44 protein-coding genes (2 of these 44 running past the window's edge) are annotated in these 57671 nt (G+C 44.3%); 7 read left to right on the plus strand and 37 right to left on the minus strand.

The window, feature by feature from the left end; translation table 11 throughout:
- The 5 genes from M1L62_RS18310 to M1L62_RS18330 all read right to left on the minus strand — a co-directional run.
- On the minus strand, positions 1 to 1040 hold the 5' portion of the coding sequence (locus M1L62_RS18310) for a glycoside hydrolase family 26 protein (protein WP_254561066.1). 649 nt of this gene lie to the left of the window's left edge; the window shows 1040 of its 1689 coding nt (coding positions 1-1040); its start codon is at positions 1038 to 1040; its stop codon lies beyond the left edge, outside the window.
- 239 nt (positions 1041 to 1279) lie between these two features.
- The gene (locus tag M1L62_RS18315; RefSeq protein ID WP_254561067.1) at positions 1280 to 2950 is read right to left on the minus strand and encodes a sodium/sugar symporter; all 1671 of its coding nucleotides are present in this window, start codon (positions 2948 to 2950) and stop codon (positions 1280 to 1282) included.
- Positions 2951 to 3032: 82 nt separating this feature from the next.
- Positions 3033 to 3689 carry a fructose-6-phosphate aldolase gene (fsa, locus tag M1L62_RS18320; protein ID WP_254561068.1) on the minus strand — a complete coding sequence of 219 codons (657 nt, stop codon included), beginning with the start codon at positions 3687 to 3689 and terminating at the stop codon, positions 3033 to 3035.
- Between the two features lie 178 nt (positions 3690 to 3867).
- Positions 3868 to 7104: an error-prone DNA polymerase gene (locus M1L62_RS18325; RefSeq protein ID WP_254561069.1), complete on the minus strand. Its 3237-nt coding sequence runs from the start codon at positions 7102 to 7104 to the stop codon at positions 3868 to 3870.
- Between the two features lie 15 nt (positions 7105 to 7119).
- Positions 7120 to 8619, minus strand: a complete 1500-nt coding sequence (locus tag M1L62_RS18330) for a Y-family DNA polymerase (RefSeq protein ID WP_254561070.1) — start codon at positions 8617 to 8619, stop codon at positions 7120 to 7122.
- Between the two features lie 560 nt (positions 8620 to 9179).
- Here M1L62_RS18330 and M1L62_RS18335 point away from each other — a divergent pair.
- Together M1L62_RS18335 and M1L62_RS18340 are read left to right on the plus strand one after the other, a co-directional pair.
- The gene (locus tag M1L62_RS18335) at positions 9180 to 10004 is read left to right on the plus strand and encodes a helix-turn-helix domain-containing protein (protein WP_254561071.1); all 825 of its coding nucleotides are present in this window, start codon (positions 9180 to 9182) and stop codon (positions 10002 to 10004) included.
- Between the two features lie 77 nt (positions 10005 to 10081).
- Positions 10082 to 10753: a DUF4386 domain-containing protein gene (locus M1L62_RS18340; protein WP_254561072.1), complete on the plus strand. Its 672-nt coding sequence runs from the start codon at positions 10082 to 10084 to the stop codon at positions 10751 to 10753.
- 638 nt (positions 10754 to 11391) lie between these two features.
- Here the strand turns inward: M1L62_RS18340 and M1L62_RS18345 are convergent.
- The gene (locus tag M1L62_RS18345) at positions 11392 to 12156 is read right to left on the minus strand and encodes a hypothetical protein (RefSeq protein ID WP_254561073.1); all 765 of its coding nucleotides are present in this window, start codon (positions 12154 to 12156) and stop codon (positions 11392 to 11394) included.
- 774 nt (positions 12157 to 12930) lie between these two features.
- Positions 12931 to 13671: an ImuA family protein gene (locus M1L62_RS18350; RefSeq protein ID WP_254561074.1), complete on the minus strand. Its 741-nt coding sequence runs from the start codon at positions 13669 to 13671 to the stop codon at positions 12931 to 12933.
- Positions 13672 to 13741: 70 nt separating this feature from the next.
- Here M1L62_RS18350 and M1L62_RS18355 point away from each other — a divergent pair, with 70 nt between their 5' ends.
- The gene (locus tag M1L62_RS18355; protein WP_254561075.1) at positions 13742 to 14542 is read left to right on the plus strand and encodes an XRE family transcriptional regulator; all 801 of its coding nucleotides are present in this window, start codon (positions 13742 to 13744) and stop codon (positions 14540 to 14542) included.
- A gap of 395 nt (positions 14543 to 14937) precedes the next feature.
- Here M1L62_RS18355 and M1L62_RS18360 read toward each other — a convergent pair whose 3' ends face one another.
- From M1L62_RS18360 to M1L62_RS18370, 3 genes are all read right to left on the minus strand, one after another.
- Positions 14938 to 17415: a hypothetical protein gene (locus M1L62_RS18360; protein ID WP_254561076.1), complete on the minus strand. Its 2478-nt coding sequence runs from the start codon at positions 17413 to 17415 to the stop codon at positions 14938 to 14940.
- An 87-nt stretch (positions 17416 to 17502) separates the two neighbouring features.
- A complete protein-coding gene (locus M1L62_RS18365) occupies positions 17503 to 19179 on the minus strand; it encodes a RagB/SusD family nutrient uptake outer membrane protein (RefSeq protein ID WP_254561077.1) in 1677 nt (558 codons plus the stop codon).
- Between the two features lie 33 nt (positions 19180 to 19212).
- Positions 19213 to 22215 carry a SusC/RagA family TonB-linked outer membrane protein gene (locus M1L62_RS18370; RefSeq protein WP_254561078.1) on the minus strand — a complete coding sequence of 1001 codons (3003 nt, stop codon included), beginning with the start codon at positions 22213 to 22215 and terminating at the stop codon, positions 19213 to 19215.
- Between the two features lie 237 nt (positions 22216 to 22452).
- Here M1L62_RS18370 and M1L62_RS18375 point away from each other — a divergent pair, with 237 nt between their 5' ends.
- Positions 22453 to 23787, plus strand: coding sequence for a hypothetical protein (locus M1L62_RS18375; protein ID WP_254561079.1), 1335 nt, complete (start codon positions 22453 to 22455; stop codon positions 23785 to 23787).
- Between the two features lie 103 nt (positions 23788 to 23890).
- Here the strand turns inward: M1L62_RS18375 and M1L62_RS18380 are convergent, their stop codons facing one another.
- The 8 genes from M1L62_RS18380 to M1L62_RS18415 form a co-directional block, all read right to left on the minus strand.
- Complete coding sequence (locus M1L62_RS18380) at positions 23891 to 24886, minus strand: pectinesterase family protein (protein WP_254561080.1); 996 nt, start codon at positions 24884 to 24886, stop codon at positions 23891 to 23893.
- Positions 24887 to 24892: 6 nt separating this feature from the next.
- On the minus strand, positions 24893 to 25870 hold the full coding sequence (locus M1L62_RS18385) for an alpha/beta hydrolase (RefSeq protein ID WP_254561081.1): 978 nt from the start codon (positions 25868 to 25870) through the stop codon (positions 24893 to 24895).
- A gap of 26 nt (positions 25871 to 25896) precedes the next feature.
- On the minus strand, positions 25897 to 27510 hold the full coding sequence (locus M1L62_RS18390) for a glycoside hydrolase family 43 protein (RefSeq protein WP_254561126.1): 1614 nt from the start codon (positions 27508 to 27510) through the stop codon (positions 25897 to 25899).
- A 116-nt stretch (positions 27511 to 27626) separates the two neighbouring features.
- Positions 27627 to 29246, minus strand: a complete 1620-nt coding sequence (locus M1L62_RS18395; RefSeq protein ID WP_254561082.1) for a glycoside hydrolase family 28 protein — start codon at positions 29244 to 29246, stop codon at positions 27627 to 27629.
- Between the two features lie 120 nt (positions 29247 to 29366).
- Entirely contained in the window at positions 29367 to 31013 is a 1647-nt protein-coding gene (locus M1L62_RS18400; RefSeq protein WP_254561083.1) for a RagB/SusD family nutrient uptake outer membrane protein, read from the minus strand.
- A gap of 19 nt (positions 31014 to 31032) precedes the next feature.
- On the minus strand, positions 31033 to 34341 hold the full coding sequence (locus M1L62_RS18405) for a TonB-dependent receptor (RefSeq protein WP_254561084.1): 3309 nt from the start codon (positions 34339 to 34341) through the stop codon (positions 31033 to 31035).
- A 175-nt stretch (positions 34342 to 34516) separates the two neighbouring features.
- Positions 34517 to 35554 carry a FecR family protein gene (locus M1L62_RS18410; RefSeq protein WP_254561085.1) on the minus strand — a complete coding sequence of 346 codons (1038 nt, stop codon included), beginning with the start codon at positions 35552 to 35554 and terminating at the stop codon, positions 34517 to 34519.
- A 188-nt stretch (positions 35555 to 35742) separates the two neighbouring features.
- Positions 35743 to 36291, minus strand: coding sequence for a sigma-70 family RNA polymerase sigma factor (locus tag M1L62_RS18415; RefSeq protein ID WP_254561086.1), 549 nt, complete (start codon positions 36289 to 36291; stop codon positions 35743 to 35745).
- A gap of 426 nt (positions 36292 to 36717) precedes the next feature.
- Between M1L62_RS18415 and M1L62_RS18420 the strand changes: the two genes are divergently transcribed.
- A complete protein-coding gene (locus M1L62_RS18420) occupies positions 36718 to 38313 on the plus strand; it encodes a sulfatase (RefSeq protein ID WP_310589981.1) in 1596 nt (531 codons plus the stop codon).
- Between the two features lie 12 nt (positions 38314 to 38325).
- Here the strand turns inward: M1L62_RS18420 and M1L62_RS18425 are convergent, their stop codons facing one another.
- The 7 genes from M1L62_RS18425 to M1L62_RS18455 form a co-directional block, all read right to left on the minus strand.
- A complete protein-coding gene (locus tag M1L62_RS18425) occupies positions 38326 to 39060 on the minus strand; it encodes a DUF2490 domain-containing protein (RefSeq protein ID WP_254561087.1) in 735 nt (244 codons plus the stop codon).
- Positions 39061 to 39083: 23 nt separating this feature from the next.
- Positions 39084 to 40259, minus strand: coding sequence for a chromate transporter (locus M1L62_RS18430; RefSeq protein WP_254561088.1), 1176 nt, complete (start codon positions 40257 to 40259; stop codon positions 39084 to 39086).
- A gap of 80 nt (positions 40260 to 40339) precedes the next feature.
- Positions 40340 to 41185 carry a chromate resistance protein ChrB domain-containing protein gene (locus M1L62_RS18435; RefSeq protein WP_254561089.1) on the minus strand — a complete coding sequence of 282 codons (846 nt, stop codon included), beginning with the start codon at positions 41183 to 41185 and terminating at the stop codon, positions 40340 to 40342.
- A gap of 153 nt (positions 41186 to 41338) precedes the next feature.
- Positions 41339 to 42475 carry a S41 family peptidase gene (locus tag M1L62_RS18440; protein ID WP_254561090.1) on the minus strand — a complete coding sequence of 379 codons (1137 nt, stop codon included), beginning with the start codon at positions 42473 to 42475 and terminating at the stop codon, positions 41339 to 41341.
- A gap of 378 nt (positions 42476 to 42853) precedes the next feature.
- Positions 42854 to 43294, minus strand: coding sequence for a hypothetical protein (locus M1L62_RS18445; RefSeq protein ID WP_254561091.1), 441 nt, complete (start codon positions 43292 to 43294; stop codon positions 42854 to 42856).
- A gap of 28 nt (positions 43295 to 43322) precedes the next feature.
- Positions 43323 to 43772 carry a hypothetical protein gene (locus M1L62_RS18450; RefSeq protein ID WP_254561092.1) on the minus strand — a complete coding sequence of 150 codons (450 nt, stop codon included), beginning with the start codon at positions 43770 to 43772 and terminating at the stop codon, positions 43323 to 43325.
- 190 nt (positions 43773 to 43962) lie between these two features.
- Positions 43963 to 44301: a winged helix-turn-helix transcriptional regulator gene (locus tag M1L62_RS18455; protein ID WP_254561093.1), complete on the minus strand. Its 339-nt coding sequence runs from the start codon at positions 44299 to 44301 to the stop codon at positions 43963 to 43965.
- A 123-nt stretch (positions 44302 to 44424) separates the two neighbouring features.
- On the opposite strand from M1L62_RS18455, the gene M1L62_RS18460 reads away from it, so the two are divergent.
- Positions 44425 to 44832 (plus strand): DoxX family protein, encoded by a 408-nt coding sequence (locus tag M1L62_RS18460; RefSeq protein WP_254561094.1) that lies wholly within the window; start codon positions 44425 to 44427, stop codon positions 44830 to 44832.
- Between the two features lie 74 nt (positions 44833 to 44906).
- Here the strand turns inward: M1L62_RS18460 and M1L62_RS18465 are convergent, their stop codons facing one another.
- The 9 genes from M1L62_RS18465 to M1L62_RS18505 all read right to left on the minus strand — a co-directional run bounded on the left by M1L62_RS18465 (position 44907) and on the right by M1L62_RS18505 (position 55007).
- On the minus strand, positions 44907 to 46058 hold the full coding sequence (locus M1L62_RS18465) for an MFS transporter (RefSeq protein ID WP_254561095.1): 1152 nt from the start codon (positions 46056 to 46058) through the stop codon (positions 44907 to 44909).
- Between the two features lie 111 nt (positions 46059 to 46169).
- Positions 46170 to 47258, minus strand: coding sequence for an ACR3 family arsenite efflux transporter (gene arsB / locus M1L62_RS18470; RefSeq protein ID WP_254561096.1), 1089 nt, complete (start codon positions 47256 to 47258; stop codon positions 46170 to 46172).
- An 8-nt stretch (positions 47259 to 47266) separates the two neighbouring features.
- Positions 47267 to 47680 (minus strand): arsenate reductase ArsC, encoded by a 414-nt coding sequence (locus M1L62_RS18475; RefSeq protein ID WP_254561097.1) that lies wholly within the window; start codon positions 47678 to 47680, stop codon positions 47267 to 47269.
- A gap of 24 nt (positions 47681 to 47704) precedes the next feature.
- Positions 47705 to 48283 carry a DUF6428 family protein gene (locus M1L62_RS18480; RefSeq protein WP_254561098.1) on the minus strand — a complete coding sequence of 193 codons (579 nt, stop codon included), beginning with the start codon at positions 48281 to 48283 and terminating at the stop codon, positions 47705 to 47707.
- Between the two features lie 46 nt (positions 48284 to 48329).
- Positions 48330 to 48656, minus strand: a complete 327-nt coding sequence (locus M1L62_RS18485) for an ArsR/SmtB family transcription factor (protein ID WP_254561099.1) — start codon at positions 48654 to 48656, stop codon at positions 48330 to 48332.
- Positions 48657 to 48975: 319 nt separating this feature from the next.
- On the minus strand, positions 48976 to 50013 hold the full coding sequence (locus M1L62_RS18490) for an alpha/beta hydrolase family protein (protein ID WP_254561100.1): 1038 nt from the start codon (positions 50011 to 50013) through the stop codon (positions 48976 to 48978).
- A gap of 455 nt (positions 50014 to 50468) precedes the next feature.
- Positions 50469 to 53189, minus strand: a complete 2721-nt coding sequence (locus M1L62_RS18495; RefSeq protein WP_254561101.1) for a TonB-dependent receptor domain-containing protein — start codon at positions 53187 to 53189, stop codon at positions 50469 to 50471.
- A 144-nt stretch (positions 53190 to 53333) separates the two neighbouring features.
- Positions 53334 to 54359 carry a FecR family protein gene (locus tag M1L62_RS18500; RefSeq protein WP_254561102.1) on the minus strand — a complete coding sequence of 342 codons (1026 nt, stop codon included), beginning with the start codon at positions 54357 to 54359 and terminating at the stop codon, positions 53334 to 53336.
- A 108-nt stretch (positions 54360 to 54467) separates the two neighbouring features.
- A complete protein-coding gene (locus M1L62_RS18505; protein WP_254561103.1) occupies positions 54468 to 55007 on the minus strand; it encodes an RNA polymerase sigma-70 factor in 540 nt (179 codons plus the stop codon).
- 336 nt (positions 55008 to 55343) lie between these two features.
- Between M1L62_RS18505 and M1L62_RS18510 the strand changes: the two genes are divergently transcribed.
- Positions 55344 to 55745 (plus strand): ester cyclase, encoded by a 402-nt coding sequence (locus M1L62_RS18510; protein ID WP_254561104.1) that lies wholly within the window; start codon positions 55344 to 55346, stop codon positions 55743 to 55745.
- Between the two features lie 138 nt (positions 55746 to 55883).
- Here the strand turns inward: M1L62_RS18510 and M1L62_RS18515 are convergent, their stop codons facing one another.
- From M1L62_RS18515 to M1L62_RS18525, 3 genes are all read right to left on the minus strand, one after another.
- Entirely contained in the window at positions 55884 to 56504 is a 621-nt protein-coding gene (locus tag M1L62_RS18515; RefSeq protein ID WP_254561105.1) for a response regulator, read from the minus strand.
- 174 nt (positions 56505 to 56678) lie between these two features.
- Complete coding sequence (locus M1L62_RS18520) at positions 56679 to 57314, minus strand: response regulator transcription factor (RefSeq protein ID WP_254561106.1); 636 nt, start codon at positions 57312 to 57314, stop codon at positions 56679 to 56681.
- A 101-nt stretch (positions 57315 to 57415) separates the two neighbouring features.
- Positions 57416 to 57671, minus strand: the 3' end of a protein-coding gene (locus tag M1L62_RS18525; protein WP_254561107.1) for a T9SS type A sorting domain-containing protein. Its footprint extends 2573 nt past the window's final position; the window shows 256 of its 2829 coding nt (coding positions 2574-2829); its start codon lies off the right edge, out of view; it ends in the stop codon at positions 57416 to 57418.

The raw sequence follows: 57671 nt of genomic DNA on the forward strand, positions 1-57671 counted from the left end.
TGGTCACGCCATGGTTCAAAAGTCACGATAATATCGTGGTCACGTTTCATGATTGCCTCGAAATCCTTTTCAAATGTCCCCTCCTGTATATGTTGCAGATCAATAAAAACATGCTCCGTTCGTACAGACGGCGAGGAAACCAATAACATTTTAGGATCATAAGCGCCAATAACGGGTTTCGATAGCGACACAGGGAGCTTTCCTGACTCATCAATTTCCGCCGTTCCATATATGGTTGACGCTTCATTTTTTACTTCCTTTAAAGCGTTTGTTATGGCATCTTTCGTTAAAGAATCCTGTTTTTCAACGCCCAGAATCAAAAGCGGTTTGTCCATAAAACGGACCCGGTGTATTTTCCTTTTTATCGCAGTTTTCAAATTCTGTTCGATCGGATAAGCGGTTGCCAAACTTTCTGATTTGCTGTGCAATGAAACACTCACGAGATCGACGGTCTCCTTGCCAGGCCAGTATTCCTCCGTACCCGGATATCCCGCAGGTCCCCAAACAATGCTTACGTTTTGCGATCCCATCTTACAAATGCGGGAAAAATGTTTAAATGCTTCAATATAATCATCCGGAGACTGATATTGCCACGCATAAAGCTGTACCGGCACTTCCATTTCAGGATTCCATCTTACCAAAACATTGTTCGGATGACGGGCCGTTACTTCACAAAACAATTTCAAAATTTCGTCAAATTCGCCATTTGCAACCTCTTTCAGTACAAGCTCGTTCGATCCCGACTGCATTTTAACAGTAATCATCACATCGTGCAGGCGATTCAACTCTGCTTCCAGTTTTTGCAGCGTGTCGCTATTGGCTGATTTGTCAAGTGTAATGCAAATATGCTGTAATGAATCTGCCGGATAATTCAAAAATTTACCCGAACGATCATAAATTTCCAGAACAGGCTCCTTAAAATCATGATTTATAGCGCTCTGTCCTGTCTTATCTGTCAAAACAAAATCTCTAACCTTAAAAATGATCACACCAAGCACGATCAGTCCTACAATGAAAAATATGAGTTTTTTGTAATTCATTTAATATACGGGGAAAGTTTGGCGGCCTAAAAAATGCCATCGTGCCACATTTTAAGGCTTTTTCGATAAATATCATAAATCTGAGGCGTTTAATAAACCCCATGCGATACTTTCAGCTGCAATATTATTCTAAAAGCGTTTTGTTTTGTCAGCTTGATAACAAAAAACGATGGTTTAGATTTGCGACATTGCAAACCCAAACCATCGTTGTAATATACAAAACCAGGTTATATCTCTGTTTACCAGAAAAATACATAAACCAGTGTCAGCAGCGCGCAAACGCCAACCGCTCCGACCCGGAAACTATTGGAGGTGGCAAACCAGTGTTTATCCACTTCAAAAGCCTTTTGACTGTCTTTTCCTTTTGATTCAAACAAACTTATTGCTACCTGAACAACTACGCAAATCCAGAAAACAGTGCCCATACGGTTCAAAAAAGGCATATCCGGAATCTGATATTTGAACAAGGCCGAAAGCGGAATACTTAGCAAGGCGGCGGCGAGCGCTCCGTTGGCCGTAGCTCTTTTCCAGAACATACCCAGCAAGAATATACAGAGAATCCCCGGCGAGATGAACCCGGTGTATTCCTGAATGTATTCAAATCCCTGCCCAAAATTCTTCAAAAATGGACTGATCATCAGCGCAATGGCAAACGAAACCAAAATAGCCACACGTCCCAGCCAAACCGTTTGCTTGTCGGTCATGTTTGGGTTGAAAAACTTCTTATGGATATCCAGCATGTAAATCGTAGAGATACTGTTGGCTTTTCCTGCCAGCGAGGCCACAATCGCCGCTGTAAGTGCTGCAAAAGAAAGTCCTTTTAGCCCCGTCGGCAGAATGTTCAGTAAAACCGGATAAGCGTTATCAGGTTTTACGATCGAATGATCGGTAATTCCTCTGACGATAGCCGCATCTGCATTTTCCTGAAACAGTACATAAGCGGCCAATCCCGGCAGAACCACGATAAATGGCATCATCAACTTTAAAAATGCAGCAAACAAAACACCGTTTCTTGCCGTGCCCAGATCGGCTCCGAGCGCACGCTGAATCATATATTGATTACAGCCAAAGTAGTTGAAATTAACAATCCACTGCCCACCGATAATAAACATCATCAGGCCTGGCAATTGACTGTACGCGTCAACCTGGCCGCCTCGCCCGTCGTGCACAAAAAATTTACCCGGCTCAAACACCATATGCAGGTGATGATCCGCCTTTTCTTTGATCAGGCTCAATCCCTCAAAAATACCCGCTCCGGTACCGACTTTATCCGATAATAAATTAAGAGCGAGATAAGTAGTTGCTAAACCTCCGGCCACCAGACAAACAACCTGTATTACGTCCGTATAACCAATTACCTTCATTCCGCCAAGCGTGATAAAAACGGCGAAAACAGTCAGAAACAAGGCACAGGCCATAAAATTAAAGCCCGTCATTGTTTCCAGGCTTAACGCGCCAAGATAAATGATGGAGGTAAGATTTACCAGAATGTACAAAAACAGCCAGAATACCGCCATGATCGTGGCAAGCCTTTTGTCATAACGCAGCTGCAAAAACTGGGGCATGGTGTAAATATTATTCCGGATATACATCGGCAGGAAATAAATGGCAATGATCACCAGTGAAAGCCCTCCTACCAGCTCATAAACCGAAATAGCAAGACCCAACTGAAAAGCCTGCCCCGACATTCCGATAAACTGCTCCGCGGAAATATTGGACGCGATAATGGACGAACCTATAGCCCACCAGGTAAGCGAACCTTCCGCGAGAAAGAAATCCTTCACCTCGTTTCCTTTTACATCGGTCGTCTTTTTGCCCTTGTAACGGTAAACCCAGTAACCATAACCGGCCACAATAATAAAATAGACCAGAAATATGATGTAATCTATTGTTTCAAGACCTAGTTTCATGGATTTATTTTGACAGATGGAATGGAAAGCAAAACTGTGTTTTCGCGGTGTACCGCAGCGGAATTTTTAGGATTGATCAATTTCATCCGTTCCCCTTTTTATAATCGCTGAGGAATTTGGCCAGTCCGCTGTCTGTCAGAGGATGGTTCAATAAGGCCAGCATCGCGCTCAACGGTCCGGTGATTACATCTGAGCCAATTTCGGCACACTGAATAATGTGCATCGGGTGACGGACAGACGCAGCCAAAATCTGAGTTTTATAGCCATAGTTGTCATAAATCTTGCGAATTTGGGCGATCAGACCGATACCGTCTGTGGAGATATCGTCAAGTCGGCCTACAAACGGAGACACATACGTGGCACCGGCTTTGGCAGCCATCAATGCCTGACCTGCTGAGAAAACCAGTGTGCAATTCGTCTTAATCCCTTTTTCAGTAAAGTATTTTATAGCCCGGACACCATCTTTGATCATCGGAACTTTCACAATAATATTCGGGTGCAATTGTGCCAGGGCCTCTCCTTCCAGAATAATATTTTCAAAATCGGTTGATATTACCTCTGCTGAAATCGGTCCGTCCACAATATTACAGATGTCAACATAATGTTGAAGTATCCGGTCTTTGCCCGTAATGCCCTCTTTGGCCATCAGTGACGGATTTGTCGTTACACCATCCAATACGCCCAGGTTAGCAGCTTCGGTAATTTCAGCCAGATTGGCCGTGTCAATAAAGAATTTCATACAATGGATAAAGTTAATTTTGAATTCAAATAGCAATAAAAGTGTATTAATGACACAATTTTAAGCAAACAAATGGTTTATACAAATACTTTTATAAAATTTATGATAATTTTTATAAAAGTAACTGATGGTTATATTTAAAATACTATGATTGAAAGCCATGAAATAACAACATAAATCACCTGAAATTTCTGCCGGAAGGAAATATTTCCACCTGCACATCTTTTTTCGTCTGTGTTCTTTTATTGATCATCTGCGAAACATATTCATCTTTTTCATCTGCCCGCGAAAGGGTGAGTAAAGCCGGGTTATCCTGTTCGTTTGCTGTGAGCTTACGCAGTAATCCGGACAGATCAAAACAGCGTCGGACGATCACGTGAATTACTTCTCCTTCAATTTGCAGCTTACCTTCCACCATCAACAGCCGGGATTTCAGCACTTCCTTCCGGTATTTCTCAAAAAGATTTTGAAAAACGACCAGATTCGCGACACCCGTTTCATCTTCAATGGTAATAAAACAAACCCCTTTGGCAGTTCCGGGCCTTTGCCGAACCAGTACCAGACCCGCCACTTTCACGACCATACCGTCCTTCATTTTAGGCAGTGCATGGGTCGGTGTTACACCAAGTAAGGCTAGTTTTTCCCGGACAAAACCAACCGGATGCGCTTTTAAAGACAAAGCGGTTGAAGTATAATCCTGCACGACATGCTCGGGGGCCGTCATTTCCGGCAAGAATACCTGCTGCTCAAAAGTACTCTCCGAAGCATGGCCGTTGAACAAACCCACGGGTCGGTCATTAAGGGCCGAAACTTCCCATAAAGCCTGCCGGCGGTCCAGGCCAATGGATCTGAATGCGTCGGCATCGGCCAGTTTTTCCAATGCAATTTGCGAAACACCCGCATCACGCAGGGCATGAATGGTGCTGTAAGGTTTTTCCCTTCCCGCCAGCAGCATCTGTATATCTTCTTCCCGCAAACCCTTGATCTGCCGGAAACCCAGCCGCATCGGCAGGTATTCCCTTTCCATGCCAAGGGCTTCCAGCAAATTGTCCCAGTCGGAGTAATTGATATCCACCGGCCTCACCTCAACATAATTCTTTTTTGCATCAATAATAATCTGGGCTGGCTGGTAAAAACCCATCGGCATACTGTTTAGCAAAGCCGTCGCGAAAACATCCGGGTAATAACACTTGATCCAGGACGATACGTAAACCAGCAGTGCAAAACTTGCGGCATGACTTTCAGGAAAGCCGTAACTCCCAAAACCTTCAAGCTGCTTAAATACACGCTGTGCAAATTCCCTGGTATAACCCCGTTGCATCATCCCATCAGTCAGTTTTTTTTCAAACTTGGTAACCATTCCCTTTGCTTTAAAAGTAGCCATACTTCGCCGGAGCTCGTCCGCTTCCGCAGGTGAAAAACCTCCGGCAACGATCGCAATTTTCATCGCCTGCTCCTGAAACAGAGGCACTCCCAAAGTCCTTCCAAGAATCTCTTCCAGTTCTTTTGAGGGGAATTCAACGGTCTCTTCTCCATTGCGTCTCCGCAGATAAGGATGTACCATATCGCCCTGAATCGGCCCCGGACGCACAATGGCGACTTCGATAACCAGATCATAAAAATTTTGGGGCCTCAACCTGGGCAACATGGATTGCTGTGCACGGCTTTCGATCTGAAACACCCCAATTGTTTCCGCATGACTAATCATGTCATATACCGCCGGATCATCTTGTTCAATATTGGCCAGGGTCAAATCCAGATCATAGTGTTTTTTGGCAAGATCAAATGCTTTTCTGATGCAGGTCAGCATACCCAAAGCTAGTATATCAATCTTTAAGAAACCCAGCGTGTCAATGTCATCTTTATTCCATTCTATGCAGGTTCTGTTTTCCATGCGTGCATTCAGGATCGGGCACAGATCAGACAACTTCCCGCGCGTGATCACAAAACCGCCGGTATGCTGTCCCAACTGACGCGGAAAGCCCATAAACTGTTTGGTCAGATCCAGTATCTTCAAAAGATGAGGATCTTCCGGATTAAATCCATGTTCTGCAATCCGCTTTCCTTCAAACCATTCTTCTGTAAACTCCCAGATAGAACCCGAAAGCCGATTGATGGCGTCTACCGATAAGCCCATTGCTTTTCCAACATCACGAATAGCGCCCCGCTGGTGCTGCTGTGTTACGGTCGCAACGATGGCCGCCCGGTCTCTGCCATATTTATTGTAGATATACTGGATAACTTCCTCCCGTCGCTCGTGCTCAAAATCGACATCAATATCCGGCGGTTCATTACGGGCCGAAGAGATAAACCGCTCAAACAACAGCTCAAATTTCATGGGATCTACGGACGTGATTCCCAGACAATAACAAACCGTGGAATTAGCCGCCGAGCCCCTGCCCTGGCATAAAATATTCTGTTCTCTTGCAAAACGGACGATATCATAAACGGTTAGAAAATAAGGCGCGTAATCCATTTCCTCAATAAAGGTCATCTCGTGTGCTATCGCAGACGTAATCTTCTCCGGCACATTTCCCGCAAAACGTTCCTCCGCCCCCCTCCATGTCAGGAATTTAAGTTCCTCCAAAGGCGTACGACCGTCATTTGTGATCTCTTCGGGATATACATATTTCAGTGAGTCCAGCGAAAACTGACAAGCTTCGGCAATTTCCTGCGTGCGACGGATCGCATCCGGATAATGCCGGAAAAGCCGGATCATTTCATCGAACGGTTTCAGATATCTTTCTCCGTTCTGATTCAGACGAAAACCGGCGTTATATATCGTACATTTTTCACGGATACAGGTAAGAATATCCTGTAATTCCCGTCGCTGCGCATTGTGATAGTAGACATTATTGGTGGCCACCATCGGGATATCCAACCGTGTTGCAAGCTGCGAAATGCGGTACAGCTTTTTCATATCATCCGATTGATAAGAACGGGACGCGCCGATGTACAGGTCATTTCCCAAAGCCTGCCGGTATTCCTCAGCCGCTTTTTTAAAAGCAGGATCAAAATCAAAGAATTCGTTTAACGAAACCGGAGGCAGAACAATGAATTTCATTCCTTTGGCATACGTGTATACATCGGCTTTATACAAATGGCACTGCCCCTTTTCCGCCCGCATGTTCCCCTCCGTCAGCAAAGCCGAAAGCTGAGAATATGCCTTTTGACAGGTCGGATAAGCGAGCAAACTGGGGCCATCCAGCAAATCGAGCCGACATGCCGGAATGATAGAAATATCTTTCCCCTTCGCCGCAGCATGCCCGCGAACAATACCTGCCAGACTATTGCGATCCGTAATGGCAATTTTTTTATAACTCATTTCAGCGGCCTGCAACACCAGCTCTTCCGGATGCGACCCGCCCCGTAGAAAGCTGAAATTCGTTGTTACCTGTAATTCCGTGTAGCTCATATTTTCTTCCTTCAATCAGGCAAAAAAGCCGTGAATAAACCATTCCGGTTTCTTTTCCCCGTAATGTCCCAGCCTGAAAACCCAGTACCGCGCACCGCTTTCATCTTCCAGACAATAATAATCCCGATGCAAACCACCTTCCAGCCACCACTCACGCTCAATCCTTTCGGGGCCGTCAGATCTGCGGATCTTATGTACTTTTCCTTTGTAGCGAAACAGTATGGGTGGGTAGTCGGGCAGCACCTCACTTGTCTCAATCCGTTCCGGTTGTGGCAACAGATGTACGGGTCGAAGCCGGTCAGTGCGCCAGGTCGTCTGTGGTTTTTCTAAAAGGGATGCCGCAATTTTGACAGACCGTTCGGGCCAATAATGCTCGTCGGGCAAATACCGGCGGATCGCCTGCATTCCGGCCCTTCCCGCCAGCCTGTCTAGCAGTTCCAGTAAGCCCGTATCCTCATTTCCCCTTCCGGTTTTCCAAAGGGTTTCCTGCACAGGATCAATATCTTCCACTACGGGAGCTTCAAGCATGAATAACTCGATTCCCAAAGCTGGTTCTATCGTTGGTATTTTAAGCTCGAAAAGCTTGAACAGATGGCTCACGTGGCACGAAGGGCCATTCGTAACGATATCAATCTGCTCGATTTCACCGTCCATCCGATATCCCCGAAAAATCGCAGTTCTCAGCCCCTTGCCCTCACTTGCCAACCGCTGACAAAGTGTTTCCAGCAGTTTTTGCAGTGCAATTTTTATTCCCGTAGCAGTCACAATTGGCTCCAGACAAGGCAGCCGTTCCTGATAAGGCTCCGCAGGTTGAACCGGGTCGATGATTTCATTCATAGGACCTAGTGCCTGATCAAGCCGATCCAATAAAAGTTGCCCAAAACGTCTGCGAAGAACAGAACGGGGCATGCCGATAAAACTCCGGATCTGGTATAACCCAAGTTTCTGCATACGCTGTATTGTATCCGGCTCCAGACGTAAAGCCGCAGGAGACAAAGATAGCAAAGCATCCGCCTGTCTTCCGGTTTCAACAATTGGCGAACCTTGCCCGTAACGACAAACAGCCCACGCAGCTCCGACCGTGTCGGCCATGGCTATACGCACATCATAACCTGCACTTTGGAGTTTAAGTACAATATCTTTCAGATAATCATGCTCTCCACCCCACAAATGAGCACAACCTGTCACATCCAGTATTAACCCGTTTGGCGGATCCACTGCTGCGATGGGTGTGTAGCGTATACACCACACCGCCAGTGCATGTAAAAGTTTCCCACCCAGCTCCGGCTTATTCTCAATCACCTGCAAAGAAGGAAAAACAGCCCTTGCATCCGCCACTACCATGCCCGTTTCAATGCCATTAGCCTCAGCCAGTGCATTGGCAGCCGTCACCACCATCCTACCGCGCTCGGGAGCCGCCAGCACAAATGGCATGTCTTTTAGCGCAGGCTGGCGTATTACAAACCAGTCTGTTGTTAAATGACGAAACCATATGACTACAATGCGTTTGGGCATGTTTTCAAGTATTTAATCTTTCGTATTGTTATTATTAGCAACAATAATTAGTTTCTAATAATAACAATATTTTAGAGCAGTGCCAAATTTTTAATGGGATTTAGTAACGTTTATTTGATGGCAAACAGTGAAAGCTTATTTCCGGCGGTTATAGGTTACACAGAGTAACACTGAGAATAAAGGAGAAATACGGAGATTGATTATTTTAGATCGTTACTAGCGGTTTACAGATGGCCGTGAGGATAAGGGAATCACGTGCAGATTTGCTATTTATGCCGTTACAAACGGCTATTTATTTTCTATGCGTAGTTAAAAACTACACATAACAGAGTAGTTAAAAACTACAATGTTGTGCGGAGTGTTCAGCCGAACACTTCGTACTCAAAATAATAGTCAGTCTGTGACTGACGAGATTAGATTAATCCTAACCAATAAAAATTTGTGCAGTCGGATAAAAATGTAAACCTGATTAAAATAAGTTTAAAATGAACTTTATCTAAACTAAAAAATGAGTTACATTCAGTAGTTAATATTTAAATATCCTGATTGAGATAACCGATATGAATATCAAAGCTTTTCTTCCTGAAAATGAAAAAATTCAGGAACATGTGGCGTATTATTTTATTTTTAATTTTGAAGAGCAACATATTAGTAAGACATATTTCAATTACCCTGGAACCCACAATCTGGTTACGATTTGCAACAACTTTTCTACCGAGTTGATTGAAGGCAATCTTATGATCAATGAAATCGAAGAGAAAAAGTTCAGGATAGATATTACCGGTCGGTTTACAAAGGCAATTCCCTGCAAGATCAATGGCAAAATAAAAGGTATAACCATCGTCTTTAAACCACTAGGAATAAACCAATTTTGCGAAAAATCTTTTAGTCAGATACTTCCCGAAGCTCACAATGATTTCCCCTATTGGAAGAATGAGGCCACGGCATTGGAAGCCCTTCTGAATAGTAGCGATATTAAAGAAATCGCAAAGAAATTAGACGCCATTTTACTCTCATTTTACAGACCTTTTGAAAACAAGATTGTGTCAGATACGCTCCGTCTTTTACATGAAGATTTTACCAATAACAATGTGACGAAAATAGAACAAACACTTCATGTAAATCGTAAAATGCTGCTCCGACAGTTTAAAAAGCATTTGGGTGTTAGTATTACAGATTATCGTAGAATTTTGAGATTTAGAGAAGCGATCCTGTTACTGCCGGCTAACAACGAAAACCTAACGCAACTGGCCTATGAATCACATTTTAGCGATCAATCGCATTTCATAAAAGACATTCAGAAATTGGCCGGTGAAAGTCCGGGAAACTTATTTAAACAAAGTGAACTGGTAAAAGGAACACCCTTTTTTATCAAAGCGAAATAAAAGAGATTGTCCCGAAAATACAATTTCCGTGATTTTGATTTCCATTTCTTTGTACAAAATTGTAAAAGACAGAACTTATGGAAACAAAAGCAATTGTAATAAAACGAAACGTACAAATTGTTGGAATGCTAATCCTTTTTCGCTTCGCTGTTGGTGTTTCTGGTATATTTTTACAAGAAATATCTGATGACTTGCAAGCCGTATCAAACCATGTATTTAAAAACAACATTGCAATTACATTCGATTTTCTGACGGGTATGGCTTCGGTAGCAATTGCGATTTTGCTATTCCCTATCATGAAAAAATACAGTAATGGACTGGCGATTTGGCTATTAGCATTCAGTGGCATTGGTTTTGCAAATATGATTGGCGAGAACATAAGTGTTTATACACTGGGAAAATTAAGTCAGGAGTTCACAGCAAAAGGTTCTGCCGAAACCGCTCTTTACCAAACGCTGGCCAGGAGTAAAGTAAACGGTTATATGATTTCTCACTTCTTCGGGCTTATCATACATTGTATTGGTTTTGTAGCATTTTATGTCCTGTTGTTTCAAAAACAACTAGTACCCCGGCTCATTTCCATTTTCGCTTTAATAGCGCTCTTACTGGTTGTTACCAATACATTCCTGCAAATATTCGATTTAAAATCAAGTATGCTCATGTACCTGCCTAATAGTATTTTACAAATTCTATTAGGTACCTGGCTGATTGTAAAGGGATTAAATTTCAAGACAGTCCCATCTGTGTAATCTGTTATGTTTGTTGTATCTGTTGTTCGGAGTGTTCAACAGAACACTTTGTACTGAAAAATGATAGTCAGTCTGTGACTGACCAGCGTAGAGATTTACCTATGCAGGCCGTTACAAACGGCCATTTATTTGAAATACGTAGTTTAAAAAACTACGCATAACAGAATCTGTTGTACGGAGTGTTCAACAGAACACTTTGTACTGAAAAATAATTGTCAGTCTGTGACTGACCAGCGCAGAGATTTACCTATGCAGGTCGTTACAAACGGCAATTTATTTGAAATACGTAGTTGAAAAAACTACGCATAACAGAGGAGTTGTTCGAAGTGTTCAACCGAACACTTCGAACTGAAAATAATAGTCAGTCTGTGACTGACCAGCGCAGAGATTTACTTATGCAGGCCGTTACAAACGGCCATTTATTTGAAATGCGCAGTTATAAAAACTACGCATAACAGAGGAGAGCTCAACCGAACACCTCGTACTGAAAATGATAGTCAGTCTGTGACTGACCAGCGCAGAGATTACTTATGCAGGTCGTTACAAACGGCCATTTATTTGAAATACTTAGTTGAAAAAACTACGTATAACTGAGCCGTTATAAACAGCCATTTATTTGAAATATGCAGTTGAAAGAACTACGTATAACTGACAGTTGTAATTACCGAACTCTTTTCCAAATGCGATACCTGCCGCAAAATCTCCTTTTTTTCGTGGTTCATTTTAAATCCAAGCATCACCGCGGCGATTATTGCGATGGTTCCAACAAGTCCCATCATAGTGGCATAAAATGCCTCTTGTTCGCTTGTCTCTTTGCCTGCTTCCTTTATTGCTTTGAGCTCGTCTACAAAATTCATGATGATCAAAACAGGGATCAGACTAAATCCAGGGCTTATCCAGCTCGCTACATTATCCAGCGTTTGGCGTAAATGCACATCCGATATACTTACAAACCAGGTTAACAAAACCGTAAGAAATATGCCAGCAATAAGCGAAACAATACCAGTCGCTTTCAGCCAGAAACGCTTTCCAGCATTCGAAAAAATGAGAGTAAGGGAATTTAAAATAGCAAAACCGAGAAAGACAAAATAAGCAGGAAAGTAATAATCATTGGACTGCTTCTTTGTGACCATGTTGTAAAAGATAAAAATTAGTACTATCGCGGTGGCAGCAGATATAGTTGTCGTCCAAAAAGTATTCTCATATTTTCTGTACCGATAGTATTTCAATAAGACTAGCGTTCCAAGAATGTTGATGCTATTCATCAGGAAAAACATGGGTAAAAATGCTCCGAGAAAAAACGATGTAGGCCCGATCTGTATATAAATCACATTCTGAAACAGTGACATAAGTACATATAGGCCGAAAATGAAGATGCCGAAATAATAATAGCTTTTATTCATAACATGTTTCACGTTTGGTGCAAACTATAATCTTATAATCAGTCATTTATGATTCAATCAACCTAACTCAGGCGACGGTATATCCAAACTTATAGAAAAATAGTTACACTCAACAGAGTAAACGGGATGAACGGTAATTTCCTCATTATGTTTGGTAGTGAACAGGTTACACGGAGAGCCGCAGAGGATAAAAGAGTTGCACGGAGATTTACTATTAAAGCCGTTACAAACGGCTATTTATTTTTAATACTTAGTTAAAAACTACGCATAACGGAGTTGTAAGGGAATGTTGTGCGGAGTGTTCAACCAAGCACTTCGTACTGAAAATAATAGTCAGTCTGTGACTGACTAGCGCAGAGATTTACTTATGCAGGCCGTTACAAACAGCCATCTATTTGAAATACGTAGTTGAAAAAACTACGCATAACGGAGTTGTAAGGAAATGTTGTGCGGAGTGTTCAACCAAGCACTTCGTACTGAAAATAATAGTCAGTCTGTGACTGACCAGCACAGAGATTTACCTATGCAGGCCGTGACAAACGGCTATTTATTTGAAATACGTAGTTGAAAAAACTACGCATAACGGAGTTGTAAGGAAATGTTGTGCGGAGTGTTCAACCGAACACTCCGTACTGAAAATAATAGTCAGTCTGTGACTGACTAGCGCAGAGATTTACTTATGCAGGCCGTTATAAACGGCCATTTATTTGAAATACGTAGTTGAAAAAACTACGCATAACGAGAAATACTCTGTGGCTTTCTATGACATCACCTCTATCCCGTTTGCTGTAAATGCGTTTTAAGCTCTGATAGTTTTTGCACAACAAGGTGCTGAAACCGCCCTGCGGACCATTCGAATTCCCAGGTTCCGGGCTCTCCGTTTCTGACTTTTTGCAAAGTTACCTGCCAACGGGGAAATCCGACACCAGGCATGTCCTCATCCAGCTCACTACCAATTTGTGTTATTTTCCACCGGGAAACACAGGCCAGTGTATTTACTATTCGTAGGTTATTGCGATGCAGAAATCCGGTTACCCGGCTTCTTTCGACAGCCAATTGAAGACGTCTGGATTCCGTGAAACTGATTTCATTTAACTCACCTACAACAGCAGACAATACCTCACATTTCAAAGCCTCCTCAATTGCCCACAAAACTTCATTTTTATTCACAAGATCTATAAAAATAACCCTGTCAGGCTCAATGCCAAAAATTTTCAGGGCGGGTGGAAAGATCGTTCGTTTGCAACTGATCCAGAGGCATGCACCTGCTTGTCCCATTAGTTTCCCCAGCAAACCGGCCATAAAACCGCTGGTTGCCGCAGCGTCCTCCGCTGTATCACTTAAAAATTCATGTACGGCTCCGGTTGGAAAAATATGGTTAGGAAACGCAGACTCCACCGGACCCAGGCCAAAATCGACACGCTGACTGCCTGACGGAGTCCTGAAACCTTGTAAAGAAAGTATATCTCCTTTCAGTTTCTCGAATACGTCAATTTTTCCCGCCGATTGTGTCATAAATGAAAATAAAAAATTATATTTGTTACTTACAGCAACAAATTAATGTTTCCAATAATAACATATTTCCATGACAAGTCCAATACTTTTTTTCCATAGCAACATCCGGTTTTTGCGGGAAAGACGGAGATTCAGCCAGGAAGATATCTCCGAACTGCTTGATCTGTCACGGAATAAACTTCAGGCGCTAGAATCGGGAAAAACCAGAAATCCTTCCGCTCTTGACCTGATAAAATTTTCGGAGTATTTTAAGGTCAGTATGGACAGTCTCTTTAAAGTGGATTTGACGAAGCTATCAGAACTCAAACTCCGGGAATTGGAAGCCGGCAATGATGTGTATATGACCGGAAGTAAGATCCGTGTGCTGGCCATTACGGTCAATCCGGATAATAAAGAAAATGTAGAGTATGTCCCCGTGAAGGCAAAAGCGGGTTATCGCAGCGGATATGCGGATCCTGAATTTCTGGCCGGGTTGCCTAAATTTTCTATGCCCAATCTTCCGTCGGGAACACACCGGATGTTTCCGATCACGGGTGATTCGATGCTGCCCATACCGGACGGAAGCGATGTGATTGCGGGTTATGTAGATGACTGGAAGCTAATCAAACCCGACACGCCCTGCATTGTCATTTTAAAAGGAGAGCAGGATTTTGTGTTCAAACTCGTGCATATGGCTGGCCATGAAATTTTACTAAAATCATTGAATCCTGCTTATGATCCCTACACTGTTCCTGTTTCCGAAGTACTGGAAATCTGGCAGTTTTATTGCTATCAGACCCGGGAATTTCCCGAGCCATTCCCCGATCTGAAAGCACTGGCCAAAGCAGTCCGGGATTTGCAGGAAGATTTTAAGGAGATAAAAAGAAGGTGACTTCGGCTGTCGGCGATCGGCTATCAGACTGTGGAGTCGGAAATTAGTTGATACTGACATTATGGTAACTTCGGCTGTCCGTCGTCGGCCGTCAGATCGTTAAGTCGAAAAATTGATCGATAGTAGCACCTTATGTCATTTACTTCGACAGTCAGTTGTCAGACTGGAAAAACAATCAATGCGACAGCCTGACTTCCCATTCCGAGTCCACTTAATCAGTCCATGGCAAGTCGTCAGGCTTAGGATAAAGAAAACAATCAAGGCTCAACCTGACTTCTAATTGCTAACTACTTCAACGGTCAATGGTCAGCCGTCAAACTGTCGAGCTGAAAACTAATCTACATCCGCAGCCTGAAAGCCGACAGCCGGTCACCGACTGCCGACTGCCGCCCACCCTAGTTATATTCCAGCAGTGTCGTGATCTTACACGGTTTATCTGTTTTAAACCTGATCCAGCGGGAGGAGAATTCCTTAGGGAAATTATAATCCAGCTTTTGCCCCGGCTTGACGGTAAATGTCTTGTATACCAACCACGGTCCGTTTCCAACCGGATCGGCCTCGATGGTCACTGTCACTGGGGAAATTGCCTGATGTGACAGTTGTAAACTGCGTTTATCATAAAAACCAATCAGATAAGGATCTGAAACCTCGCCCGCTTTAACGCTTGCATTTTTCCACGGACCTCCATGCCCGGTCGGTTTACCCAATTTCCAAAGATCATCAATAACCCCAGCCCAGACAGCCGCTTTTTTATCTTCTGAAACGATAATATGATCGTTTTTGCCCAGCTTTTCAGCATCCACCCCTGTCATCACCAGCAATCCGCGGTACGAAGCATAGTCGTTGATACGAAGGTTATGAGAAGATACCGGTCTGATCTTGGCGTAACCGTCGGCATTTTCGGCAGGGAGTTCATAAAAAGTACCGTGGCAATTGAACAGGTCGCGCTCGGTAGCCACTTCCCGGCAAATCCGCAGCACATGCTGATCTGTAAGATTGGTAAAGGCCTCGTTGCCAAGGGGCAGCCTCCAGCGTCGTCCCAGATCATCCACGATCAACACCGACGATTCGTCAACGGTTACTGCCTTTTGGGGAATCGCAAATTTGTTTTTGATAAACGACAATGTTTTAGGATCGTCTTTACGAACAAGCCTCATATCTCCGCCCAGTTCGTAATAACCGGTTTCTTTAGGTATTACACCTGAATAATCCATAGCAGCTATGCCTAAAACGCGGCGGTTTTCTCCTAAACCATATAACAAACCTCCTGATGTTCTGGAAGCAGTCACCCGGCTCAACCCATCAAAAATCGGACTGGCTACCGTTGTTCTGTTATCATTAGCCGAATAGAAAAAATGAGCTGACACGTTGGTTGTTCCCTTTGCTTTCAGTCTTATCCACTCACCTGTATCGCCGACAGCAAACACAATTCTCTCCGCACTTTTCGCACCAACTTTTACTGATTTCAGCGGAGTCCAGATTCCTTTTCCAGCCTTATCCACTTCCAGCGTAAAATCCACTTCCTGATCCCCATTGTTTTGAATCCAGGCTGCACGGTTAGGCCAGCCGGCAAACAGGAAGGGTTCCGAAGCCTGATCCGGTTTTACCGTTTCATTCAGCCAGACGGCACCTTCGGCGGTGTTGGGGCCGAGCTCATCCGGTTTTTTCAGCGACGTAAACCAAAGGTTTGAATTCGATTGCCCCGGCCCTTCGATATTACCTTTTGCTTTTCGTTTGTTCAGAAATTCCTTTTGCGCCGAATCGTCACACCCAAAAACCAGCTGATCATTCCATCGCGTGTAATCGCCGATCACTTTCAGATAAGAAGTTTTCGGACGGATGCCCGCTGCATTTTTTGAAGAAAACTGGCCAGGAAATTGCCAGAACATTCCGTGCATGGTCATCAGATAATCCGGTTTTCCGGTTGTACCGACATCGCGTATCCTTGGCCATTCTGTATTCCAGCCATGGGCTCCGTCATAACTGTGGCTCGCTTTGGGCAACCGGTAAAAAGTCCACTTACCGCTGTCACGCACACCCAACAAAACTGATTTGTGGTCCCAGCCCGTAGCCCATATCGGATCGGTTCCAGGATTTTTATTACCATAAATACCACCCGGCCCGGTTACTTCCACAAACTGGTTTCTGCGGATAACCTTCCAATTTTTCCCGTCCCATTCCGACAAAGAACCCGACTCGATATCAAACTGCTTTTCAGCCTTTGCGCCCGGTTCGCCATTATTGGAGTAAACCATGACGCCCTGCCCCGAATAAAAACCTTTGCCGTGTGTTCCCGGAAGCAGCCCCTTTGACTGATAGGTCGATTTTTCCGTTTTCTTCCCCGCGCTGATATTTCCGTCTTCAAATAACATTACAGGTTTTAAAGTCTTCACATCCACCTCGTAAAAACCCTCCTCCATAGTTCCATAATATATTTTATGGGCAGGATCGGTAAGGTGGCGGGCATTACCGGTGTGCCGGCCAGGCATTGTTTTATAAGGGATCGTCCTGACACTGCCTTTTGCATCAATTGCATAAGGACCGATAAAAAGTTGCTTGCTTTCCTGATGAACCATCCGGTTCGCGGGCGTGCCACCGATACTTTCCGGGCGTACAATCTGCGAGAGATCCGCCGTGACTTCGTACAATTTATCCGATGAACCAAACGGCAAATGAGGACCATAGGTGATCACCCAGAGTTTTCCCGCCCAGGGAACCACGGCACCGGTGCCACATTCACCTTCATTGTTATACATGGCCAGATGCGGGTAAACTCCACTGTACGAAGGTTTCTTTTTGGATTGCGCCATGATCGTGTGACCAAGCGTCAAAAACGACAACACCAGGCAGGCTGACAAACTATTTTTTTTCATTAAAATAATTATTAATCTGTAATATAAACTGTTGCAAAATCTGATCAAACCCGGCAGGACAGAATATCGCTGCCGGGGCATTAAAAATTAGTAACCTGCGTTTTGGGTAATGTTTGTATTCACCCTTCTTTCCACGGCGGGTATCGGCCATAGATATTGTCGGGTTTTATCAAATGATCTTTGCGACAATATCTTTACATCCGTACCAAATCCCGAATAATCTGCAATGCCGTCTTCGCCCATTGGTGTGATCCCCGGAAAAGGCCATTTTGCCCGATTTTGTGCAGCCGGATCCGGCAATCCGATTACTGGTCTGGAAAGGGCTTTTTCTGCCAGCTTCCAGCGAATCAGATCCATGTACCGCAAGCCTTCCCGTGGAAATTCAACCCTGCGCTCACGTCGCAATATCTTTTTAAGTGAAGCGGCATCCATCGTGCCAACCGCAGGATACGAGGTTGTCTGCTCTACGGAGACGCCATAAGCACGTGCACGAATCTGATTGATCGCATTCAAAACACTTTCGTCTATTTGCCCCAATTCTATTTTTGCCTCCGCATAGGTCAGCAGAATTTCTGCATACCGGATAATGATTGCGTCGTTATCCTCCACGAGGCGGTCCGGCCAGGTTTGGTCAATTCCTTTTTTCCATAAAAACCCGGTAAAACTTGCAAAAGCGGCCACGGCACGACTATCCTTATTAGGTACCTTCTTATTTTCCTTGGCACTGAATATGGTGAGTGAGTCGGGGTGCGGCGAATAATTGTAACCAAGCCAGTGCGTGTTAAATTCGACAATGCTGGCGGTCAGCCGTGGGTCGCGGTTTTTGAACGGTGTTTTAGGATCATACAAAGGCGACTCGTTAATCGGTTTTCCATCCGTACATTCGTAAGCATCCAGGATATCCCGGGTCGGGAGCTGCGCGCCAAAACCACCCGCATTTCTGGAAATATTGTCCTGCACATAACCTGCTCCGTTAAAAACCTGCTGTTTTTCATCCCGCGGAACGCTGATAATCAGTTCGCGGCTCGTTTCACCGGCTTTGGTAAATAACTGTTGATAACTGCTGTGAAGCGCATATCCTGCCCCCAGTTTCATAACATTCTCGGCAGCCTGCCTGGCAATTTCCCATTTACCCAAATACAAAGCCGTCCTCGCTTTGACAGCCAGCGCCGCACCGCGGGTAAACCTTTTCGTCTCGGCGGCACCATACGTTACAGGGAGATTGGCAGCAGCGAAATCCAGCTCTGTGAAAATGAAGGTAAGAATTTCGTCTTTCCCTGCTCGCTGCACATCATAGGATTCTTCAAGCGCGACTGGCGAAGTCAGAAAAGGTACGTCGCCAAAATGGGTGATCAACCTGGAATACTGGTAAGCGCGGATCAACCGCATTTCCGCTTCCAGACGCAGCATAACTGACTGCGGCGTATTGGCGACAGCACGATCCTTATTGGCCAGAAAGGAGTTAGCCCGTGCAATGGCTTTGTAACAATTCAGCCAGTAGGTCTGCACGGTGGCATCATCAGCGTTCATCGTGCCACCGATCACAGCATTGGTCAGCTGGCCGCGGTGCCATTCATTGTCGCTGAAAAGTTCGTTATCATTATTCCAGAATGCAATCCGGTACAAATCGTTCACCGCCAGTTCCAGTTCGGTCTGGTTGGAATAAAACGTTCCGGTAGAGGCCTCCGAAAGCGGGTTTAAATCGAGGGTGTGGCAGCCTGTAAATCCGATACTTGCCAGCCATATCCATGCTATTTTTTTCATAATCAGGAATGTAAAATTTCGTCGACGTTTCTTTTAAAAACGGATGGTTGCTCCCGCCATAAAGGTTGATACGATCGGGTATGCATAACTTCCCGACTCAGGATCGAGGTATTTAGGAAACTTGCTGAGTGAAAACACATCGTTGGCTGATGCATAAAAACGTAGTGTCTGCACGCCGATCCGTTTCATCAGATCCTGTTTGAGGGTATAACCCAGCGTGATATTTTTCAGACGGAAATACCCTCCGTGAATCAGCCAGTAATCCGACAGCGTATAATTAGCACTGTTCGAGTTGCGGGAAAGTCGTGGATAAGTGGCTGCAATATTTTGCTGCGCGGTATTATTCACACTCCAGAACTTGCCTTTCATATCCGCCGGCATATTGCCAAAAGCCTCGGCAAAGGGCTGGATCACCTCACTGCTCAGGCGGGAACGTTTTTTACCGACTCCCTGAAAAGTGATCCCAAAATCAAAACCGGCATAATCTGCACGCAGGTTTCCTCCGTACAAATAACGTGGCAATGCACCACCCAGTAGCACTTTATCGTCGGTTGTGATCTTTCCGTCCTTATTCACATCCACATAACGCACGTCTCCCGGTTTTGTCGTGACGTTTAAAACGGGAGCGCCCGTGATCTCGTCCTGCGTCTGAAAAAGACCGTTGGACAAATAACCAAACCACTCATTGTACTCGCTGCCATTCCGGATGATCTGGTCGCCGCGGAATTCGGTTCCTTTTAAATCGCCCACCGTCGATTTTGCATCCGATAAATTGGCTGCCAGCGAGTATCCGAACTTATTGATCCGGTCTTTCCAGGCCAGTTCAAGCTCCCAGCCCTTGACGTTCAGCGTACCCGCATTCTGATTGGGTTTGTCATAACCCATGTACAGCGGAATATCAAGCGGCAAAAGAATATCGGTCGTAGTCTTTTTGTAGTAATCCGCACCCAGGATAAGCCGGTCGTTCAGGAAAGCGGCATCCAGACCAAAATCCGTGGTCCGACTCGTTTCCCAGGTAATGTTTTTCACGGCATAAACCTGCTGGCCGCCACCGGTCAACGGAACTACACTGCCATTCTGGTAAAACAGCGCCGTTGAAAAATCGATGGTCGCCATGTATGGATAGTAAGCCGGGTTGCCATCCTTGTCCAGCAAACGTTCATTACCCGCTTCACCCCACGACCCTCTTACTTTCAGGAAAGAAAGCCAGGAAACATTTTTCATGAAATTTTCTTCCGAAACTGTCCAGCCAGCCGAAACAGAAGGATAAACCGCTTTCCGGTAAGCGGACGCAAAACGGGACGATAGATCGGAGCGAAGATTTCCCTGAACAAAATATTTACTCTTGTAATTATATTGTAGTCGTCCGAAAAACGAATGCAAACCCGATTCATTGGCCCCGCCAGAGTTATCCCTGAGCTCGGTAGAACCGGAATTAAGATAAGGAAAATCAGTCAGCGCAAACCCGCTTCTGGATGCACCCAGCGTTTCCAGCGAGCGGTAATTTTCTTCATACCCTGCCAGGATATCAAAGGAATGCACACCGTTGATTTCTTTTACATAATTCACCAGCGCCTGTCCGTTCATGCTCAGCGACTCGGATCTTCCTTCTATCAAAATCGTTCTGGCCTGGTTCACAACCGGACTTGGTTTTCCGTCAGCTGCTGTAAACCGGATCTGTCTGGAAAAATATTTACTCTTGTCGAGATCAAATACCGGTGCTATAAGTGCCGTAAAAGTAAGTCCTTTAACGGGTTTGTAATTGAGCGATATACGTCCGCCGATCTGATTGGACAGGCTTTTGGTAAACCCACCCTGCCGCAGCTGAGCCAACGGATTCCGCCCGTCCTTACCAAGCGCTAGCCTGCCATCGGTATAAACATCGTCGTAAATCGGCGGCATAATCCGGGATTCGTAAATGGGATTAAAGCTGTTATCGGGCAGCTCGTTTGCATTTCCCTTATTGGTTGTTCTTTTGTAAAAAACATCCAGGTTAATCCCGATTTTATTGCTCACCTGCAAATCGTTATTAATCCGGAACAGATAACGATTGTATGAACGGTTGTCATAAAACGCACCGGAATTGGTGTAGCCCAGCGAAGCTTTGGTTTTGATCTTATCCGTTCCCATGGTAAAAACCAGGTCGTGGCGCTGACGGGGCGCATTGCTTCGGGTGATCATCGATTTTTGCCAGTTGGTATTCGGAAAATTATCCGGATTGACGCGGTTGCTGTCCAGATAATTATCGATCAGTGCTTTGGCGAAAGGCCCGGTGCTGGCACCGTCATTGGTAGCCTGCTCATTGAAATAACGCATATAATCCTGCACACCCACATAATCAGGCGTAGCAGTTGCCCGCTGCACACCATATTCATAAGTATATTCAAGACTGCCCTGTCCGGCTTTGGCGCGTTTGGTCGTTACCAGGATAACCCCGGCAGCACCTCTGGAACCATAAATAGCGGCAGAAGCAGCATCTTTCAAAACAGTAATACTCTCCACATCACCGGCATTCACGTTATCAATACTGCTGACGGGCACGCCATCGACGATCACAAGGGGACTGTTGGTCCCGATCGTCGTAATACCACGAATGAGAATACTGGATCCGGCTCCGGGCGCACCACCGTTCCGGGTCACCGAAACCCCGGCAATACTTCCCTGCAAAGCCTCCGAAATCTGAACGGTTTGACGGCCGGCAACATCCTTCGAACCGATCGTAGAAATCGCACCGGTGAGATCTTTCTTTTTCTGCGTTCCATAACCAACCACCACAACTTCCGATAAAGCGTTATCTTCGGGAGTCATTACCACATCCAGCCTGGATTGCGCTGCCAGTGTGATTTCCTGACTACGGTAACCTACAAACGAAAAGGTAAGGATAACCGGGTTCTGGTCAGAAACAGGCAGGTGATATTGTCCGTTCACATCAGTAACCGTGCCTCGCTGAGTACCTTTGATGACGATACTGACACCGGGCAGGTCTTTCAGTTTTTCGTCAGTAATCTTGCCACTGATCTCCCTGGTTTGTGCCATAAGTGGACAGAGCCAGCTAAGAAACATAACACAGGATAGTAGAATTTTTTGTCGCATATTTTTTAGATATTTAAGGTTTGGTCCCCAATCAGGTCTCTGATCAGACAGAAATAAATTTTGTTTTGCAAATATAATTTTGCACAATAAGAAGAGAACCTAAATTGATTGACCAACCTTTTATACAAAATTATGGACAACCCAAATCATTAATAAACAGCATATTACAGTATCTTAATCATGGAGAATGGACAAGGCCAGGCGAGCTATTTAGACAACCTCGACCACGGATGTCAGCTGATCAGTGAAATTTATGGCAAGCAGGATATTGCCACATGGACAAATAGCGACTACATAAAGCTTAGCAATATCCTTTATAAAAAAACAAGTGTACAAATCAGCCCGAATACCCTTAAACGAATATTTGGAAAAATTAAAACCGACGCGCGTTATTATCCACAGAAAGCCACCCGCGATGCGCTTGCGATTTACATCGGTTTTAAAGATTGGGATCATTTCACAAATTCCCAACCGTTACCCGTCGCTGACAGCCTGCTAATAACTCCGACCCGCGAATTGCCGTTAACAATAGATGAGCCTATTTATCCGGCAAAAAATAAAGCGAAAAAAGGATGGAAAAAAGGGATATTCTGGGGTATCGCCATTTTCCTGGCGGGACTATTTATTTTTTTACTGCGTGAAAAAATCTTCCCTTCCAAGGCAGAACAGGTTAGCCTGATTTGTAAAAACCCGGTGGGAGAAAACCCCCATTCTGCTGTTTTTGTTTTACGAGGCATCAGCCGGAACGACGGTGAGTCTACTCCCTACGTTATTGAATTTGGCGATGGAAAGAAAATGACTACAAATGGTACAGACAGCCTGTTTTCGCATTACTATGAGCAACCGGGCAGGTACTTTGCTGTATTAAAACGCCTTGATCAGGTACTTGGTACGGCGACCGTATATCTGAAAACGAACGGATGGACGGCTACCGCGCACATGATGTATGATACCACAAGGGTTTATCCGATTGACTTTCCCGATCTTTTCAAAGGAAGCAGGTATAGCCTCAGTGCAACCGAAGTTGCCCAGGCTGGTGTGGATACGAGCCGTACTTTTTTAGTCGATTTTGATAACAGCCACATCACCAACATTGACGGAGATAATTTCGAATTTTCTACCAGAGTCGCCACCTCGCATGACCGTCCGGGCGTGCGGTGCTCGCAGGTGCGGGTTATTTTGCATGGCGAATCTTCGAGCCACCTGATCACGGTCATGAAACCAGGCTGTCTGCACTGGACGACCGCTCATTTTTCAGAGATCAAAAAACAGGGCAAGGTTGATAATCTCGATTTCCTGGGTGCCGATTTCAGCAAGGGCGGAACGATCGGCTTAAAAGTGGTTAACAAACATGCTGTGTTGTATCTGAACGACAAGAAGGTGTTCAGCATCCATTACAAGCAACCGCTGAAACAGATCTATGGCGTGGAGATCACCTTCGCCGGTATCGGCACTGTTTACTCTGTCAGCCTGAAAGATATTAAAACCGGGAAAAAATTTGATGGGAATTTCTGAAAGCCCGGATCGATTTCTCCAAAATTATTATAGCCGGACAAGGTAATTTAAACCCGGCCGGCTATGATGTATTTATCAGTAAAAATAATTCTTTCAATAAACACTAATGAACAGGATTCCAAGTACCTGTGCCCGAAAAAACAGCCGCAATCGTATACCCCGCAGCGTCTTTTGCCGAGAGTTGTTTGGACCATATAACCCGATCTTTTTTGGCTCCGCCCGGCCCTTTACTACCATATTCCGCATATATCACGGTTTTCTCATTTTCAGAATTTCCCCAGTTGTCCCAGGCAACCGGTAAAATATGGTTTCCCATTTCCGTACGAATAAAAATCGTCCGTGCATTGGGACGCCAAGGGCGACCAAGATAAACTTTCGTGGCTTCCGGCGCCGCGATCAGTTTGCAATCAAAGAATACGAAGCCATATTTTTGATAACCGGGCGTCGCAGCGGCCGTAATAAAGGAATCTGACAAACTTTTGATCGTACAGGACTGAAAAACAGAAACGGATTTACCAAAAATAAAATCGGTGGTGCCTTCGATGTAACAGTTTTCATAATACTGTCTGCTACCTTCGGCGGCCGCATATAACGTATCCTGATTGCCGAGTAACCGGCAGTTTTTACAAATAAACCGGTCCGCTTCCACATGCAGGGCAACTGCTTGCCCTACCCTCCCGGCGGTGTTACGGATCGTAAGATTTTCCAGAATAATATCCGGTGCATCCACCAAAACCGTGTAAGAATTGTAGGTGCTGTATTTATCCCGCCCCAGTGCGTCCCTGCCTCCCGGAAATGGTTTCCCAGAAAAATCGTCGCCTGTAATAACCACGCCGTCCTGGCTTTCCCCGATGATATGAATATTAGGTTTATGAGACGGAATGATCAGTTTTTCATTGTAAACCCCGTCTTTTACATGCAAAGTAACCCGCACCTGAGAATGATCCCGGAAGGCATTGACTGCCTCCTGAATCGTTTTGTAATCCCCGCTCCCATCCTGTGCAACGGTGAAAGACGATGGGTACACAGGAGGTTTCTGAGCCAGCGCAGTAAATGACAGCAGCATCAGGATGATTAGCAAAACTTTGTTTTCTTTCATAACAGCTTATTTCTTTGGATAAAAAACCCGATTTAAAAAGTCATCGATATAGTGCAGCGTCGGTTTGAACCAGGGATCGAAAAACATAAAAGTGTGAGGCGCATCCGAAAAAGTGTGCACTTCCGAATAAATCCCGAATTGGTTCAGCTTACGGATCATGTCGTCGCGCCCGGCGTGCATGCGCGCAACCGAACTATTGATAAAAAGAATGGGCGGTGTGTTTTTGCCCGCATGATTCAATGCGGCGGCTTCATGCCACCGTTCCGGTTTTTCTGTTTTTGAATACCCAAACCAATAAGTCGCAGCCGAAATCGAGCGGGAGTCGTCACCTTCACCAGATTCGGGATGAATAAAAGCCAGCGTTCCATCGATATCAATAATGGCCTGCACCCGACTTGAAAATTTTGGAGTTCTCTCTTCATAAAGTTTGGAATCATTGGTAGTACCAATCAAAGCGGCGAGCTGGCCGCCGGCAGAAAAACCCAAAATTGCAATTTTCGCCGTATCGATGCCATAAGTTTCCGCATTGGCGCGAAGCCACCGAATGGCCGTTTTCAAATCCAACACGGCCGCCGGATAAAGCGCCTGCGTGGAAAGTCTGTAATCAGCCGTAGCGGTCACAAATCCCTTTGCAGCCAACTGGCGGGCGAGGGTATTGTTATGTGAGCGATTGCCAGAACGCCATCCTCCGCCGTGCACCATGAGCACTGCGGGTAGCTTGGTTTTCGCCTTTTGTGCAGGACTGTAAATGTCAAGATATAAATTCTTTTCACCCGGTTTATCAAATACCACATTCCTTTGCACGGTCACGTTCTCCGGCATGGTCGAGTCTGCAATCACGATTTCCGGGTGATTTTTTTTCTCATGATGATAAGCGCTACGGAGCGTAAAACTTGTATCGGGTACACCCGTTGGCACAATCTGTGCCCAACAACCGGTTACCGTTGTAAGAATCAAAATGGATATCAGCGCTACTTTATTCATGTTTGGTAATGTAAAAAGTAAAATATTTATCGGACCGGATCCAGACTGAACCAGTCGAAATCGGCATAACCCGAGTCATTAGTCTGTGAATCCCGCGTACAAAATATACCTATTTTCGCCCCGATCCACCGGCCGACTTCTGCATGAAAAACATCTCCGGCGGCCGTATAATCCTTCCCATTCCTGCTGAAACTGAACTGACAAAGACCGCCTTTTCTAACCTGAACTTTTAAATATACTTCCTCGCCTGACTTAAACCTGCCAAGTACCTTTTCCTTCTCCGGTTTCCCTTCAAAAGCATTCTTACAAACAGCCTGAACAAGCGCAAGTCCCTCCTTATCACTTTTCAAAAATAACCCGGCATAACTCTGTCCCATGATCACCATCCCGGTTTTCTCATTTTCCAGTTTGGCATTGGGTGTAAAAACGAGTTTGGTAGTCGCCTCAAATTCTTCCGCTGGAAATTTCTGTAATAAAACATTGGGCGTGCTCCACAAATTTTTAGCTTCTTCTTCCGCTTTGTAGGAATATAATCTAAGAAAACCCTGCGCGCTTGTGGTAAACCAGGTTCCTTTTGGATTTGCCTGCCACTGCCACTGTTTTCTCAAAGCCAGACTGTTGAACGCATCCGATTCCGGCGGGGTTGCCAACGGATATGTTTTACCAACATTGGGTTTCTTATAAGTCAGTACAGGCTCACCTTTGCCATCCCCGTCGGGATCCAGACCGATTACCGGCCAGTCGTTAACCCATTTCATAGGCTGCAAATGCACAACCCGGCCATATTCGTTTTTGTCCTGAAAATGAATAAACCAGTCTTCCGATTTTCCATTCACCGGCTTCGTATCGACCCAGGCGCCCTGGTGCGGCCCGTTAATGACCGATTTCCCCTGATCCATAACCACTCGTCGCTCGTAAGGACCATATACATTTTTCGAGCGCAGCACCAATTGCCAGCCCGTAGACACACCTCCGGCGGGTGCAAAAATGTAATAGTAACCATTTCTCTTGTAAAACTTGGGACCTTCAACGGTGGCATCACTTAGGTGTCCGTCGTAAACAATCACGCCCTCATCGACCACCTGATCGGCGCTGGCATTCAGTTTTTTTACAGTAATAATGCTCTTGATTCCGGCACGGCTTCCTGCCCAGCCATGCACCAGATATGCCTTTCCGTCCGCATCCCAAAGCGGGCAGGGATCAATCAACCCTTTGCCGCCTTCCACCAAAACAGGCTCACTCCATGGGCCCTGCGGATTTTTTGCTTTTATCAGATAAATACCAAAATCCGGATCCGGATAATAGATGTAAAATTCATTTTTGTAATACCGGATAGCCGGCGCCCACACACCATTTCCATGCTGGTTTTTCTCGAAATGTGCGATCGGAACCTGACGTTTCAGCCCATGACCGATCAACGTCCAGTTGACCAGATCTTTCGAATGCAAAATGGGCAGACCGGGTACGGCATCAAAACTTGAAGCGGTCATGTAGTAATCTTCACCCACCCGGCATACGTCAGGATCTGAATAATCGGCATGCAGCACCGGATTTTTATAAGTACCGTTTCCCAGATCCGACACCCATACCTTTGATACATCCGCCGAATTTCCTTCTGAAACTTTACCGGATAATGGCATGACCTGCCCATACAGGCAAGGCGTAAAACCCGATAAAAGGGTTATTAAAAAAAAGCGTTTCATATAAACTTAAAAGTAACGTTGACAGAAAAAATGCTCTAATACTCCCAAGCCTATTATTTCTGACTTGAAATAATTACACTTTTCTCTACCGCCCCACGGCTGAACTCAGATTGTTTTTTTGCTTTCGACAGATCGGTATGATCCAGTTTTATGGTACCCGTCTGTGCTCCGTTCACCGAAAGTAAAAGGTCGCTATTTTTGTTATAGTCTATGTTGCTGAACGTCACTGCGGAACTGTTATCCACCAAAAGGACAGGATTTGTAGAGTCCGTGATCAATTGAACATTTTTCATAACAATACCATCCGCATCAATCAGCTCCGCTCCTTTTTCCGCTTTAAGTACCATGTTTTCCATGATGATATTTTTCACACGCATTTCAGGAAGACCGCGAACAAAAACACCTTTTTTGGCACCGTTGCAAACAATATTTTCAAAGTGCATATCGCGGAAAACGGGCGTACCGACGTTCACAACCGGTCTTTCATCACGCTCGCTGTCCGTTGCAAATTTTACGAAATAATACATATCAAAGAAAATAGCTTCCTGGGCGATGTCTTTCATGAAAATGTCTTTGGCATAAATGTGCTCCACCACACCACCCCGACCACGTACCGATTTGAAACGCAGCCCTTTATCCGTCCCGATGAACGTGCAGTTCTGAACAAAAATATTTCGGGCACCACCGCTCATTTCACTGCCGACCACAAAACCACCGTGTCCGTTGTAGACAATATTATTTCTGATCAGTCCATTTTCTGTGGGTATTCTCCGCTTACGGCCTTCTTCATCTTTACCTGATTTGATACAAATGGCATCATCACCAACGTCCAGCACACAGCCTTCAATCAGAAAATTTTTGCAGGATTCAATATCCATCCCGTCGCCGTTATGAGCATATTCCGGGTTTTTCACCCGTAAATTCCGAAGTGTCACATCCTGGCACATCAGCGGATGCAGACACCAGGCCGGTGAGTTCTGGAACGTTACTCCTTCCAATAATACCTTTTTGCAGTTCGTCAGCACAAGCAGATTCGGACGCAGAAAATCCTTCATATCTTCAAAATCCTTTAAAGATTTACCGGCGGTGATCAGCATACTTTTGTTGGTCACGCTGGCATTTTTGAACTGCTCGCTCGGATACCAGACTTTCCCGTCGTCTTTCAAAACACCACCACCTTCCACTTTCTCTTTCCATTGGCTTTCGGTAAGCTGGTTTTTGTTCACCGCCCGCCATACATCACCGTTTCCATCCAGAATCCCCTTGCCCGTAATGGCAATATTTTCCAGGTTTGTTCCGGAAACGGGTGACTGGTTACGGGCTGCGCTTTTGCCTTCGTAAACACCTTTGGTGAGCGGATACTGCGATTTATCTGCTGTAAAAAGTAAGGTCGCCGATTCTTTAAGATGCAGGTTAACATTGCTTTTCATCTCAACGGGTCCGGTCAGCCAAAGGCCCGCGGGCACCAGAACAACCCCTCCGCCTTTCTTGTTGACTTTCAAAATGGCTTCGTTTATGGCTTTAGTATTTAAGGTAACGCCATCCGGTTTTGCTCCCAGACTTTGAATGTTGAGCGTATCCTTAGGAAAAACCGGCTCCTGTGTCCTGGGCAGGTTCGTCCAGCTGTACTTTGTTTGATCCTGTGCATCAGCCGAAAAAACGACAGAACTCAAAACGATAATCTTTAAAAAATGTTTGTAATTGACCATATTCCTACCTTCACCAGTTTTGATAATTCATTAAGCGTTGAAAAACGGAACCGGTTTTGCCCGCCGGTTCCGTCTGATTATTCTTTATTGATATCCATCATTTTGTTTAAACTCGGCTTTGTTCACCACCGCATCCAGCTGCGTCTGCGGAATAGGTCTCAGCACATGATAAGCCTGGATATTAACCGCATTATCAGGATTGTACGCTTTGATACGTTCCACCAGTTTCCCGGTACGTTTCAGATCAAACCAGCGAAGCTGCTCGCCGGCCAGTTCCCGTGCACGCTCGTCGAGTATAAAATCAAGAGTAACCTGCGCAGGCTTGATCTGCATAGCCGCCGCCTTGCCCGGTTTGGCCGCACGGGTTCTCAACACATTGATATAATCAGCAGCCTGCTGCGTATTTCCCAATTGCATCTGCGCTTCTGCCGCGATGAGATATACCTCAGCAAGCCGGATCACAAAAACATCACGGGCACTTTGCGCTTCGTTTAAACTTGCGCGGGTCGGATCCATGAATTTCGACAGCGTTGGATAACGGAGGTTATCCTTTACCGTTCCATCCGTCAGATAAATTTTACTGCGGTCATAAGTCTGGTATTTTTTTGTCGTTTCCACAGCATCCGGAATTTCCTTTCTGCTACAATAAACGGCCGTGTCGCCCAGATTTACTCCCGCCGGTCTGGACGTAGCGTTTGCATACCAGGATTCCATAAAAGTGCCCTCATAACGCGCATCGTCTTCCGAATAAAGATCAAGCAAAAATCTTGTAGGCATATAACGGTTAAACGGACGACCGTTGACAATATCCCGCGTCATCCCCGGACGGTCATCATATTTCATCAAAAACAACAGATGCGCATTATTGCTCCCCCGACCGTGACCGTACGGATTAAAAGTCGAGTTAGCAAGGTCATTAAGCGCAAGATTTGCTGAGTAATCCACGGCATAAATCGCTTCCTTCGTTTTCAGGTTTCCCATTTTCCAAAGGTTTGCATAATTGTCTTCCAGCTTGTAGCCGTAATTCCCCTTCAAAACAGCCTCAGCCATTTCAGAAGCTTCCTTGTTCATTCCGCGGGTCAGGTACATTCTGGCTAAAAATGCCTGGGCTGCACCTTTGGTTACGCGGCCATATTGCGGCTGCGTGGCCGGTAAATTTGCAACGGCAATTTTGAGATCCTCAAAAATCAGGTTGTAAAATGTCTCAACCGGAGTTTTGTTGGCCGTGGCTATGATCCCGTTGGTTTCCTCTGTGGTAAAATGAACACCACCCCAGGTTTCCACAATATGCCAGTAATAAAAAGCCCGCAGAAAACGCAGCTCTCCCTCCCTGACCGGTCTCAAAGCGGCCGATAACCCGGCCTGATCGATTCTTGCAATGCCACCGTTGCACAAATTAACGGCAGCATAAAACTCGCGCCACTCACTGGCCAGGGCTCCGTTACTGCCCTGAAGATTCAGGTATTGGGTAAGGTCACGGTAGACTTCACCGGCACCGCTCGTCCAGATATCCGTTCCGGTTTCTGCGATGTTATACCCCTCCTCTTTTCCATACCACCAGCGCTGATAAGTGTAAGCGGCATTTACGAGGGTTTCAAATCCTTCGGGTGTTGTATAAACAGTCTCTGAGGTGAGACCGCTCGGGTTGTATTCATCGAGTACGTCATTACAGCCAAGCTGGCAAAGCATACCAAATGCCAATAACCCCGCTTTTACAAAAGATGATTTCATAATGATTAATAATTTGGGGTTACAGATTAAGATTGATACCGAAAACGTAAAGTTTTGTCATAGGAAAATTTTCAGAACCTCCCCGTTCAGGATCGTAGTTTAACTTGGTAAATGTCACAAGATTTTTACCCGTCACATACACTCTCACGCCACGGATAACCTTCCATTTCAACATTTTAGACGGAAAATTGTAAGCAAGCGAAATGTTTCTGATCCGCGCATAAGATCCGCTCTGATAGCCCAAAGTCGACAGATATTTTAACCCTGCATTTTTATTCGGGCGTGGATAGGCATTCGTCGGGTTTTCCGGTGTCCAGTAATCCAGCCCGGCTGTACTGTTTCCGACACCCTGCTGATCAAAACGGGCATAACGGTCAGAATTGATCATTTGGCCGACGCGTGCATACAGCAGCACGTTCAGATCAAATCCTTTGAATTTCACTGTATTATCAAAACCGCCGCTCCATTTCGGACGAGGGGATCCCAGGATAACCCGGTCATTTACCGCATCAATTTTACCGTCGCCATTCTGATCTTTGACTTTGATCTCGCCCGGAAGCTGCGTTGGAGATAGCTTTGACGCTGCATCCGCCTCGGAAGTCTGCCAGATGCCTAATTTTTCATAGTCATAAAACACGCTGATCGGGTGCCCAACGAACCATCCGTTCCCAATATCGTTTCCGTCCGTCACCAGTTCTGATATCTGTTCCTTGTTTCTGGTAAAAGTCAGGTTGCTAGTCCAGGTAAGGTTATTGGTTCTGACGTTGGTGCTTGTAAGGGTAATTTCAACCCCGCGGTTACGCGTCTTGCCAATGTTTTGTTTAACGGTTGTAACACCGGTCGTTGGCGGTAATCCGCGGTCCAGCAGCAAATCGCTGGTATGTGTATCATAATAATCGACCGACCCGTTGATTTTTCCGTCAAACAAACCAAAATCGACACCCAGGTTTTTTGTATTGGAAAGCTCCCAGCCTAGCAGTGCATTTCCTACGTTACGTGAAAATGTATAAGCCGGATAAGCCACTTCGTCGAAACCGAAAGCCAGACGTGTCAGGGTTGTCTGTGTCGCATAAGGCCCGGAAGGATCATTTCCTGCCACACCATAACTGACACGTAGTTTAAGGTCACTCAGACTTTTCGCGTTTTTCATAAAATCCTCTTCGATGATACGCCATGCAAAAGCCGCCGACGGGAAAAATGTCCATTTATTCCCCGGTGCAAGCTTGGAAGAACCATCCTTTCTGGCGGTTAAAGTCAACAGATAACGATCGCGAAAACCGTAGTTCAACCGTCCCGCGAAAGAAACAAGCGTATTTTTGGAATAAGCCGAGTTAATTTTAATTTCCTCTGTTGCACTTCCCAGCGAGTAAAACAACTGTGAGGGCAAAAGCTGGTTCACGCCCGAGGCCGAAGCATTCTGAGACACGTTCCCCAGATAACTTCCGATCCCGGTAAAGGTGAAGTTATGCTGTGCGATGCTTTTCTGATAGGTAATGACATTTTCCCAGTTCAGTGTCCGGCCGCTGTTGGTATTGTAGGTAGCCAGCGATTTTCCGGTCAGCGATCTGTCGATGGATTTTGGTGAAGAATAAGCTCCGTTATTAGACGATGACAAATTCACACCCAGCGTACTTCTCACCGTAAACCCTTTGAACGGAGCCAGTTCCAGATACCCGTTGGTCAGGATTTTGGTCGTCAAAACGGTATTGTTAAATACATTTGGCTGCTCGTCCGACAAAGGATTGGCGGTTTGCCCATCCAGCATGATAAAATTAAAATTCCCCTTTTCGTCATACAACGATCCCAGCGGACTGATTTTATTGGCCTGGTTCAGCGGATCGCGGCGCACACTTTGATTATAATAGGTAAGCTGACTTTGCAAGCCCACTTTCATCCAGTCGTTCAGAGTGTAGTCCACGTTCAGGCGGGCAGTGTAACGTTTCAGTTCATCCAGTTTCAGAATTCCTTTTTCATTATAGTAGTCCACCGATACGTACGATTTCAGCTTATCGGTACCGGCCCGGAAACCGATCTGATAATCCTGCTGCAAACCTCTGTGAATAAGCGCATCCTGGTAGTCGGTCCAGATACCTTTTTGCAAAGCATCATATTCCGCAACATTTGTAAAGATCGAAGGATCGTCGGCGGGCGTTTTCCACACACCGGCTGCGCGCCAGGCTTCACGTTTAAAATCCCTGAACTCATTAATATCCATTGCTTTGGGATACATCGACACCTGCGATATCCCCGAATAAGCATTAAATGATATATCCGGACTTCCCGATTTCCCTTTTTTAGTTGTGATAAGAATAACCCCGTTGGCTCCGCGTGACCCGTAAATGGCAATCGAAGAAGCATCTTTCAAAACCTCCATCGATTCAATATCATTCGAGTTGATATCCCCCAGGTCTCCGTACTGCACCCCATCCACGATGATCAGCGGCGAGTTATTTCCACCGATCGAACGGTTACCGCGAATGGTAATATTCACTCCTGCGCCCGCCTGACCACTGCTACGGGTAATGTCCGCGCCGGCAATTTTTCCCTGAACCGCTTCCAGAACGTTTGCCGTTGGCACTTCCTTCAACTGTTCTCCTTTGAGCTGCACCACCGAACCGGTCAGGTCTTTTTTCCGTACCGCGCCATAACCGATCACAATCACCTCGTCCAGCGCACTGACGTCCGGTTTAAGAGAAATATTGAAACTGGTTTGTGCACCGGCAACCACGTCCAGACTTTGATAACCTACAAAGGAAAAGGTTAAAACCGTTGTGTTTTCATCCGGAATAAGCAGACTGAACTTACCGTTGGCATCCGTTCCTGTGCCTTTATTCGTTCCCTTCACAACCACACTCACGCCGGGTAAAACAGCGTTTTTCTCATCGGTCACCGTTCCACTGACCGTACGCTCTGCAACCAGTTTTGACCCGGTCGTGATCACCGACTCTTCTTCGGATAAATTATCCAGTATGATTTGTCCGCCAATGATGCGGTAGGTCAGTTTTAAAGGCGTCAGCAAATCACTCAGCACCTGATCCAGCCGCTTTTTTGTAACAGAAACCGTTACATTCTGATTGATATTGATCCTTTTGGAACTGTACACGATTCGCGCGCCAGTCTGTTTTTCGATGCTGTTTAAAACCTGCTCGAAGCGTTGCCGCTGTGCTTTCACGGTTACCAGCCGGCTCATGATATCCTGATCGGTCGTTTTTTCCGCGAAAACAGACCCGGCGCAGCCAATGAAAATCAAAAGGCCGATGAACTTCCGGCAGACCTTCCGCAGTGCCCGTGCGTGCTCGTTAATAAGTAAAGGTTCTGTTTTTTTCATACCTTTAAAAGTTTTATTAAATGGATGTTTGATAAAATAACAATCCCCTGACCGGGCGGATTCGCTGTCTGCCAGCGGGGAAACTTTTGTTGGCGCTGGTTCATGTTCGCTGCATGACCAGCGTTTTTAGCTGCCGGGTATTATGTTTTCATAGATTATGATTTAAGTAAACTGATCAGATCGAATTGGTTGAACATCCCTTTCCGCTTATCTGTATGGACGTCCCGGTTATTTTGTATTTTGTTTTTAAAGCGGCACAAATAATATCCAGCTGCGTGTAAAGCGGTTGCCCGGCCAGATTCGCGGTTAAAGGACAGTTGCTTATTTTATTGTTTTCGAGGACGATATCAATGCCGTAGGAAAGCCGGAGGTTTTCCACCACTTTCGACAGCGGTGTGTTGTAGAATTTGAAACGTGATACAGCGTCAGCACCCGACATGCCGATTAACCTCGGCTCGGCCACCAATCCTGCCTCAAACTTATGCTGACCTGCAAGGAAAACGGCCTGTTGATTTGGTTTCAAAATGATGTTATCGACCTGTTGCCTGCCAGCTTTGGGCTTTTCATACACCGCCACCGTCCCAGTAACCACCTCCACTTTGGGGTTCCGGGATGTGCCCGGTGCTTCCACGTAGAAACTGGTCCCGAGCACTTTGGTAATAATGTCACCCGAATAAATGAAAAAAGGCTTTTCCGGATTTTTCTCAATATCAAAAAAGGCTTTCCCGGTCAGATGGACCGTGCGTTTATTTTCGGAAAAATGTTTTGGATACTGTAAAACGGCATCAGGCCATAGCTCGACGGTACTTCCGTCTTCCAGCGCCACCATTTCCGATTTTGAAGAAGTATTTTTATATTCAACCCAATCACCCTTACCTGTTTCACGGCCAGGCAGCCACGAATTCATACCAAAACGGTCACTTGTCAGAAACCAGCAGATCAGTACCAGAGACGCCGCAATACCTGCCCATTTCATCGACCTACCGCCCAACGGCATAACTCTGCTATCCCGCCCGGTTTCCGATGTCTGCATTCTGGCGTGCATTTGTCCCCAGATTTTCTCTTCCAGTTCCTGCCAGTCTACTTCGTTTTCATCCTGTTGCGGTTTGGTTTCCACCAGGCCAAACCAATATTCCACAAATTTCTTTTCCCGTGGCGAACACTCGCCACGCTGATATTTTTCCAGTAAATGCGCAAACTTTTTGCGGCTCATAATTTTCTGCTTTTCTCGGTTTTCAGATGTATAGTCAAAAAGCAAGAGAGCAGACCGCAAAAATTTTATTTATTATTAAAATATTAATATCAAAATCATCTCAAAATCAAAAATATCATCAAATATTCATATAATGATTTTAAGGCGTCAGAGCGGTGAAAATGCAGATCAAAGATGTGATGAAAGTGTTAGAGGTAATCCTGAAGATAGACGCGCAATCCTTTTACGACCTGGGACAGGTAGAGCTCAACGGTTCTTTGCGGGATTTTCAGTTTGATCGAAATCTCCTTCGTCGTCAGATGTTCCAAACGGTGGAGTCGAAAAATATGCCGGGAACTATCCGGAAATTCATTCAAAAAACCGTCGATCGTATTCATCAGATCGTCCAGATCAAGCTGCTGCTCCGTATTACTGATCAACTCAGCATCTTCATTGTAGGCATGCAATTCATATTTTTCATGCAGAATCGATACCTTAATATGATTGATACAGGCATAACGCACCGATGTCATTAAATAAGCTTCCAGATTATCAACGCTCAGATTGTATCTGCGTTCCCAAAGTTTCAAAAACACATCCTGCACAATTCCCTCAACAACAGCCGAATCATCTATTTTCCGGATCGCGATGGCATACAGTTTTTTCCAGAATCGGGTGTATATTTCCTTAAAAGCCCGCTCATCCCCTTTCGAAAGACGATCGATTAACACTTCATTTGAAGCAGGCTTAAAGTCCATGGGTTAAAAATATAATTTAAATGATACGCGTCTCCTTGTTAAGAAAATTGGATTATAAAATGAAACCTATAACGATAGTACAATTTTTACGTATTTAATTAATATACATTTCAATAAAGAGACAATCATTCATCGGAATTTTTCTACGCAACCGTTCTCGGCAACGTTGTCAGTTTCATTAAATCCTGATTAATAAAGACAGAAAAGTCAAAAAATCGACATTTTTAGGCAGGCCTAATTAATAATTTTGCGTCAAAAATTGTATTATTACTATACTATCACACCTATACGCAGCAGTCGGAAAAAGTCTTATGGAGACCTGTTACATTTCAATCCGTATATTTAAGACGTAAATGTTTTCTCATAGATAACTACCGCCAAACGACAAAACAATCACCAATCGCATCGGGCATGAATGGTAAAATAATGACAGAAATACAATTGAACTATTTTTCCCGGATCACCATAAATCTTTTGGCAGGAAGATCCGGAATGAAAAGCATGTTAATGACGTTTATCCTTTTCAACTTTGCGGCACAAGGACAGAGCCAGAAAACACCTCCCAACATCGTCATTTTTATGGTCGACGATATGGGCTGGCAGGATACCTCCGTACCTTTCTGGAATCAGACAACAAACTTCAATAAACGTTACCACACGCCAAACATGGAACGGCTCGCCAAAGAAGGAGTCAAATTTACTTCCGCATATGCCATGCCCGTGTGTACGCCTTCGCGCGTGAGCCTGCTGACCGGTGTCAACGCAGCCCATCATCGCGTGACCCACTGGACTTCGCCCGACAAGGACAAAAACACGGATTATCCCGATTCAACACTGAATCCGGTAGACTGGAATATTAACGGTTTCAGCCCTGTCCCGGGCGTTGGGCATACGTATCATGCGACTTCACTGGCAACGGTTTTATCACAAAATGGTTATTACACCATTCATGCCGGCAAGGCTCATTTTGGGTCTGCGGGAACACCCGGTGCCGATCCCCTGCAATCAGGTTTTAAGATTAATATAGCCGGAAGTGAAATCGGGCATCCGGCAAGTTATCTCGGAAGCAAAAATTTCGGAAATACCGAGGGCGGTAAACCCAACCGCAATGCCGTTCCCGGTTTGCAGGCATATTATCAAACCGACACTTTCCTTACCGATGCCGTAACCATTGAAGCTCTCAAAGCACTGGAAAAACCGGTAAAAACCAAACAACCGTTCTTCCTGTATCTGGCACATTATGCCATACACGTTCCGCTTGATGCTGACAGACGGTTTATGGAAAGGTATCTCAAAGCTGGTCTTGACAGCACGGAGGCAAAGTATGCATCGCTGATTGAAGGCATGGATAAAAGTCTGGGTGATGTCCTTGACTATCTCGACAAACAAAACCTGGCAAAAAATACGGTGATCGTGTTCATGTCTGATAATGGCGGATTAAGCCTCACACCGCAACGGGGAGGCACTGCCTGGACCCATAATTTACCGCTCAAAGCCGGAAAAGGGTCCGTCTATGAAGGGGGTATCCGGGAGCCCATGCTTGTTCGCTGGCCGGGTGTTACAAAACCGAATACGGTTGCAGACCAATACGTTATCATCGAGGATTTCTTCCCGACCGTGCTGGATATCGCCAATATCAAAAATCCGGAAATGATCCAGAAAACAGATGGCCGGAGTTTTCTGCCGATTTTGAAGAATCCGTCGTGGAAGGATCAGAACCGTGAGTTGGTCTGGCATCATCCTAACAAATGGATCGGTGCCGAAGGTCCTCAAATCCATTTTGCGACCGCTTTCAGAAAAGGGAACTGGAAACTGATTTACGATTACAGAAAAGGGAAACTGGAATTGTATGATGTTAAAAATGATATCGGGGAAATGAAGAACCTCGCATCTGAGAATCCCGAAAAAACGAAGGAGCTCGCGAGCCTGCTCACCAAACAGTTAAAGACCTGGCATGCACAATTGCCGGTATTAAAAAAGAATGGAAAGCAGGTTCCCTGGCCGGATGAAATAAACCAGTAATCACAAGCAACATCACTGGCTTTTTTTGCGCAAATCCAGATTATGAAAGACAAAAACACGCAATACGTTATTGCTGTTGAAATGATTGCCGGAAGGTAATTGCTGAAACTGATTCATATAACCTACCTGCAAGTTCAGGCCTTTGGTAAACTGATAACCAAGTCCGACGAAAAGCCGATTCTGGTCAAACATGTTGTAAGTGATCTGTTTGCCGGCATTGATATGAATTTCGTCGTTAAAAGCGAAAAACAGCGTACGGGGTTCGATGAATTCTTTGTTCAAAGGAACCATCAGATTGAGCAGATAACGGAAACGAAAGTTAAAATTACTGCCGTCCAGCAACTCGTCATTGGCTATTTTTCTGTTAAAACGTTCTTCAACCCGTATCCACTGCTGTGTATGTAATCTCTTTTGCCGGCTTGTCCAAAGTACCTGCTGCCACAATCGGTTTTCGGGGCGGACGGTATGCAGACCGGCAGCTGGAAAACTTCTTGCATAAGCATAACCCACAGTGAAGCGGAGGTGGTCATTGGCAAAATAGGTAACACCCGGGCGAACAATCTGTGTACTCCAACGATCCAGAAAATCGGTGCGGCGTGCATGTAAATCGAGCCAGACACCCCATTTATCCGAAATTCTTGTTTGATTAAAATAACCCAACCAAACGCCGCTTTGTTTATTGACTTGCTTTTGAGCGAAAGCTGGCACCGTAAAAAGGATAAAAAACAGAAGGAGATATTTTCTCATAGAAATATAAAAATGATACGTTTTCAGAAATAAGTTTTTAATAAAAATCCGACAATTGCCGCACAAAGAATCAGGTAAGGTTCCTGTAATTTCTTAACGTAGATCAGCGCGAGTATCGACACCACGGCAATGATCGCGGAAGGAAGGTCAACAATAGCGCGTGTCGCGATCACGAAAACCGATCCAACCAGGGCGCCTACCACAGCTGCGGTGATCCCGTCTACAAATACTTTGACGCTTTTATTTTTCGCAATTTTCTTAAAATAAGGCGCAGGGAGTACCGTAAATAAATAACAAGGGAAAAACACGCCTGCCGCAGCCACCACCGCTCCCGCAAAACCCGATACCAGAAAACCGATAAAAGCAACCGTGATTACGACAGGTCCGGGCGTGATCATCGCCACCGCGACTGAATCCAGAAACTGATGCTCATTCAGCCAGCCCATCTGATCCACAACACCGGCTTGTAAAAACGGAATAATAGCCAGTCCACTTCCGAAAACGAATGCCCCGGCTTTGGTAAAAAACCATCCGAGCTGTTCAAGCTGACCTGGCTCATATTGCCAGAAACCTGAACCAGCCAATAAGACAACAGACAAAGTTGTCTGCTTTTTAAACAGCCATTTCGGCGGTGCCTTCACCACCATATAAATCAGGCCTGAAAAGATAAACAACCATACCTCTTCCCTTTCAGTCAGGCCGGTCACGACCGCCATAACAATAAAGAAAACCCATAACAGCCATCGATCTTTCATTGCCTCCTTTTCTAGTTTGCTCACCGATTTAATCGTCAGCTTGTAACAGCTTAACGAAATGATACCGATCACGGCGGAGCCTACGCCGTAAAAAACAGCTTGCATCCAAAACAACCCACCATAGAGTTTGTAAGCTATTCCTAACAAAACCACCATAATAAATGACGGAAGTACAAAGGCCAGCCCCGTTAACGTAGCCCCCCATACGCCATGGTGAACATACCCGAGATATATGCCGAGCTGGGCTGCCAGCGGTCCCGGCGCGAGTTGTGCTAATGCCAGTCCCTCCCGATATTCGTCTTCGCTGATCCATTGGCGTTCTTCAACGAGGTCACGGTGCATATAACCGATCAGAGCGACAGGACCGCCGAAACCCAACGTCCCCAGTTTCAGAAAATACTTTACCAGCTCCGACAGGCTGTAATTTGCTTTGGCTATTTCCATTTCTTTATCGTCGTTACGGATACAATACTACATGGATCGCCGACGAAAAAATAGAATGGAAATGACGATTTGTATGTAGTTTACTTTTTCAGTAAAGTTTTCCGATAATCGGAAGGATTCTGACCGGTTTGCGCTTTAAATATTCTTGTAAAATGGCTCTGATCGGAAAAGCCGGTCAGGTAAGCGATTTCGGATAACGTGTGATCGGGGTTGGCAAGCAGATCGACCGCCTTCTCAATCCGGAGCTTGCGGATGTATTCTCCGAACGAGAGATTGCTGAAATACTTGGAAAATTCCCGCGACACGTACGTTGGATGTATCTGCAATCCTTCTGATATTTCTTTCAGACTTAAGCTAAGATTGGTATCGATCTGATCCTGGATGATGGCTTTCAGCTCCTTCGCCCACTTCGGTGTTTTTGCATGCTCCGGCTTCTGTTTGTCCAGATAGGTATTGAAAACCTGAAGTAATAACTTTTCAGCAGGACTTTGGGTGTGTTTTTGTTTTTGCAAATGTTTTGCCCAGCTGTAAAGCGCATCATAAATAAGCATACCCTTTTCCAGAAGCTCATGATCATCCGTGATATTGTAAGCAAGTCCGGCAGAAATGGCCCACAAACCCGCTGCCTGACTAGCCAGAGAATGATCATCCGTATCGGCACCACGGATAATCACGGCCATATCCAGCAAAGCCGGATCCTGTAAATCGTATTTTTCCAGAAAAAAATCAAAGGTACAGCGGTCTTCGTAGTGCGAGAATTCCGTATCCGGGATGTCAAAAGGAGTTGCATCCAGTTCCAGCGCTTTCGCCCTGACCTGATCAAATGGGACGAAATAGATTTTTGCCTCGGGATCAATAAACCTTCGGATAAGCCATGGACAAGCAATACGGTCAATTTTTGGTCGCTCGCGCGTAATCCAGTTCATGGTTATTCAGTTTATATCGGCTGTCTTTGTAAATTTTGTTGGGCAAATTTACAAAGACAAGTTATATGCAGCCAATGCCTACCCATAAACTTTCGCACTGGAAAATAACATACGTTCAACAAAGTGATATCTTGAAACGATTCAATTCAGCAATTACTTATCTTTAGCCGACTGTCGGTCTGATAAGTTCTGTTTTAAATAATAGCGCTGTACGAAGGCTACCCAGTCTTTCTCGTTCGCGGGTATTCTCACATCTGGTTTAAATCCTATATTGTCAATCCGGAAATCTTTTACCCAGCCATTCCTGCCCCAGGGTGTCGCCAGGTTGAAGATACCATCACAGAGGTCAAAATTCTGGTCGCTGCCATAGTCCATCACGCCATAAGAATTTGTACCAAAAAGGGTTACCTTTTTACTTTGTTTGCCTTCGAAAATATAAAATTCAGTTGAGCTTCCGCTTCTTTTATCCATCAGAAAAGCAATATGCTGCGGATAGCTCTTCGGATCGATATCAAAAGAACGAGTAAAATCCTCGCCTGTATTGACCATCTGCCCCGGGTTACTTTTCAATTTCCCCAACAGCTTCCGCGCTCTCTGATAGTAGGAAGCAGTCGTATCTTTCATCGATTTCACATAACGCTCCATTGAGCGTATGTGTTCATCGCTCGATCTGTAATCCCAGACCGGATAGATGATCGGATTGGTATAGATTAATTTGGCCATCTCATCGGAGGTACTCGTATTTCCGCCACCATTTCCTCGAAGGTCAAAAATAAGATAAGGCGTTTTAGCCAATAACTCTTTATTTGCGAGAAGCATACTATCGAGCTTCCCAACTTCCCGCTGATCAAAGGCGGCCAGTTTCAGGTAAATAAAATCTTTGTCAAGCTGTTTAAAAACAACCAGATCCTTTTTACTTCTATTGGCATCGGTACTCAAAACCGTTTGCTTGGTTTCCCCCTGCCAAATAATCGCGACGTGACTATCCTTAAAAAAATCTGTATAAGATGTTAATATGGCCATACATCGCTCCTGGCTTACTACCGATAGTGCATCACTTTTTAATTTTTTCAACAGCTTTTGATACCTAGGTTTTGTTTCGGCGGTCACCTTGTCATCAAATCCGGCATAAATCCGCGTTACCTTATCAATGGCCTCATCTAAGGCTTTCGAACAGGAGCAATCCGCTGAGAGCGATTTTGACTGTTTGCCAGCGTTTTGGCCATTTGAAATATTACTCAGGCAAACGGCAGCGCACACCACCAAAGGAAGAAGTAGATTTCTGTTCATCAATAGAGAATTTATCAAGTTAAGTTGTTGATGTAATAAATGGCAGTGTTTCGCTCCCCGAACATAGAAAGACGTGAATAAGTCAAATCTATCCCTGGAAGAGCTGGGTAATTTTTGGTGTTGCAACTGATTCGCCCAATAAAACACAAAACCCTAACGTGTTTCCCTGAAATACTGTACCAGCGCTTTATTAGCAAGCAATTCGTACCAATCGTTCAAACCTTTAACTTTTAAAAACGCAATTTTTATACACGAAAATCAATAACTAGTTTCAACAGCATGACGTTGAAATAACTATTTCAATAATTTGTAGCTTTCAAGAAGGGATTAAAGCTGATTTTTCTAAAAAGAAAAATCAGCTTTATGAGTTTGCAGTCCTCAGCCATGTTTCACCCCATTCAAAAAATCAAAAATTACCGTCTCCATTTTTTCCATCGGCTGTAATTGAATCGACTGAATAGGGACATTTTTCTTTTTGGCGAAATGGCAGAATAGTCCATAAGCGTGTGACTGAGCCAGATCGATACATTCCTTTACACATCGAACAGCTTCCGGTGTGGTGCCATTTTGAATAATTTCCAGCTTCGGAAAGTAGAATTTGGTCAGATAACGGCAATGAGCAATTTCTTCTGTTTTGGACGATACCGCAAGAAACGCCATTTCCGTATGAATCGAAAGCTGCTGATTTTCCAGACCGATAATGCTGGAATCTACCTTGCTTGCTGTATTACCTGCAAATCCGGTACGCTGAATCTTGCCAAGCACACCTTCATTAACATCAAAATTCGAATTGACGACCAGCAACGTGTAATAATTCATGCTTCAAACTTTAAATAATTTTTCAAAACTAGTTGGAGGACAATTGATATTCTTTTAAAAAGGTTTGCAAACCTTCAATAAAGTTACTCACGGGAGTCGTCTCCATGGGTGCTAATGGTACTTTGTTTTCCGTTGAAAGCAAGCTGAACACTGCATAAGACTGCGCCTGAGCAAGATGCGTACATTTTGTAAGCGCATCAATAGCCTCCTGACTCACACCGGATGTGAGCAGGTTATCATTTTCAAATGTAAAAGTTGAGATAAATTCGCCGTCGGCTACCACGTAAACCTCCGGGCGTGATAACGCGACATATTTGATGTTAGTCAGAACTGAGAGTACGTTCTTATCATATTCCTGATAAAAAGAAACGACAGACAGCCCCTTCTGATTGCCAAACTCGTTATGCTGCACTCTTTTTAAAACTGCCTCATCGACCGTAAATGAAATATTCTCGGCACTATTGATGTAAAAATCCATTCCTGATTTAAAGAACGTTATATTATTGAATCATTAAGCCGACAAGTTAACCATTATTCCTACGTTAAACCGGCTTGATGCTTCATTGTTTTAATGGAGACTGACCTTAAATTACATCAATGGTTATGCAACAACCCTGAATCTGAAAGTTTTTAAATATTCTGTTTTAATCTCCCTACCACGACCGTGGCTATGTTCCCATAATCTCCTTCCGATGTGCCAGTCCCCAATAGTGCAGCTCCTCCATCACTTTTTCAAGCGACTTTCCATGCGCCGTAATTGAATATTCCACGGTTGGCGGGAATGTGTCGTAAACCTGGCGTTTTATCAATTTGTTCATTTCCAGACTTTTCAGTTCTTTGGAGAGCGTTTTATCTGTGATACCACCCACTTCTTTTGAGATCTGAGTAAAACGCCTGGGACCCGATGAAAGTGAAAACAGGATCAATAACTTCCATCTTCCTTCCAGGGCTTCCAGAGCATCCTTGATAGAAAGTGCATTTGCCGGACATCCACCCGTTGTCAACATCTTTTTTTCTTTTGATTTTGTACGATACTTCCACTTTGGATAGCACTATCCAAAGTGGAAGTACTATCCCGGCGAAAGCAAATATAAGTAGGTTTGCCACAGTATTAAAACTTTTATTATAACATGGCAAACCTGCAAAAATCGTCGAAAATTATTCACATTACCCTCTGGGTGGCACAAGTAACGTTAGCAGCACTTTTTATAACGGGCGCTGTCATGAAATTTCAACCTATTGAAACAATATCGGCAATGATGCCATGGACAGGGCAAGTCCCCGCATGGATTGTAAGGCTTCTCGGGCTCATTGATTTATTGGCTGCTGTGGGTTTAATACTCCCATCATTACTTCGAATTAAGCCGCAGCTTACCACATGGACTGCCCTGGGTATCATTGCGCTTATGTTTTCTGCCATAATATTTCATGTTTCAAGGGGAGAAGCATCAGTTATTGGCGTCAATATCATCTCGGCCATCATTGCCTTATTCATCGCCTGGGGTAGATTGAAGAAAGCACCGATTACTGCCCAATGAATTTCTTCGTTTTTGGATTAAGTGCGGTTTATGGACAGGAAACCAAATCCCAGGCACTCATTCAATCCTTACAATCAGGATTTTTCGGTTGCTAATGCTAATGCTAATGCGCCTCTGAAATAAATCCAGGTTAACGACAGAAGCATCAGGCTACATAAAACGAAAATCAGCTCCAAATGTGGGAAGGTCAGCAAGAACCCGCCTGCCAAAGCCCCAAATGCAGACCCCGCATCCCTGAAAGTTGCGTTCTGGGAGACAGCGTGTGCGATATTTGCACTTCCCTGGGACGCACCACCTGCCGCGAGAGAGGAGTTTATGTTGTAAAATGTAAAAACCACAATAAGTCCGGCGAAAACAAAACCACCTGACGCCAGCAACAATCCTGAACAGATCAGAATAATGGAGCCGGAATAAATTTTGAAAAGCCCGTACTGATCTGCAAGCCATCCTGAAAAAGGCGAAATAAAAAGGGAGCACACGCGACGGAAAATCAAAAAGGCGGCGGCTATGGCAGTAATCTCAACAGCCGACCAATGTGGATGCGAGCGGATCAATAGTGTCCCGATTAAAACAACAAGCATTCCTTCAACAGAAAAAGCACTTAGGAATGCCAGCCGGTTAAAAACGGAAGGAAAGGAAAGTTTAAGTCCGGCATGATAGACAATTCTTTGCTCCCGCTCTTCAAGCCGGAAAGCAAAGTAAATTCCAGGAACTGACAGGCAAGCGACAATCATAAAAGTGAGCATAGGACTTGTCAGTTCCAAAATAAACGGCCCGGTTATGAGTGCCAAAAGCGGACCACATTCAATAATACTCTGGCTTACGCCCAGCGCCAGACCTTTTCCCGGATAATCCATTGCGTAGGTTAATGCAGAAACTCTGAGAATAGCATATGAGATTCCCCACAAAATTCTTAGAAATATCAGAACGGTAACGCCTAAGCCGCAGCCATAACCAGCCGTTGCGATTACCGCCGCGAAAGCGGCGATGATCGTCGGCAGTCGGAAACCAATTTTACTGAAAACCCACAGAATAACCGGATTTAACAATATCCGTGTAAATCGGTTTATGGATAAGATTGTTCCAACCCAGATTAGTGGCAACTGTACGGACAACGCATTTACAGGTAAAAAAGAGTATAAAAATGCGTCTCCCATCAGAGCAAAGCTCAGACTGGCAGAAGCATATATCGGCACTTTCAGGTTAGCTGTTATACGTCGCAGCATTCTTTTTTACAGTTGTTTCAGGGTGGTATGTAAAAGTATCGGGAAACCAACTCAAAGCAATGGGCTGAATAACTTTTATAGCTTTACGATCATACCATGCGCAACAACAAATCAGACAATATCCGTTTTATAATACCTCTCACGAAGCCAGAAGGCCACATTCACCAGGCCGATCAAAGCCGGGACTTCAACAAGCGGTCCGATTACACCAACAAAAGCCTGCCCTGAATTGATGCCGAATACCCCAATGGCCACCGCGATGGCCAGTTCGAAATTGTTACCGGATGCGGTGAAGGCAATCGAAGCATTTTGCGGATAATCTGCTCCCTGTGATTTCGCTATAAAAAAACTTGTCAAAAACATAATGACAAAATAAATTATCAGCGGAATCGCGATCAAAAGGACGTCGCCGGGCAACTGCACGATCAATGCCCCTTTGAGGCTAAACATGGTGACAATCGTCGACAATAGTGCTATCAATGTAATCGGCGAAACTAAGGGGATAAAGCTATTTTCATACCATTCTTCACCCTTTAATGCAACCAGTCCAAAGCGGCTAAGAAAACCCGCGGCAAACGGAATACCCAGGTAAATCCCAACACTTTTTGCGATTTCGGCAATTGTAATATTTACTTCAAGGCCTTTCATACCTACCAATGGAGGTAAAACCGTGATAAAAAACCAGGCATAAAAACTATACAGCAGCACCTGGAAAACGCTGTTGAGCGCAACCAATCCGGCTGCGTACTCCCGGCTTCCCTCGGCCAGCTCATTCCAGACAAGTACCATGGCAATGCACCTTGCAAGCCCGATTAAAATCAGACCGGTCATGTATTCCGGATGATTTGGCAAAAAAATAACCGCCAGCACAAACATCAGCAACGGACCAATAATCCAGTTAAGAATCAAAGAAACGGTCATCACCTTGATGTTCCTGAACACCTCTCCCATTTTGTCGTACTTAACTTTTGCCAACGGCGGATACATCATCAGAATAAGTCCGATGGCCAACGGAATATTCGTAGTACCGCTTGAAAAAGTGTTGATGTATTCAGTTACAGAAGGACTGAAATTGCCCAGCGCAACGCCTGTTACCATTGCCAGAAAAATCCACAGCGTCAGATAACGGTCAAGAAAACCAAGTTTCTTTCGATTTGGCGCAGGCTTAACGGTACGCCGGACAAAATTATTTCGAGTCATAATTATCGTTAAAGGTACTCGTTTACAAAATTTTCGCTGTACGTCTTAATCATTTCACGCACAGACCTGAACGATTCCCTTACCTGCGCTTCATCACCCACAGCCTTTGCAGGATCAGGGAAGTTATGGTGAAACTTTATTGCATTCGTCGGGAAATACGGACAGCGCTCTTTGGCATTGTCACAGACAGTGATTACAAAATCAAAGTCTACATCCTGATACTCATTAACATTGTTTGACGTATGGTTTGAAATATCAATTCCGTCTTCGGCCATGACTGCGATCGCTCTGGGATTAACACCGTGCGTCTCGACCCCTGCGCTGTATACGACTGCCTTTTCACCTGCAAAATGTTTCAGATAACCTTCCGCTATCTGGCTTCGGCAACTGTTGCCCGTGCAGAGTACTAATATTTTCTTCATGTTGTTTTTTGTAAGTTTTAATGATTAACAGCATCCACCACCAGGCGTACAACTCTGATTTTCTCCACCCGCGAGCTCCATTACCTGAATATCTTTCACAGATGCTCCGGTTGTTGCAGACGGCGCGCAGCATTCCGTTTCACCAGAAGCGGTCCCGCAGCTCTGGTTTCTGGCAATGGCTTTGCATTGCGTAAAATCCGCCGTCAGGTTTACCGTGAACGAATCCCCTTCTAGGACGAATTCGGCCGGGTACATCTGTCGGGTATCAAATTTAGAGTTACCAAATTCAATTTTAACAACACCCAATGGATTAAGCGGCAATGATTTTTCAACCAGATTGACAATAGAAAGGGCTTTACTCACCTTCATCGCACGGTCGGTCTCGGATACCGCCGGTTCCCAAAGTTGGACAATAATTTCAGTCCAGCTGTTCATTACCCCGCCACAATCCACGGAAACGATCGGCGCCTGTTTGATCTCCGTGATGTGATAAGACGCATCCACAAATTGACCTTCGGCATATTGGAATTGCAAAATCTTGTCCTGATTCTCCAAAAGCGTATTTTTGAAAGTCTGCCAGTTAACCGGATTTAATTGATTCATTGCTATATTACGATTAATTTAAACATAAAAAACTCCTAAAAATTTATTAACAGCATGACACTGTCACATCCGATTCGAAAATTTCACCAAAAATAACTTTCGCTTCCTGCCAAACGGTTTCATTGATACAATAACAGACACGCGGCGGATTGATCTCTCCACGAAGAATCCCGATTTGTTTGAGTTCTTTCAAATGCTGCGAAACCGTCGCTTGTGCCAACGGCAAAACCTCAACCAAATCACCGCAAACGCACGATTTCTCTTTCAACAAATGTTGAATAATTGCAATGCGCGCCGGATGTGCCAATGCTTTGGCCAACTCCGCGATACGATTTTGTTTTTCGGTAAAAACCTCTGTTTTTGTTACTCCCATATGTCAAAGGTATAAATAAAAATATCAATCGCAATAATACGATTGATATTTTTATTAATTTGTATCACAGACAAAAACCGCCTGACTGGTCATACCGTCACAGACCTTCTTTTACTCCCTTCTCAAATCACAGCATTCTGAAAAAGAAATCTTTCGAGAATCAGCAGCTTTATCTAAAACACTCTTTGTTTTACCAGAAAAAATAACCTGTTTTTTCTCACTAACTTCTGCTAAGCTTTGGAAATTGATTTGGTCAGCAATTACCAATAAACTTAATTGGAGACATTTTCGAAAGAGATAAGACCCACAAAAGTTAACATTATCGTACCTGCGCCAATATCCAGGTAGATATTTCCGTTAATACCTTTGGTGAAAAGGTCTGTTCAATTTTTGCATATTCCAGTGGCGAACCGGTTTCACATTCCTGAAAGAAATGGTTCAGATTGGGAAATTCTTTTGTTATAATGTTGCTGTTGCCACCATCTTTTAAAGCACGCGTTATGGCGGATAAGTTCTCCTTTGACGTTACCTGCAAATCTTTTTCTCCATTTAATGCCAACACGGGGCACCTGACTTTCTCCAGTGTTTTACCCGGATTGTATTTCATCACGTACTGAAACCATGGCGATGACAGGTTATCAATTTGCGTCGCAATGAATTCTTCCTTTGTCATTTTAGGCGGCAACAATTGAGGAGGAATCTCTAAAATTTCCTTTTTGGCCAATTTGGCCAGGTCATTTCTCAAAACTTTGAGATCAGTCGATTTTGCAATTAAACTATATGCACTGGCGTTGGTGTTTTTCATTTTCTGTATCTCTGGCTCCGATATACCAAGCGATCTCGCGATTAGTTCGTCTTGTTTGAGCAGTAGCTTTCCAAGATCAATCGCGGGCGCCGCCAGCAAAACCATGAAACGGATATTATCAGATCCGGATGCTACGAGCGGTGCCACCAATCCCCCTTCACTATGGCCGATCAAACCAATCCTGCTCTTATCAATTTCCTTTCTTGTTTGTAAATAAGCCACGGCACTTTCTACATCGGTTGAAAAATCCAGAGAAGTAGCAGTTTTAAAATTTCCGGATGATTGCCCCACGCCCCTGTCGTCAAACCGCAAAACGGCAATGCCATTTTTAGTTAAATGATCGGCAATGACCAGGAATGGTTTGTGCCCTAAAACTTCCTCATCACGATTTTGGGCACCACTACCGGTTATCAAAACAACGGCAGGATATTTGCCTCCTTTTGAAGGTAAAGTCAGTGTGCCGGCCAAAGTAATATTGGCTTTTGTATTTTGAAATTTCACTTCTTCATTCACATAAGAATATGGCCCTTTGGGTTCCTGAGGTCTTTTCATGGCTGACTTATCAGGCCAAAAAGTTGCTATGATCACGGCTGACACAATAATTAGTGTAACTATTGAAACTAATACTGTCTTTTTTGTCATGTTCCGATTGTGAAATAACCCGGATTTACGCTTAACTGTATGGTGATCGGCTGAGAAGATATAAATAAATCGCGAAACAACAGACATTATCGCGAATTCCTTATAGTGCTTTCGGCAGTCAGCTTTCAGATTAATGCCAGGAACAAAATTTTAGACGATTGTCGCGGCGGCCCCGCCGATTGCTGATAGCCGACTGCAAAACTGGCCTACAAAATAATTCGTGATAAGGTCTAATATCCCGAAAATATTTTCTAAACCATTATTCAATAAACTTGGGAATAAACCAAAAGCACCTGCGTTCCGGACATTTATCCGGCCCACAGGTGCTTTTGGACAACTATTTATCTAAACTGATTACAGTTTCACTAAAATTTAACAGCAATATTAGCAGAGAAATTTCTCGGTAATTGCGGGCTCAATACCCCCTGACCCACAAAATAACGTTCATTCGTCAGGTTATCGAATTTAATACCCAGACGCCACGCTTTGGTATTGTAAAATGCCGTACCATTCAGTACCGTATAGGATGGAACCGTGAAAACTCCGGTGATTGCAGAATTAGAAGTTAAATGTTTGCTGACATAATTACCCCCGATACCAAGGCCGATGCCTTTCATCCTGCCCCGTTGCAAACTATAACTTACCCATACATTGGCAAGATCGGCCGGTCCGGCCGCCCCGGGTCTTCTGCCTTCCAGTGCCGCTGCCGACTTGGTAAACTTGCTGTCGTTGTGGCTATAACCCGCCACCATGTTAAGTCCCGTTACAGGATTGGCGATCAACTCCACCTCAGCACCTTTGCTATACTGCGTTCCGTCCTGAATAGTAACATTGTAATTTTTCCCGTCCCTTACCAGTACGTCCGTTCGTGTGAGATTATCTACACGAATATCGTAATAGCTGATCGTCAGATTTAACTTGTTCTGATATATTTCCATCTTCACCCCTCCTTCTAACTGATTGGCCTGCTGTGCTTTGAACACACCTGAAATATCCGGCAACGGCTGTGTTACCGGCGCCACGTTGAAGAACCCATTCATGTAATTACCAAATATGGAAAGCTGGTCCTTCACAATTTGATATACCAGACCCAACTTCGGAGAAACCGCCGTTTGTTTATACTTGGTATTTGCCACATAGGTACCGGTCGCCTGATTAAGTGTTCCCCTGTTTTCAAAGTGATCGATACGCAGGCTAATCATCGCCAGTAACCTGTCCGTAACATTAAGGACGTTGGAAGCATAGGCACTGTACACATTCCCGGAGTTATAATTTTTGACTGGTGCATCCGTACTGGCGGCCAGTTTTGCCTCTACCGCGGATCGTGATATTTTGGTGTAATTCGCGTCACTTCGGATCCCGCTCACATTATCAAAAACAATGTATGGCGAGTTGCTGTTGTTAATTGTCCGGTTTAGAAAATCCAAACCTGCGACCAATCTGTTTCGCATCGACCCAATTTTGAAATCGCCGATGAAATTCTGCTGAATATCAATTGCGTTGTTGGTCGTATTTTGCAGACTGATATTTCGTTCCAGCAAAGTGTCTGCCACGGCACCACGGATAAACTGATACTGGTAAAAGCCGTCTGACTTTCTCGTATTACTTGAAAAATTGGTCTGTGAAATCCATCCTGGCGATAACCGGTATTTAATCTGACCGTAAACATTAATCGTCGGTGTTTTCATTGTCAGGTCGTTGCTCGTGTAAGAGCGGTTCCAGTTAAAGCCAAGTTCATCCGGCACATGTGCCACAAACTGACGTGTGCGATTCAGGAAAATTGCCGACGGACTTGTCATTTCACTGCTATAAATCCCGGCATTCAGGTTAAGCGTAAGTTTGCTGCTAACCCGGTACTCAATGGAAGGCGCCAGGAAAAAACTTTTCCGAAAACCCGCATCCTGAAAACTATTCTGGTTTTGATAAGCCGTGTTAACCCTTAGCAAAAGATTTTTTTCTTTATTGATCGGGCTGTAAAGATCTGCGGTCAGGCGATTAAGACCGTAACTGCCGGTGGTATAACCTACTTCCCCACCAGCTATTTCGACTGGCTTTTTTGTGACGATGTTCATCAGACCGCCAAATGAAGTCACCGAACTGCCAAACATAGTAGCCGACGGTCCCTTAATTACTTCGACCTTCTCCACATTCACAGGATCAAATTCGCCGTTTGTTTGCACGGGAACACCATCTACCAGGGATACCTCGGTTCTAAAACCACGCAGCGCATAGAAAGTAGCGCCATCAGAATTGATACCACGATTTGCCTGAATTTTATAAACACCGGGCGCATTTTTGACGATATTACCAAAATCCGTGATAAGCTGCTCGGTAAATAGTGTCTTCGATAAGGCGCTGTATACCTGTGGATTTTCAAGACTGCTGATTGGCAGTTTGGCGACATAATCACTTTCCTTTTTTGAAAATTTGTTGATATCACCGCTGATTATCACCTCCTGCAAGTCACGGCTGTCTTCGTTTAGATAAATGGTTTCCAGTACAGCGGTCCGATCAGCGTCAATTTCAATCCTTTTTTCAATCGGCTCATAACCAAGTAGCTGAATGATCATATCATATTCTCCGCCGGGAATATTCCTGATGATAAATTCTCCCTTTTCGTCCGTTTGCGCTCCCTTCCCGGTACCTTTTATCGACACATTCACCAACGCACCTGGCTTGCCATCCGAAGTTTTTATACTTCCTTTTAAGGTCCCGCTTCCCTGAAGATTAATCACGTTGCCTTTTACCTTGACTTTACTTAAATGATCTCCCAATAACTGCCGCAGGGCATCCTGAAGTGTGATATTTTTATAATTTACGGATACTTTCCGACTGGTCTTCAAATTGGTATTACTATAAGAAAACGATGCACCGGTCTGCTCTTCCAATGCAGTAAGCACGTCGAAAATAGTTACTTCCGATAATTCTAACGTAACTTTTTTATCAAGAATACTGCTTTGCGCAATACTTTCGTGCGGATTGGTACTGAATAAAACCAGCAGTATGGCAATGATGGGGACCGATAAACCTTTAAACCAGGCGTAACTTTTAACCGGAGCGATGCCCGGATTAAGACAGAGATTCATATTTTTGTTAAAATGTTAATAATTTGAAAAACGATTATTCGGCATTGGCCCGGTGTAACGTTTGGCGACAGAAGCACCGGGTTTTTCCTTTTGAAATATTATGTTTTGTACTTTATGATGTATTGAGTTCCGGCATTTTAATGATCAATATATTATTACTTTTTTCCCTTTGATTTCATATTTAAATCCAACGGCGTAACGCATGGCTTCAAGTACTTCGTTGACTGGCTTATCGGCAAATGAACCCGTATAGCGGTTCAGTTTCAACTGAGGATTATCGATCACGACATCAATGCCGTACCAGGCTTCGAGCGCTGTTCCCACTGCCGATAGCGGTTGGTTTTCAAAAACGAGTTTATTTTCCTTCCAGGCCAAATACCTGTTGGCATATACGTTATCTTTTATCAGTAAGTCCGTTTGATCCAAAACGCCACGCTGGTTAGCCGTCAGAATTAGCTGCCGTTTATTAGCAGCATCTAAAAATCTTACCTTGCCTTCCTGAACAACCAGTGTTACGCAGTGATCCCGTTCATATGCTTTCAGATTAAATCTTGTACCCAGCACCCGGGTCAGCGAACGCTTCGTATGCACAACAAATGGTCGGTCCGGATCTTTTTCAACGCTGAAAAATGCCTCCCCTTTCAAATAAACCGTCCGGAGCGTGTCTGTCAATAGCGCCAACGCAGGGTATCTGATTTCGCTGTTTGCATTGAGCGTCACCCGCGAACCATCCGGTAACACATACTGTTTCCTTTCACCTGGTTTGGTTGCCATGGTTACGTATGCCCTTGCCGGAGATTTTGTGTCAATCTGAGTAATATTTTTGCCCGCAAACTGTCGGTTTGACACAAACCATAAGACATATCCGGATACTACCAGAAGCAAAACTGACGCTGCGAGACGCACAAGCCAGGCAGGGATATGAAAATTACTCCGGAAACTTTCGGGATATTGGTGCGACAGCGCATCTGATTTTTCATTTTTAGCAAAGCCCAGATGCTCCGACATCGAATTCCAAATATCATTTTCGATCATTTTTCCATCACCCATCCCCACTGGAAAATCTGTTTCCAAATGCTGCCCGTTCAGCCAGTCTTCTACCGCCTTTTTCTGCTCTGCTGTACAGCGACCACCATGATATTTCTCCAACAGCTCCCTCGTTATCTCCATTTTTTATTATCGGTTTTGGCGAAACCGGCAGTGGTCTTCCGATCTGTCAGGCTCGCCCTCTCCAATATGTTGCAAAACGGACGGCAACGGGTAGGTGGAAAGGAAAAATTAAATAAATTCTTTGAGGCCGGTTTTAAAAAAGCGCAGCGCGTAAGCGATATGGTATTTCACGGTGTTTTCAGAAATAAGCAGCGACATGGCGATTTCCTTATTACTAAGCCCCTGATTACGACTCATTTCAAACACCTCTCTCGATTTCTCCGGAAGTGAATCTGATAACGATACAACACGTTCGCTCAGGTTATTACATAGAATTTCTTCTTCCGTGCAAGTGGTTGAAATCTGCGGATTCGATTCAAACAAAGATGAAAGTTCAGGTTGCCGCGTGACATTTCGAAGATGATTGAATACAGCCAGTTTAGCGGCACCTGCAAGATATTTGTCAATAGAATCGTGGATCTCAACAGTGTTTTTCCGCCTCCAAAGCGATTCAAAAATGTCCTGAACAAGCTCCTTAGCTATTTCTTCATCTTTTAAATACCGAAAACAAACACCGAAAACCATTCGCCAGTGTGATCGGTAAATGCTTTCAAATGCTTCCTTATCCAGAAAAAACCGCTGATTAAACATCGACCCGGATTCCGTCATTTTTTTATTTATATTTATTCTAAATACAAAAGTGAATGATAAGAAGATGAATCGCAAATTTCTGGTGAAAATAATGTGGAGAATTGTGGCAGCTTTATCGCAAATTATGTAACAGTGCAACTTGGGAGGCGGCGGTCCGCAACTAGTAAAAATGCTATCTGTCAAAAAAGGGACTGTGTACGGGCCATGAAACGTCCAGGTATATAGCCCGATTAAGACTTTGGGCAATCAGCAATAAAATATACTGAATATCAACACATTATATACAAAAAAATAAGTAGGATGCATATCAATTCCGCTTTATCCAATTAAATTCACCCCTTAAACTTTTGTATCATGCGCAATATACAATCCACTCTATTGTATCGATGGTTTGATGAAGTTTGGAACCAAAGTAAAAAAGATGCAATTGACCTGCTTATGACTGACAACGCCGAATTTTATGGTATTGTAACTGAGAATAATCTGAAAGGAGCGCCCGGTTTTAAACTATTTTTCGAAGAGTTCACAGGTCAATTCCACAACATAAGAATAGATGTGGAAGATGTCGTTTCAGAGGACGACATGGAATGTGCCAGGACTGTTATCACGGCGACACATACTTCAAGCAACAAAGTGGTCATTGTTCCCGGCCTTTGCATGATAAAAGTTGAATCAGGGAAAATCGCTCAGGCATGGAATAACTACGACTTCTTGTCAATGCAGGAACAACTGGGACAAAAATTAGTGCCTGCGTAAAAATAAGTTTGGAGCAATTGCAAAACTAAATCCTGTGAGTTCGAAAGAGTTCTTCCCGTATTTAATAACCTCAAAATCAATTGATTACTTAATACGTCTGGCAGGTTCAATTTATTTTTCAAACCTGCCAGACGATATTCAAAATATCTCTTTCAACTGGACAACATTTTCCACGCCAAGTTTTTTAAAAATAGTCTTTTTTACCGTGCTGATGGTGGAGGATTTTCTGTTTAGCATTTCTGCAATTTTGGAAGTTTTCATTCCCTGGCTCAGGAGTTTGGCAATTTTGTACTCCCGTGACGTAAGTGTCACTCTTGTTTTTTCTGGCGCTACTATTTTTTCTTCATAACCGTTCAGCATCACAGCCAGGAGGCTGTTACTAAGATACCGGTTCCCGTTGGTTACATAATTTATACATTCCAGCAGTTCTTCAAGGCCATTTTGCTTGCCTAAATAACCATCTATGCCTGTCTTCAAATATTCCAGAATCAAGGTAGCTTTCGGGTTTTCGTCATAGATGATCAACGCTGTTTCAGCAAATCTTTTTCTCAATTCTATTACTTCATGCACCCCTTCAAAACCGGGGTTTTGATTGATTCCGATAATCAGCAAGTCAACTTTTTGATTCAAATAAATCTCTTCAAAAGTTGTAAGCGTATTGGCTTCCAGTATGGTGATCTTTCTGAAATGTTCTTTGAGAAATAAAGACAACCCTTTGCGTAAAATCGGATGTCTGTCAATAATTAACACATTAGTCATAACGTTTTATTAAACTTTAATTGTCTCAAAAAAGCGAATTCAGTTAAGTTTGTTAGCCAGTCTGGTGTTCCTTTTGCTGTTTTAAAACATTGATTATTTCAATTCAAACAATACCGATTCAGGGGGATATTTTGGTTAGAGGCCGGACAAATTTCAATCGCTATCGAAAAGGTTTTATCCTTCCAGCATTTCTTTTAGTTTGAGAATATTGTCGATGCCGAGTTTGGTAAAAATGGTTGTTTTGACGGTGCTGATGGTGGAGATTTTAAGTCCTAGCTTTTCGGCAATATGTGATGCATTCATTCCTTGCCCTAATAATACAGCAACTTCATGCTGCCTGGACGTCAGGGTCATGTGCTTTTGGGAAACTCTTCTTTTTAATTTGTTTTGTTTGATCAGACTGTCAACCACAGTATCCAGGTGCCTTGGATCAACAAAGTGATCTCCTTCTGAAACGATTTTGACACACTTGATCAAATCCTCCATATCATTGTCCGATGTCAGATAACCATGTACGCCGGATTTTAGATAGGAAAAAGCCATGTTAAACCCAGCCCCCTGATCGTAAGTGACAAGCGAAGCGCCGGGATATTGAAGTTTTATTTTCTTTATAACGCTCAGTTCATTTTCGATTGAAATCTGATTGATCATCAGGAAAATAACATCACTCCTATTTAAAGAAACAGAGGTATAAAATTCGTCGATGTCATCTACGCCTATCAGGCTGCAATTTTTATAATACTCACCCAACAGAGCTACCATGGACCGGCGTATTAAAGGGCGGGCTTCAACAATGATGATCGTGGACATAATGTGTATTTGAATAGCGTTTTTTTAATCAGGCCCTTGAATAATTTCAAAGGCCTGACTGATCAATATTTAAATTAGCATTGAACTCTACTGTGTTCCTGCTATTTGTTAACCACCACTTTGTGTGTGATTTGTGTTCCGTCGGTTTTAATGGCCTTAATGAGGTACATCCCATTTGGAAAGTTTTCAATACTAACTCCCGCCGGTGATAAATGATTTGATTTATAAACAGTTACTCCGTTTAAATTTGTAATTGAAAGCTCTCTGATCTCATCGGATAATTGTCCTTTGATCAACAAAACCTTGCTGGCTGGATTGGGATAGAAGATAAATTGTGCATCACCATCAAAATCAATA

Origin of the sequence: Dyadobacter diqingensis (assembly GCF_024220585.1) — a bacterium.
GTDB lineage: Bacteria > Bacteroidota > Bacteroidia > Cytophagales > Spirosomataceae > Dyadobacter > Dyadobacter diqingensis.

Excerpts from the sequence above, each read along its gene's own strand:
- M1L62_RS18490 (WP_254561100.1), bottom strand. The coding sequence starts at position 50,013 with ATGAAAAGACCTCAGGAACCCAAAGGGCCATATTCTTATGTGAATGAA.
- M1L62_RS18435 (WP_254561089.1), bottom strand. The coding sequence starts at position 41,185 with ATGAACTGGATTACGCGCGAGCGACCAAAAATTGACCGTATTGCTTGT.
- M1L62_RS18385 (WP_254561081.1), bottom strand. The coding sequence starts at position 25,870 with ATGAATAAAGTAGCGCTGATATCCATTTTGATTCTTACAACGGTAACC.
- M1L62_RS18330 (WP_254561070.1), bottom strand. The coding sequence starts at position 8,619 with ATGCCCAAACGCATTGTAGTCATATGGTTTCGTCATTTAACAACAGAC.
- M1L62_RS18365 (WP_254561077.1), bottom strand. The coding sequence starts at position 19,179 with ATGAAAAAAATAGCATGGATATGGCTGGCAAGTATCGGATTTACAGGC.
- M1L62_RS18465 (WP_254561095.1), bottom strand. The coding sequence starts at position 46,058 with ATGCTGCGACGTATAACAGCTAACCTGAAAGTGCCGATATATGCTTCT.
- M1L62_RS18515 (WP_254561105.1), bottom strand. The coding sequence starts at position 56,504 with ATGACTAATGTGTTAATTATTGACAGACATCCGATTTTACGCAAAGGG.
- M1L62_RS18415 (WP_254561086.1), bottom strand. The coding sequence starts at position 36,291 with ATGGACTTTAAGCCTGCTTCAAATGAAGTGTTAATCGATCGTCTTTCG.
- M1L62_RS18400 (WP_254561083.1), bottom strand. The coding sequence starts at position 31,013 with ATGAAATCATCTTTTGTAAAAGCGGGGTTATTGGCATTTGGTATGCTT.
- M1L62_RS18370 (WP_254561078.1), bottom strand. The coding sequence starts at position 22,215 with ATGGCACAAACCAGGGAGATCAGTGGCAAGATTACTGACGAAAAACTG.
- M1L62_RS18510 (WP_254561104.1), top strand. The coding sequence starts at position 55,344 with ATGCGCAATATACAATCCACTCTATTGTATCGATGGTTTGATGAAGTT.
- M1L62_RS18420 (WP_310589981.1), top strand. The coding sequence starts at position 36,718 with ATGACAGAAATACAATTGAACTATTTTTCCCGGATCACCATAAATCTT.
- M1L62_RS18430 (WP_254561088.1), bottom strand. The coding sequence starts at position 40,259 with ATGGAAATAGCCAAAGCAAATTACAGCCTGTCGGAGCTGGTAAAGTAT.
- M1L62_RS18390 (WP_254561126.1), bottom strand. The coding sequence starts at position 27,510 with ATGCCATTATCCGGTAAAGTTTCAGAAGGAAATTCGGCGGATGTATCA.
- M1L62_RS18460 (WP_254561094.1), top strand. The coding sequence starts at position 44,425 with ATGGCAAACCTGCAAAAATCGTCGAAAATTATTCACATTACCCTCTGG.
- M1L62_RS18425 (WP_254561087.1), bottom strand. The coding sequence starts at position 39,060 with ATGAGAAAATATCTCCTTCTGTTTTTTATCCTTTTTACGGTGCCAGCT.
- M1L62_RS18500 (WP_254561102.1), bottom strand. The coding sequence starts at position 54,359 with ATGGAGATAACGAGGGAGCTGTTGGAGAAATATCATGGTGGTCGCTGT.
- M1L62_RS18350 (WP_254561074.1), bottom strand. The coding sequence starts at position 13,671 with ATGACACAATCGGCGGGAAAAATTGACGTATTCGAGAAACTGAAAGGA.
- M1L62_RS18480 (WP_254561098.1), bottom strand. The coding sequence starts at position 48,283 with ATGAATCAATTAAATCCGGTTAACTGGCAGACTTTCAAAAATACGCTT.
- M1L62_RS18360 (WP_254561076.1), bottom strand. The coding sequence starts at position 17,415 with ATGAAAAAAAATAGTTTGTCAGCCTGCCTGGTGTTGTCGTTTTTGACG.
- fsa (WP_254561068.1), bottom strand. The coding sequence starts at position 3,689 with ATGAAATTCTTTATTGACACGGCCAATCTGGCTGAAATTACCGAAGCT.
- M1L62_RS18455 (WP_254561093.1), bottom strand. The coding sequence starts at position 44,301 with ATGTTGACAACGGGTGGATGTCCGGCAAATGCACTTTCTATCAAGGAT.
- M1L62_RS18495 (WP_254561101.1), bottom strand. The coding sequence starts at position 53,189 with ATGAATCTCTGTCTTAATCCGGGCATCGCTCCGGTTAAAAGTTACGCC.
- M1L62_RS18340 (WP_254561072.1), top strand. The coding sequence starts at position 10,082 with ATGGAAACAAAAGCAATTGTAATAAAACGAAACGTACAAATTGTTGGA.
- M1L62_RS18375 (WP_254561079.1), top strand. The coding sequence starts at position 22,453 with ATGGAGAATGGACAAGGCCAGGCGAGCTATTTAGACAACCTCGACCAC.
- M1L62_RS18355 (WP_254561075.1), top strand. The coding sequence starts at position 13,742 with ATGACAAGTCCAATACTTTTTTTCCATAGCAACATCCGGTTTTTGCGG.
- M1L62_RS18410 (WP_254561085.1), bottom strand. The coding sequence starts at position 35,554 with ATGAGCCGCAAAAAGTTTGCGCATTTACTGGAAAAATATCAGCGTGGC.
- M1L62_RS18345 (WP_254561073.1), bottom strand. The coding sequence starts at position 12,156 with ATGAATAAAAGCTATTATTATTTCGGCATCTTCATTTTCGGCCTATAT.
- M1L62_RS18440 (WP_254561090.1), bottom strand. The coding sequence starts at position 42,475 with ATGAACAGAAATCTACTTCTTCCTTTGGTGGTGTGCGCTGCCGTTTGC.
- M1L62_RS18450 (WP_254561092.1), bottom strand. The coding sequence starts at position 43,772 with ATGGATTTTTACATCAATAGTGCCGAGAATATTTCATTTACGGTCGAT.
- M1L62_RS18380 (WP_254561080.1), bottom strand. The coding sequence starts at position 24,886 with ATGAAAGAAAACAAAGTTTTGCTAATCATCCTGATGCTGCTGTCATTT.
- M1L62_RS18485 (WP_254561099.1), bottom strand. The coding sequence starts at position 48,656 with ATGGGAGTAACAAAAACAGAGGTTTTTACCGAAAAACAAAATCGTATC.
- M1L62_RS18325 (WP_254561069.1), bottom strand. The coding sequence starts at position 7,104 with ATGAGCTACACGGAATTACAGGTAACAACGAATTTCAGCTTTCTACGG.
- M1L62_RS18505 (WP_254561103.1), bottom strand. The coding sequence starts at position 55,007 with ATGACGGAATCCGGGTCGATGTTTAATCAGCGGTTTTTTCTGGATAAG.
- M1L62_RS18315 (WP_254561067.1), bottom strand. The coding sequence starts at position 2,950 with ATGAAACTAGGTCTTGAAACAATAGATTACATCATATTTCTGGTCTAT.
- arsB (WP_254561096.1), bottom strand. The coding sequence starts at position 47,258 with ATGACTCGAAATAATTTTGTCCGGCGTACCGTTAAGCCTGCGCCAAAT.
- M1L62_RS18335 (WP_254561071.1), top strand. The coding sequence starts at position 9,180 with ATGAATATCAAAGCTTTTCTTCCTGAAAATGAAAAAATTCAGGAACAT.
- M1L62_RS18520 (WP_254561106.1), bottom strand. The coding sequence starts at position 57,314 with ATGTCCACGATCATCATTGTTGAAGCCCGCCCTTTAATACGCCGGTCC.
- M1L62_RS18445 (WP_254561091.1), bottom strand. The coding sequence starts at position 43,294 with ATGAATTATTACACGTTGCTGGTCGTCAATTCGAATTTTGATGTTAAT.
- M1L62_RS18475 (WP_254561097.1), bottom strand. The coding sequence starts at position 47,680 with ATGAAGAAAATATTAGTACTCTGCACGGGCAACAGTTGCCGAAGCCAG.
- M1L62_RS18405 (WP_254561084.1), bottom strand. The coding sequence starts at position 34,341 with ATGAAAAAAACAGAACCTTTACTTATTAACGAGCACGCACGGGCACTG.